50 protein-coding genes (2 of these 50 cut by a window edge) are annotated in these 57671 nt (G+C 32.7%); 33 read left to right on the top strand and 17 right to left on the bottom strand.

Annotation, left to right across the window (positions count from 1 at the left end; translation table 11 throughout):
• Positions 1 to 1353: the 5' portion of a cyanophycin synthetase gene (gene cphA / locus RH81_RS03045; RefSeq protein ID WP_033957549.1), read on the bottom strand. The gene continues 1287 nt to the left of window position 1, outside the view; the window shows 1353 of its 2640 coding nt (coding positions 1–1353); the start codon lies at positions 1351 to 1353; its stop codon lies beyond the left edge, outside the window.
• Positions 1354 to 1459: 106 nt separating this feature from the next.
• Between cphA and RH81_RS03040 the strand changes: the two genes are divergently transcribed.
• The 3 genes from RH81_RS03040 to RH81_RS03030 are packed head-to-tail and all read left to right on the top strand — an operon-like array spanning position 1460 to position 3803.
• Positions 1460 to 2323, top strand: coding sequence for a cyanophycinase (locus RH81_RS03040; protein ID WP_033957547.1), 864 nt, complete (start codon positions 1460 to 1462; stop codon positions 2321 to 2323).
• Positions 2324 to 2365: 42 nt separating this feature from the next.
• Positions 2366 to 2710 (top strand): hypothetical protein, encoded by a 345-nt coding sequence (locus RH81_RS03035; protein ID WP_033957544.1) that lies wholly within the window; start codon positions 2366 to 2368, stop codon positions 2708 to 2710.
• Complete coding sequence (locus RH81_RS03030; protein ID WP_161791969.1) at positions 2676 to 3803, top strand: HTTM domain-containing protein; 1128 nt, start codon at positions 2676 to 2678, stop codon at positions 3801 to 3803. Before RH81_RS03035 ends, RH81_RS03030 begins: the two co-directional genes overlap by 35 nt.
• A 20-nt stretch (positions 3804 to 3823) precedes the next feature.
• Here the strand turns inward: RH81_RS03030 and RH81_RS03025 are convergent, their stop codons facing one another.
• Positions 3824 to 4654 (bottom strand): GNAT family N-acetyltransferase, encoded by an 831-nt coding sequence (locus tag RH81_RS03025; protein ID WP_033957537.1) that lies wholly within the window; start codon positions 4652 to 4654, stop codon positions 3824 to 3826.
• On the bottom strand, positions 4654 to 5583 hold the full coding sequence (locus tag RH81_RS03020) for an isoaspartyl peptidase/L-asparaginase family protein (RefSeq protein ID WP_033957533.1): 930 nt from the start codon (positions 5581 to 5583) through the stop codon (positions 4654 to 4656). The genes RH81_RS03025 and RH81_RS03020 overlap by 1 nt, the downstream gene beginning before the upstream one ends.
• Positions 5584 to 5683: 100 nt before the next feature.
• Between RH81_RS03020 and polA the strand changes: the two genes are divergently transcribed.
• Genes polA through RH81_RS03000 form a run of 4 tightly spaced genes read left to right on the top strand, consistent with a single transcriptional unit; the run spans position 5684 to position 13647 of the window.
• Positions 5684 to 8545 (top strand): DNA polymerase I, encoded by a 2862-nt coding sequence (gene polA, locus RH81_RS03015; RefSeq protein ID WP_033957528.1) that lies wholly within the window; start codon positions 5684 to 5686, stop codon positions 8543 to 8545.
• Positions 8546 to 8602: 57 nt separating this feature from the next.
• Positions 8603 to 10465, top strand: a complete 1863-nt coding sequence (locus RH81_RS03010) for an MrcB family domain-containing protein (RefSeq protein WP_033957526.1) — start codon at positions 8603 to 8605, stop codon at positions 10463 to 10465.
• A complete protein-coding gene (locus tag RH81_RS03005) occupies positions 10452 to 12653 on the top strand; it encodes a DUF2357 domain-containing protein (RefSeq protein ID WP_033957523.1) in 2202 nt (733 codons plus the stop codon). The genes RH81_RS03010 and RH81_RS03005 overlap by 14 nt, the downstream gene beginning before the upstream one ends.
• Positions 12654 to 12663: 10 nt before the next feature.
• On the top strand, positions 12664 to 13647 hold the full coding sequence (locus RH81_RS03000) for a phosphotransferase (protein ID WP_241478949.1): 984 nt from the start codon (positions 12664 to 12666) through the stop codon (positions 13645 to 13647).
• Between the two features lie 78 nt (positions 13648 to 13725).
• On the opposite strand, the gene RH81_RS02995 is transcribed toward RH81_RS03000, so the two are convergent.
• Together RH81_RS02995 and RH81_RS02990 are read right to left on the bottom strand one after the other, a co-directional pair.
• Complete coding sequence (locus RH81_RS02995; protein WP_033957521.1) at positions 13726 to 15678, bottom strand: YgiQ family radical SAM protein; 1953 nt, start codon at positions 15676 to 15678, stop codon at positions 13726 to 13728.
• Positions 15679 to 15726: 48 nt separating this feature from the next.
• Positions 15727 to 17358 (bottom strand): ABC-F family ATP-binding cassette domain-containing protein, encoded by a 1632-nt coding sequence (locus tag RH81_RS02990; RefSeq protein ID WP_033957518.1) that lies wholly within the window; start codon positions 17356 to 17358, stop codon positions 15727 to 15729.
• A gap of 88 nt (positions 17359 to 17446) precedes the next feature.
• Between RH81_RS02990 and RH81_RS02985 the strand changes: the two genes are divergently transcribed.
• The 12 genes from RH81_RS02985 to RH81_RS02930 all read left to right on the top strand — a co-directional run bounded on the left by RH81_RS02985 (position 17447) and on the right by RH81_RS02930 (position 30521).
• Positions 17447 to 18409: an L-threonylcarbamoyladenylate synthase gene (locus tag RH81_RS02985; protein ID WP_033957515.1), complete on the top strand. Its 963-nt coding sequence runs from the start codon at positions 17447 to 17449 to the stop codon at positions 18407 to 18409.
• Positions 18410 to 18562: 153 nt separating this feature from the next.
• Entirely contained in the window at positions 18563 to 19018 is a 456-nt protein-coding gene (rplM, locus tag RH81_RS02980; RefSeq protein WP_033957511.1) for a 50S ribosomal protein L13, read from the top strand.
• Positions 19018 to 19404 (top strand): 30S ribosomal protein S9, encoded by a 387-nt coding sequence (rpsI, locus tag RH81_RS02975; RefSeq protein ID WP_033957508.1) that lies wholly within the window; start codon positions 19018 to 19020, stop codon positions 19402 to 19404. Before rplM ends, rpsI begins: the two co-directional genes overlap by 1 nt.
• A gap of 227 nt (positions 19405 to 19631) precedes the next feature.
• Positions 19632 to 20549, top strand: a complete 918-nt coding sequence (gene rpsB / locus RH81_RS02970; protein WP_033957505.1) for a 30S ribosomal protein S2 — start codon at positions 19632 to 19634, stop codon at positions 20547 to 20549.
• 86 nt (positions 20550 to 20635) lie between these two features.
• A complete protein-coding gene (tsf, locus tag RH81_RS02965) occupies positions 20636 to 21610 on the top strand; it encodes a translation elongation factor Ts (RefSeq protein WP_033957502.1) in 975 nt (324 codons plus the stop codon).
• A 117-nt stretch (positions 21611 to 21727) separates the two neighbouring features.
• Positions 21728 to 22435 carry a UMP kinase gene (gene pyrH / locus RH81_RS02960; protein ID WP_033957499.1) on the top strand — a complete coding sequence of 236 codons (708 nt, stop codon included), beginning with the start codon at positions 21728 to 21730 and terminating at the stop codon, positions 22433 to 22435.
• 49 nt (positions 22436 to 22484) lie between these two features.
• Positions 22485 to 23042, top strand: coding sequence for a ribosome recycling factor (frr, locus tag RH81_RS02955; protein WP_033957496.1), 558 nt, complete (start codon positions 22485 to 22487; stop codon positions 23040 to 23042).
• A 71-nt stretch (positions 23043 to 23113) separates the two neighbouring features.
• Positions 23114 to 24391, top strand: a complete 1278-nt coding sequence (locus RH81_RS02950) for a hypothetical protein (protein WP_033957493.1) — start codon at positions 23114 to 23116, stop codon at positions 24389 to 24391.
• Positions 24392 to 24468: 77 nt separating this feature from the next.
• Positions 24469 to 26892, top strand: coding sequence for an efflux RND transporter permease subunit (locus RH81_RS02945; RefSeq protein ID WP_033957467.1), 2424 nt, complete (start codon positions 24469 to 24471; stop codon positions 26890 to 26892).
• Positions 26893 to 26922: 30 nt separating this feature from the next.
• Entirely contained in the window at positions 26923 to 28353 is a 1431-nt protein-coding gene (gene asnS, locus RH81_RS02940; RefSeq protein WP_033957463.1) for an asparagine--tRNA ligase, read from the top strand.
• 96 nt (positions 28354 to 28449) lie between these two features.
• Positions 28450 to 29916, top strand: a complete 1467-nt coding sequence (gene rpoN / locus RH81_RS02935) for an RNA polymerase factor sigma-54 (RefSeq protein ID WP_033957459.1) — start codon at positions 28450 to 28452, stop codon at positions 29914 to 29916.
• Positions 29913 to 30521, top strand: a complete 609-nt coding sequence (locus RH81_RS02930) for a hypothetical protein (RefSeq protein ID WP_033957456.1) — start codon at positions 29913 to 29915, stop codon at positions 30519 to 30521. Before rpoN ends, RH81_RS02930 begins: the two co-directional genes overlap by 4 nt.
• A gap of 4 nt (positions 30522 to 30525) precedes the next feature.
• On the opposite strand, the gene RH81_RS02925 is transcribed toward RH81_RS02930, so the two are convergent.
• The 5 genes from RH81_RS02925 to RH81_RS02905 form a co-directional block, all read right to left on the bottom strand.
• On the bottom strand, positions 30526 to 31245 hold the full coding sequence (locus RH81_RS02925; RefSeq protein ID WP_033957452.1) for a porin family protein: 720 nt from the start codon (positions 31243 to 31245) through the stop codon (positions 30526 to 30528).
• Between the two features lie 100 nt (positions 31246 to 31345).
• Entirely contained in the window at positions 31346 to 31825 is a 480-nt protein-coding gene (locus tag RH81_RS02920; protein WP_033957448.1) for an ExbD/TolR family protein, read from the bottom strand.
• Between the two features lie 15 nt (positions 31826 to 31840).
• Entirely contained in the window at positions 31841 to 32446 is a 606-nt protein-coding gene (locus tag RH81_RS02915) for an ExbD/TolR family protein (protein WP_033957445.1), read from the bottom strand.
• A 16-nt stretch (positions 32447 to 32462) separates the two neighbouring features.
• A complete protein-coding gene (locus RH81_RS02910; RefSeq protein ID WP_033957442.1) occupies positions 32463 to 32906 on the bottom strand; it encodes a hypothetical protein in 444 nt (147 codons plus the stop codon).
• A gap of 27 nt (positions 32907 to 32933) precedes the next feature.
• The gene (locus RH81_RS02905) at positions 32934 to 33680 is read right to left on the bottom strand and encodes a MotA/TolQ/ExbB proton channel family protein (RefSeq protein ID WP_033957439.1); all 747 of its coding nucleotides are present in this window, start codon (positions 33678 to 33680) and stop codon (positions 32934 to 32936) included.
• A gap of 274 nt (positions 33681 to 33954) precedes the next feature.
• Here RH81_RS02905 and RH81_RS02900 point away from each other — a divergent pair, with 274 nt between their 5' ends.
• The 3 genes from RH81_RS02900 (at position 33955) to RH81_RS02890 (ending at position 36762) form a co-directional block, all read left to right on the top strand.
• Complete coding sequence (locus RH81_RS02900) at positions 33955 to 34545, top strand: HupE/UreJ family protein (protein ID WP_033957435.1); 591 nt, start codon at positions 33955 to 33957, stop codon at positions 34543 to 34545.
• 177 nt (positions 34546 to 34722) lie between these two features.
• The gene (locus tag RH81_RS02895; protein ID WP_033957434.1) at positions 34723 to 35154 is read left to right on the top strand and encodes a deoxycytidylate deaminase; all 432 of its coding nucleotides are present in this window, start codon (positions 34723 to 34725) and stop codon (positions 35152 to 35154) included.
• Positions 35155 to 36762 carry a S41 family peptidase gene (locus RH81_RS02890; protein ID WP_033957433.1) on the top strand — a complete coding sequence of 536 codons (1608 nt, stop codon included), beginning with the start codon at positions 35155 to 35157 and terminating at the stop codon, positions 36760 to 36762.
• A gap of 11 nt (positions 36763 to 36773) precedes the next feature.
• Here the strand turns inward: RH81_RS02890 and RH81_RS02885 are convergent, their stop codons facing one another.
• Genes RH81_RS02885 through RH81_RS02875 form a run of 3 tightly spaced genes read right to left on the bottom strand, consistent with a single transcriptional unit; the run spans position 36774 to position 38176 of the window.
• Positions 36774 to 37376 (bottom strand): FAD-dependent oxidoreductase, encoded by a 603-nt coding sequence (locus RH81_RS02885; protein ID WP_033957432.1) that lies wholly within the window; start codon positions 37374 to 37376, stop codon positions 36774 to 36776.
• Positions 37376 to 37579: a hypothetical protein gene (locus RH81_RS02880; RefSeq protein WP_033957431.1), complete on the bottom strand. Its 204-nt coding sequence runs from the start codon at positions 37577 to 37579 to the stop codon at positions 37376 to 37378. Before RH81_RS02880 ends, RH81_RS02885 begins: the two co-directional genes overlap by 1 nt.
• Positions 37580 to 37588: 9 nt before the next feature.
• Positions 37589 to 38176, bottom strand: a complete 588-nt coding sequence (locus RH81_RS02875; RefSeq protein ID WP_033957430.1) for a MarC family protein — start codon at positions 38174 to 38176, stop codon at positions 37589 to 37591.
• Between the two features lie 90 nt (positions 38177 to 38266).
• Between RH81_RS02875 and RH81_RS02870 the strand changes: the two genes are divergently transcribed.
• Both RH81_RS02870 and RH81_RS02865 read left to right on the top strand, forming a co-directional pair.
• Positions 38267 to 38836, top strand: a complete 570-nt coding sequence (locus RH81_RS02870; protein ID WP_033957429.1) for a DUF3109 family protein — start codon at positions 38267 to 38269, stop codon at positions 38834 to 38836.
• Positions 38837 to 38923: 87 nt separating this feature from the next.
• Complete coding sequence (locus RH81_RS02865) at positions 38924 to 42016, top strand: CHAT domain-containing protein (protein WP_033957427.1); 3093 nt, start codon at positions 38924 to 38926, stop codon at positions 42014 to 42016.
• Here the strand turns inward: RH81_RS02865 and RH81_RS02860 are convergent.
• Positions 41996 to 42706, bottom strand: a complete 711-nt coding sequence (locus RH81_RS02860) for a tetratricopeptide repeat protein (protein ID WP_033957423.1) — start codon at positions 42704 to 42706, stop codon at positions 41996 to 41998. The two genes, RH81_RS02865 and RH81_RS02860, sit on opposite strands and share 21 nt — an antisense overlap.
• A gap of 3 nt (positions 42707 to 42709) precedes the next feature.
• Positions 42710 to 43252, bottom strand: coding sequence for an RNA polymerase sigma factor (locus RH81_RS02855; protein WP_033957419.1), 543 nt, complete (start codon positions 43250 to 43252; stop codon positions 42710 to 42712).
• 121 nt (positions 43253 to 43373) lie between these two features.
• Between RH81_RS02855 and RH81_RS02850 the strand changes: the two genes are divergently transcribed.
• From RH81_RS02850 to RH81_RS02825, 6 genes are all read left to right on the top strand, one after another.
• The gene (locus RH81_RS02850; protein ID WP_152604771.1) at positions 43374 to 44324 is read left to right on the top strand and encodes a hypothetical protein; all 951 of its coding nucleotides are present in this window, start codon (positions 43374 to 43376) and stop codon (positions 44322 to 44324) included.
• A 9-nt stretch (positions 44325 to 44333) separates the two neighbouring features.
• Complete coding sequence (locus tag RH81_RS02845) at positions 44334 to 44816, top strand: DUF6252 domain-containing protein (RefSeq protein WP_033957412.1); 483 nt, start codon at positions 44334 to 44336, stop codon at positions 44814 to 44816.
• Positions 44817 to 44818: 2 nt separating this feature from the next.
• On the top strand, positions 44819 to 46072 hold the full coding sequence (locus RH81_RS02840; RefSeq protein ID WP_033957409.1) for a hypothetical protein: 1254 nt from the start codon (positions 44819 to 44821) through the stop codon (positions 46070 to 46072).
• The gene (locus RH81_RS02835) at positions 46069 to 46695 is read left to right on the top strand and encodes a hypothetical protein (RefSeq protein WP_033957407.1); all 627 of its coding nucleotides are present in this window, start codon (positions 46069 to 46071) and stop codon (positions 46693 to 46695) included. The genes RH81_RS02840 and RH81_RS02835 overlap by 4 nt, the downstream gene beginning before the upstream one ends.
• A 76-nt stretch (positions 46696 to 46771) precedes the next feature.
• Positions 46772 to 47809 (top strand): right-handed parallel beta-helix repeat-containing protein, encoded by a 1038-nt coding sequence (locus tag RH81_RS02830; RefSeq protein WP_152604770.1) that lies wholly within the window; start codon positions 46772 to 46774, stop codon positions 47807 to 47809.
• A gap of 10 nt (positions 47810 to 47819) precedes the next feature.
• The gene (locus tag RH81_RS02825; RefSeq protein WP_081988181.1) at positions 47820 to 48821 is read left to right on the top strand and encodes a T9SS type A sorting domain-containing protein; all 1002 of its coding nucleotides are present in this window, start codon (positions 47820 to 47822) and stop codon (positions 48819 to 48821) included.
• Positions 48822 to 48978: 157 nt separating this feature from the next.
• Here RH81_RS02825 and RH81_RS02820 read toward each other — a convergent pair whose 3' ends face one another.
• Entirely contained in the window at positions 48979 to 50958 is a 1980-nt protein-coding gene (locus tag RH81_RS02820) for a tetratricopeptide repeat-containing sensor histidine kinase (protein ID WP_033957401.1), read from the bottom strand.
• Position 50959: 1 nt separating this feature from the next.
• Positions 50960 to 51694 carry a LytR/AlgR family response regulator transcription factor gene (locus RH81_RS02815; protein WP_033957398.1) on the bottom strand — a complete coding sequence of 245 codons (735 nt, stop codon included), beginning with the start codon at positions 51692 to 51694 and terminating at the stop codon, positions 50960 to 50962.
• 708 nt (positions 51695 to 52402) lie between these two features.
• Here RH81_RS02815 and RH81_RS02810 point away from each other — a divergent pair.
• From RH81_RS02810 to RH81_RS02800, 3 genes are all read left to right on the top strand, one after another.
• Positions 52403 to 53392, top strand: a complete 990-nt coding sequence (locus RH81_RS02810; RefSeq protein WP_033957389.1) for a ribonucleotide-diphosphate reductase subunit beta — start codon at positions 52403 to 52405, stop codon at positions 53390 to 53392.
• A gap of 215 nt (positions 53393 to 53607) precedes the next feature.
• The gene (locus RH81_RS02805) at positions 53608 to 56106 is read left to right on the top strand and encodes a ribonucleoside-diphosphate reductase subunit alpha (RefSeq protein WP_033957386.1); all 2499 of its coding nucleotides are present in this window, start codon (positions 53608 to 53610) and stop codon (positions 56104 to 56106) included.
• A gap of 123 nt (positions 56107 to 56229) precedes the next feature.
• Positions 56230 to 57671, top strand: partial view of a Na/Pi cotransporter family protein gene (locus RH81_RS02800; RefSeq protein ID WP_033957382.1) — the 5' portion only. Its footprint extends 304 nt past the window's final position; 1442 of the gene's 1746 nt are visible here — the first part of the coding sequence; the start codon lies at positions 56230 to 56232; its stop codon lies off the right edge, out of view.

Below are 57671 nucleotides of genomic sequence, written 5' to 3'. Positions count from 1 at the left end.
TGGTCCAGCATTGACTTCCAGTACTGCTCCTCCAGTTTCCGATAGTGGCTTAGAAATATCAGTCGTCATAATATCAATTCCGCAAATGTCTAAGTCTATAATTTTAGAAATACGTTCTACCATACTTACATTAGAAGGATGGATGATATCTGTAATATCTTCTGCAGTTCCTCCTGTACTTAAGTTAGCTGTATCTTTTAAAATAAGTTGTTCACCTTCAGGAATAACCGAATCTAAGGTATAACCTTCATCTTTAATAATAGTTTGTGTTAACTCATTTGTAGTTATTTTAGTCAACACATTTTCATGTCCAAAACCACGACGCGGATCACTATTCACTTTATCTATGAGTTCTTGAATTGTAGATTTTCCATCACCAATAACGTGTGCAGGAGTACGTATGGCTCCAGCAACAAATACATTATTAATCACTAACAATCTATAATCCTCACCTGTTATGAACTTTTCTACGATAATAGCTCCACTACGTGAGCTTTCCTTTGCATGTCTAAAAGCGACAATTGCATCATCAAGATTTTGAATGTCTACAGTAATGCCACGACCGTGATTTCCATCAACTGGCTTTATTACTAGTGGATAACCAACATAGCGACATGCCTCTTCTAAGCTACGTTCACGGCGAATAATATCACCACGAGGCACTTCAACTTCTGCTTGTTCTAATAAATATTTTGTGTCTTCTTTATCACAAGCTAACTCTACACCAATACTACTTGTTTCACTAGTAACAGTTGCTTGAATTCGTTTTTGGTTGGCACCATATCCTAATTGGCATAATGAGTATTTATTTAATCTAATCCAAGGGATTCCACGAGCTTCGGCTTCTTCTATTATAGAACCAGTACTTGGACCTAATCGATCAGCTTCACGTAATTCACGCATTTCTTGTATATCCTCAGATAAATCATAGGCCTCACCTGCGATTAGAGCTTCACAAATTTTTACAGCAGATTTTGCTGCAAAACGCCCTACAGATTCTTCCATATATGAAAACACAACATTATAAACGCCTTCTTCACCATAACCTCTAGTTCTTCCAAAGCCAGTATCCATACCAGCAAGTGTTTGTATTTCTAAGGCAATATGTTCGATTATATGACCCATCCAAGTGCCTTCATCAACACGCATAAAAAATCCACCTTCACAACCTTCAGAACAACGATGGGAATACATACTTGGGAACATTTCTTTTAAGCGTTCTGGAAAGCCGTCAATTTTATCGGATGGCAATTCTTCCATTTCTTCAAGATCAAGAACCATTACTATTAATTTATGACGTCTAACAGACCAATAATTTGGTCCTCTCATGGCATTAATCTCGCGTATTTTCATGTTAGTTAGTTTTAATTTAAAATTTGTGAAAGATTATAAATATAGTATTTTTCAATAGAAAATTTAGTTTATTTTTGTCCAATATTTAAACTAGAGGAACATTTTTATGTTGACAAATAAAGGAACACTAATCCCTATTGGTGGAAATGAGGATAAGGGAATAGAAGAGAATGAACAATATACTTTAGAGTTTATTGATGATGGTATTTTATACCATGTGGTAAGAGAGGCTGGAGGAATTGATGCTAAAATTATTGTCATCCCAACAGCATCAAGTATTCCTGTAGAAGTTGGAGAAAACTATTTAGAAGCTTTTTCTACTTTAGGTTGCGAAAATGTAACGGTTCTTGATATTAGAAGTAAAGAAGACTCTGAAAAACAAATCTCTATTGATCTTATAAAATCTGCAGATTGCATTATGTTTTCTGGCGGAGACCAATCTAAAATTACAAATAAAATTGGTGGAACAACTATTCATGATATTTTATTAGAACGTTATAAGAACGAAGAAGGTTTTGTGATCGCAGGTACGAGTGCTGGTGCCATGGTAATGGCAAATGAAATGATTGCTGGTGGAAGCGCTACAGAATCTTTCGTTAAAGGCGCTGTTAACATGTACAAAGGTTTAGGATTGATTCCTGAATTAGTTATAGATACTCATTTTATTCGTCGTGGTCGCTTCGGAAGACAATCTGAAGCTGTAGCAAAACATCCAAATCTTTTAGGAATTGGACTTGCTGAAGATACAGGCATGATTATCAAAAACGGAAACGAATGTACCGTAATTGGGTCTGGAATGGTCATTGTTTTTGATGGAAGTAAGTTAACTCACAATAACGAAAAAGTTCTTGAGGAAGGTACACCTATGACGATTGCAAATCTTACAGTTCATGTGCTTTCTAATGGTGATAAATATGACATTAAAAATAGAAAAGTTACAGTTCTTCCAATTGAAGCTCCTTTTATCTAATAATTTTGTAATCTCATACAATTTCTTATAGATTTGAATCTTATGAAAACCAGGTTTTTTATAGGAATCCTTTTTATCTTACTTCAAGTGAGCTCCGTTGTTTATGCTCGTTTTATTCCAGAGCGTTTTTTTTGTTGGGCACCGTATGATACACATGTAAATTTTGAGGTTTTTGTAACTATTGATGGAAAAACACTTTCTACAGAAGAAACTGTTGCTCGATACCATTATAAAATGAATGGTTGGGAACAACGCTCTATTGATAATATCTTCTCATTGATTTCACAATATGAACTTACTTATGGTAAATCTGATAATGCCCAAGTACTTATGACATATTCTATTAATGGTCATGAAGAAAAAGAATGGAGATTTGAACATGAATAGTATTTCAGCATTCATATTAAGACCATTTCAGTTTGAAGGCACAAAATTGCATCCAAACGTATTATTGATGTGTAAACTATTAGTCATATTAATAACTGCGCATCACATGTTTTTTAAAATATCAGATCCTTTTATCCCTTTTATTCCCGCTTTAGATTGGTTTAACGAACATCCTAATATTTTTAAATATACGTTTAGAACTTTATACGCTATAAGTGCTTTTTCATTGCTATTCAATTTTAAAGTTCGGACTGCAGCTATCGTTACTGGCTTAGTCGTAATCCTAGGTATTCTAGCCTCAAAACCTTTGTTTTTTAATCATTTGTTTATTTGTGGCTGCGCTTTATTTTTAGCTGGATTGACTAATGATAAAGAACCTCCTTACCTGTTAATATTTCAATTAAGTTTAGTTTACTTTGGCGCATCAATTAATAAATTTATTGAACCAGACTGGTGGTCTGGAGCATTTATGGATACTTGGCTAGGAACTGCGCGACAGAATCCTGTGTATTTATACATTTCAGAATTATTACCAGAAATGCTTTTTGCAAAACTATTATCATATATCGCAATGTTTACTGAATTTGCCATTGCTATTTTAATCCTGTTCAAAAGAACTAGAAACTTAACCCTTTGGTTTATTATTATTTTTCACCTGTCTTTATATACGTTAACATCTTCTAGATTTGGTCATTTTATAGATTCATTAGCCTATATTCTATTGGCATTTTTAAGTATCCCAAAAGAACAAATGATTGTGAAGTACAAATCGCAATCTTCAGATAAACTAAAACAATTCTTTAAATTTCTAGATCGAGACAGAAAACAAGTCTGGTCTCCTTTATCTTCTGAAAGCTCACATTGGCTAAGCCTTCAAACCAAAGACAAAACGTTATATAATCATGATGCATTAAGAGACATTTTTTTATATACTCCCAACTTTTTTATGCTTATCACATGTATTGATATGGCATTGTATGTCGTGCTCTATAATCATAGAACAGCTCTATTTATAATAAATATGATTTTTATATGGAGTGTTATTTTTTACTTTTTACCTGTAAAATGGCAAAGAAAAAAAGACGCTAAGTAGCAATTTTTATTAGTAGAAAATCAAGATTCATTTTCTAAGCATAATTCCATTTCATATTGGTTAACCGTGTTTTTTAAACCTGCATTTTCTAAAGCAGAAATTTTTTTACCAAGCCTATCATCAACATTTATAATCCTAACTTCTTTTGAGATCGATTGAACAGCCTGAAGTAATCGTTTCCAATTTCCTTTTTTATTTTGCAGTACTTCGAGTTGGTTTATAGTTCCATTTTCTGTGTTAATCGAAAAAAATGATTCTACTTTATTTTCATTGTAAACATTATAATAATTAGAATTCCCATTCTCTAAACACTTATAATGGAAGTCCCACGAGTATTTGTTTTGATTAGGAATTTGTTCCCAAGGAACTTCATGAAATGCTATTTCCTCAACTTCTAACTGACTTTCACCTACTAATAACTCACCGCTAAAACATTTAAACGTCTTACAAATTGTAAAACCGACGCCTTCATACGCTTTTACAGCTTTTTCGTTTACCATAATCACTTCAAGCACACTTATTGTAATTCCGTTGTGTTTTAAATCTGGAATAGCATACTCATAAATAGCCTTCACTATTTTTTGTCCTCTGTATTTGGGAATCACTCCAGTTCCTGTATTGAATGCAATATGTTCGCCATGACGTTGATCAATCCCATGGATAATAAATCCAACTAGTTGGTCGTTATCAAACATACCATAAGACAAATTGAAGTCAACTTTAGCCGCTTTCCATCTTTGTTTATAGAAGTTGTAATCTGTAGGCATTTCCACAAAATAATTTTCAAACGCAGACAGAAAACATTCCATTATAGTATTGAAATCTGTATGTCCTAAATGCCTAACAATCATTATTTATATATAGAAATTTCTTCGTTCCCTTCTGAAGTTTTACTTGCGCGATACATACCTTCCGTATTAAAAGGCATTGCTATATTACCTTCAGAATCTACCGCAATCAATCCACCATCGCCACCAATTTCAAGAATACGTTTATGAATCACTTCTTCTGAAGCGGCTTTCAAACTCATGTCTTTATGTTCCATCAAACAGGCCACATCATAAGCGACAACACCACGAATAAAAAACTCACCACTTCCAGTACAAGAAATCGCACAGGTTTTATTATTAGCGTAATTTCCTGAACCAACCATCGGACTATCACCAACGCGTCCCCATTTTTTATTAGTCATTCCTCCTGTAGAGGTTGCTGCTGCAATATTGCCTTCTTGGTCACAAGCGACAGCGCCTACTGTTCCAAATTTTGAATCTTTTTTTGTAGAATGATCCAACTGAAAACTATCAGTATCTTTTATTTCTAACCATTGTTTATGGCGAAATTCATCATAGAAATAATCATCATTTTCTAGAGTATAGTCTAGTTTTTTTGCAAACTGCATCGCACCTTCTCCTGCCAAAAACACATGTTCACTTTTCTCCATCACATCACGAGCCAAACTTACTGGGTTTTTAACACCAGAAATTAAACTCACAGCTCCTGCATTTAATGTTTTACCATCCATAATGCTCGCATCCATTTCATGAGATTCAGTCGCAGTAAAAACAGATCCTTTTCCAGCATTAAATAACGGAGAATCCTCCAAAACTTGAACTGCAACCTCAACAGCTTCAATTGCCGTTCCACCTGCATTCAAAATGGCGTAACCTTTATCAAGTGCTGCTTTTAAATCGTTTCTATATTTGGCTTCTAATTCTGAGGTCATCATCCCTTTTACTAAAGTACCAGCTCCTCCATGAATTGCAATCGAAATTTTTTTCATTCCATCAATTTTTACTTCGGAAATTTACAAATTGTAGTTCAATTTGTTCCATATAAACGCATAAGTTTTTGTAGCTTTATAGACTTCAAAATTATATTTCATGTCAGATCAAAAACGTTTATTTCTTGTTGATGCTTACGCGCTTATTTTTCGTGGCTATTATGCTTTTATTAAAAATCCACGAATCAATTCTAAAGGCGAAGACACCTCAGCTATCATGGGTTTTATGAACTCTTTGTTAGACGTTATTAAGCGTGAACGACCAGATCATTTGGCGGTTTGTTTTGATAAAGGCGGAAGTGCAGATCGTGTAGAAATGTATCAAGAATACAAGGCCAATCGTGATGCAACTCCTGAAGGTATTAAAACTGCTGTTCCCTATATTCTCGAAATTTTAAAAGCCATGCATATTCCAATCATGGTGAAAGAAGGTTATGAAGCTGATGATGTTATTGGAACCTTAGCTAAAAAAGCAGAAAAAGAAGGTTATAAAACCTTTATGGTCACACCAGACAAGGATTTTGCTCAACTCGTTTCCGAAAATATTTTCATGTACAGACCAATGTTTGGAGGTGGTTATGAAACTTGGGGAATTCCTGAAGTACAAAAGAAATTTGAAGTCACAGATCCTTTACAAGTCATTGACTTTTTAGGAATGATGGGAGATGCATCAGATAATATTCCAGGACTTCCAGGTGTTGGTGAAAAAACAGCTAAGAAATTTTTAGCGGCTTATGGAAGCATGGAAAACTTGTTAGCCAACACACATGAGCTCAAAGGAAAAATGAAAGAAAAGATTGAAGCGAATGGTGAATTAGGTTTACTCTCAAAGAAACTAGCAACCATTATGTTAGATGTTCCTGTAGAATTTAATTTTGATGATTTTCAAATGGAACAACCTGATATTCCTAAAGTCACAGAAATTTTTCAAGAATTAGAATTTAGACGATTAATTGATAATTTTAATAAAACATTTTCTGCGGTAGCGACTGCGCCTAAAACTCAAACAACAGATTCACCTGAAACTAAAACCACAGAAGAAAAGCCAAAAGCAACTCCAAAAGAACAAAAATCTGCAGGAGCAGGACAGTTTTCATTATTTGGTGGTGGAGAGGAAACGACAACAGAAACCGTCTCAGAATTTACGCGCAAAACTGCTGAAAACACATCACATTTTTATCAGAGTATCGCTTCAGGAATGGCAACTAAACTATTCTTGAAAAACCTGATGAATCAAACGTCTGTATGTTTTGATACAGAAACTACTGGACTTAATCCGTTAACAGCAGAACTCGTTGGAATTTCTTTTTCTTGGGAAACTGGAAAAGGATTTTATGTTCCATTTCCAGAAGATAAAACCGAAGCACAAGAATTAATTGAAGTCTTTCGTCCGTTTTTTGAAAACGAACAGATTGAAAAAATTGGTCAGAATTTAAAATATGACATCAAAGTCTTAGCAAAATACAATATTGAAGTCAAAGGAAACCTCTTTGATACTATGTTAGCGCATTATTTAATTAATCCAGATATGCGACATAATATGGATGTGTTGGCAGAAACTTATCTCAATTATACACCAATTCCAATTGTAGATCTCATTGGTAAAAAAGGAAAGAATCAATTGTCGATGCGTGATGTTCCGTTAGAAAAGCAAACCGAATATGCCGTTGAAGATGCTGACATCACATTACAGTTAAAAGAACACTTCGAAAAAGAATTAGGTGAAGCCAATATCAAAACATTATTTAATGATATTGAGATTCCGTTGTTGCGTGTTTTAGCGACCATGGAATTAGAAGGTATTAATCTAGACATAGGCTTTTTAAATTCTTTATCTGAGCAACTCAATACTGACATTGCAACACTTGAAAAAAGCATTTATGAAGCTGCAGGTGAAGAATTCAATATTGCGTCTCCAAAGCAATTAGGAATCATCCTATTTGAAAAACTAAAATTGGTCGACAAGCCTAAAAAGACCAAAACTGGACAGTATAAAACAGGAGAAGACATCTTGTCTTACTTAGCAAAAGATCATGAGATTATTCGTAATATTTTGGATTATCGTGGACTTGCAAAACTAAAAAGCACCTATGTGGATGCTTTGCCTTTGCAAGTGGATGATTCAACTGGTCATGTGCATACCGATTATATGCAAACCGTTGCAGCAACAGGTCGATTGAGTAGTAATAATCCAAATTTACAGAACATTCCTATTCGTACCGAACGTGGTCGTCAGGTTAGAAAAGCATTCGTTCCAAGAAATGAAGAGTTTACTTTACTTGCTGCCGATTATTCGCAAATTGAACTACGTATAATTGCAGCTTTAAGTAAAGAAGAAACCATGATTGAAGCCTTTAAAAATGGTGAAGATATTCATGCGTCAACAGCTTCAAAAGTGTTTGGTGTGCCGATTTCTGATGTCACTCGTGATCAACGTAGCAATGCGAAAACAGTCAACTTCGGAATCATTTATGGCGTGTCTGCTTTTGGATTGAGTAACCAAACAGACTTATCACGAGGTGAAGCCAAAGAACTCATTGACACCTATTATGAAACCTATCCGAAATTGCGTGCTTACATGAGTGAGCAAGTTGATTTCGCAAGAGATAATGGTTACGTACAAACCGTTTTAGGTCGTCGTCGTTATTTAAAAGATATCAATTCTCAAAACGCCATTGTTCGTGGTGCTGCAGAGCGAAATGCTGTCAATGCTCCTATCCAAGGAAGTGCTGCAGATATCATTAAAATTGCGATGATTAATATTTATGACAAATTGCAATCTGGTGATTTTAAATCGAAGATGCTTCTACAAGTACATGATGAATTGGTGTTTGATGTGTACAAACCAGAACTCGATGCGATGAAAACACTCATCAAAACCGAAATGGAAAGTGCTTACAAATTGGAAGTGCCTTTAGATGTTGAAATGGATATTGGTGATAATTGGTTGGAGGCGCATTGATTGTAAATCTGACCTATGGTCTGTTATTTAGTCTAATTAATAAAAATTGAGAAGAATATGCTATTCGACAAAGTAAGTCTTGAGAATATAAAAACAGCTGTAAATGATCTTAAAATTAGCGGTATACCAGAAGGGTTTAGTTCCTCAAAATTTTATGATGTAAAAATTGATGGAGTTTTATATCCACCTAAACCAATAATGGCGGTTGCAAATTTCTATGCCACTGGGAAAACCGTTGGCAATTATTTTTCTGGAGGGAAAAACACTCCCTGTTTTAAAGCATTTAAGAGGTTAGGAATTGAAATAGTAACTAAACCAAATAATATAGATATGGTTAAAGCTTTTGACATCATTCATGAATTTTTAAAACAAGCAAAAACTGAAAACCTAAAAACAAAGCATTATATAAAATCCTATAAAAATACAAAAGTAAAAGTGAGCTTTGGACAAGGGGTTGCTGCTAAAATACCTTGGATATCTTTTTTAAAAGAGCCATTTACTACAAGTGACGGTATTTATCCCGTTTATCTATTTTACAAGAATGTAAATAAGTTAATTCTTGCCTACGGAAGGAGTGAAACTAATAAACCGAAAGTAGAGTGGAATATTAATAACCCTCAAAGTATATCAAAATACTTTGAAGAGAATAATTATGAAAAACCAGATAGATATGGAGATTCCCATGTTTTTAAAATATATGATGCAAATAATTTACCTAATGAAAAAAAACTAAACCAAGATTTGGATGAAATCATTGAAGAATATTCTCAAACTGGAAAAAATGAATCAAAAACAAAAACAAGTAATCTAATTGTGAAATTTGATTTATCCTTATTTGAGGATAATTGCAAAGAATCAGGCCTCAAATATTCCAATCAACTCATCTCAAGATATGTTTCCTCCTTAGTTACAAAACCATTTGTTTTATTAAGCGGTTTATCTGGTTCAGGTAAAACCAAATTGGCACAAACGTTTGCACAATGGCTTTGTGAAGATACTTCTCAATATTGTATTGTTCCTGTTGGTGCAGATTGGACTAATAGAGAACCATTATTAGGTTATGTAAATGCTATTGTTAATACAGAATATATTTTGCCAGAAAACAGAGCATTAGACTTAATAATAAATGCCAACGAAAACCAAGAAAAACCGTATTTTCTTATTTTAGATGAAATGAACTTGAGTCATGTAGAGCGTTACTTTGCAGATTTTTTAAGTGTTATGGAATCTAAAGATAAATTCAAATTACACACTGATTTAATAAATAAGAAATCTGGTGTACCTCATGAATTATCATGGCCACCCAATTTATTTGTAGTTGGTACTGTAAATATAGATGAGACCACTTATATGTTTAGTCCAAAAGTACTAGATAGAGCAAATGTCATAGAGTTTAGAGTTAACGAAAATGAAATTGAAGATTTCTTAAAAGCATCCAAGCCAATAACCTCTATTGAAAAGTTAGGCGCAAGTATGGGAACATCTTTTGTGGAAATTGCCAAGAATGATACAACGAATAAAAACTCTCAGAACCTTAATGATGTTCTTTTAGATTTCTTTAAAGATTTGCAAACGCTTGGTGCAGAATTTGGCTATAGAACAGTTACAGAAATTCAAACTTTGTTTTCAAAAATTGATTTAATCGATCCAACATATTCAACTAAAGAAAATGAAAAGATAGACATTGCTATTATGCAAAAGCTCCTACCAAAACTTCATGGCTCTAGGCGTAAGCTCCAAAAAACTTTAGTGCTTTTAGCACAAAAATGTTTAAAGGAAAAAGAAGAACGAGTTTTTAACGAAAAAGGAGAATCATTAGTTTTAGATGAAAATATTAAACACAAACTGTCTTTTGAAAAAATAGCCAGAATGTATAAAAACATAATAGATAACGGGTTTACAAGTTATGCAGAAGCTTAAAATTAATTTAAGCCATATTGCCCACGATTTGGATATTGACATTTATGCAGTAATCCCAAATACCTTATTTCAGATTGCTGATGCTTTAGAAAACAATGAGGCAGAGTTTCAAATAATTGAAGGTTGTTATTATCAATACAAACTAAAAAAAGGATTTTATCTGGAGGGAAGCGAAGTTATTGAAGTTTCAAACTTTAATAACTCTGAAGGAAGAATTAGTCCTAACACTTATGTTGGTACATTACCACTTTCTATTTATGAAAACGGAATTTTAAAAGGCACATTTCAATTAGAAGTACAATCAGTAAAAACATCTTATAGAAAAGATTATCGATTCATGCTAGAATCTATAACCAAGCATGCTACAGATCTAATATTACAAACTAATTCGCCAGTTAATCAAACTTTAGAAGTTGATTTTGACACAGATTCAAAATCCTTATATCAGCAATTTTGTTTTGTAAAATCTATTATTGATACTGAAGAATTTGATATAGCGATTCAACAAATAATTAAATCTCCAGTTACTAATTGGTCCAGTAAGATTGAATATAAAGATGTTAGAAGTTTAAAAAAGTTAAAAAGTAAAGATTTAAGACAGCTAATTCATTCTCAAAATAGAGTGCCTTTACCCTCAAGTCATCCACTTAGAAATTCAGGAATCAATTCTATTGCTGTAAAAATCCCAACCTCAATACATGATGAAAGTATTGACACACCTGAAAATAGGTTTATAAAATATGTTTTAGAAACCTTTTTGTTTTTTTGTGAGGAAATTATTCTAAAAAGTAAAAAAGATTCTAGACTAAATAATGAAGCACAGACTATATCTAATAAATTAGAATTCTATCTACAACACAACTTGTTTAAAGAAGTGTCAAGGCCAACTACTCTAAAATTAAATAGTCCAGTTTTACAAAAGAAAGCTGGATATAGAGACGTTTTAAAAACTTGGTTAATGTTTGATTTATCAGCCAAATTAATTTGGGAAGGTGGTGAAGATGTGTATTCAGCAGGAAACAAAGATGTCGCTAAACTTTATGAATACTGGTTGTTTTTTAAATTACTAGAAGCAGTAAAAGAAACTTTTACTATTGATTCAGAAGAATACAAAAAGCTAATTAAACCAACTGCAGATACTTTAGGCTTACAACTTAAAGAAGGAAAGCAAATTGCATTAAATGGGACTCATATATCTAAGGAAAGAGAATTATCAATCAAGTTCTCATATAACAAGACATTTGGGAGAAATCATGATTTGTCAAAAGAAGGTAGCTGGACTTTACAAATGAGGCCAGATTACACACTATCTATTTGGCCTAAAGAACTCCACGAGAAAGAAGCTGAGAAAACAGAACAAATTGTTCATATTCATTTTGATGCAAAATATAAAGTTAAGAACAAGCAGGACAACTCAAAATTTAAAGAGGTAGATATTCATAAAATGCATGCCTATAAAGATGCTATAAGAAGAACTGGTGGAGCTTATATTTTGTATCCTGGAATCGATAACAAACCAACGACATTTAAAGGGTTTCATGAAATCCTACCTGGATTAGGTGCTTTTGCAATTCGTCCTTCAGAGGAAAACAGTGGAATAAATCACTTAATAGATTTTATTAATGAAATAAAAAAACATTTCATTAACAGAGCAACTCAAAGAGAAAATGTATCAACTAAAACCTATCAAATAATAAAAGACAAACCATTGGAAGGTTTGAATGAGCCAATTCCTGAGTATCTTAATGGCGAAAAATTAATTCCTGACGAAACTTATGTTTTAGTTGGGTTTTATAATAACCAAACACAATATGAATGGATTTCTAAAAAAGGAATGTATAATTTCAGAATGGGTTCAGGTAATGGATCTCTAGTTTTAGACAATGAAACTGTTTCGGCTAAATACCTACTATTACATACTCATAATGACAAATCTTCTGGCGACTTATGGAAAATTGTTAGTAAAGGACCCAAAGTGTATACAAAAGAAAATTTAATAAAGAAAGGTTATATAAATCCTTCACAAGAATACTATCTAGTTATCGAATTGGAAAAAGTTAATTTATCTGACTTTGGTGAAAATAAATGGGATTTTAGAAAACTTAAAAACTATAATTCAGGAAACGCATCTGCTAAACCTTTTACTACTACTTTAACTGAATTGATACATCAAAAAATAGAGAACTAAAACTCACAAAATGATTACCCCAATTAAAGACTGGTTCAATTTCGAAATCCTAGAACTTAAAAAACTCAATGGTTATGAGAATATCAATTATCTACTAAAAACCGATAACGGTAAATTCATTTTTAAGACATACAAGTATTCAGAAGACATGATGGCTTTAATTGAAGCTGAGAATAGTGTATTAAATGCGTTAGAAAACGAGAACACGTTTCCGCAACCTATCGTTTTTAAAGATGGTAGCTTTCTTAAAATAGCAGACTTAAACAACACCAAAACTATCTGTAGAGTACTTACTTTTTTAGATGGTGATTTTTTAGGTGATGTTAAACACACACCTAGTTTAATAGAATCTATAGGTGCTTTTGCAGCACAGCTAAATCTTCAGCTTTTAAAATTGAATAACTATGTTTTAAAAGCAAGACAATGGGAATGGGATTTACAATACCTACAACTTAATAAAAAATATATTCAAGACATTGAAGAGGCGAGCGATAGACACTTGGTATCTTATTTTTTTCAGCAATACGAATTACACGTTGCACCTAAACTTCCTGAATTACGTAAATCTATCATTCATAACGATGTTAACGAATGGAATACCTTAATTAAAAACAATACGGTGTCTGGACTCATCGATTTTGGCGATTTAGCACATTCGCCTTTAATAAACGAATTGGCCATTGCGATAACATACGCTTGTTATGATAAAGACGAGCCTTTAGAATGGGCAATTCATTTGGTAAAAGGCTATCACAAAGTGCTTCCGTTAGAAGAAAAAGAATTAGACATTCTGTATTATTTGATTGCAGGACGTTTGTGTACGAGTTTATGTAATGCGGCTCACTCCAAAAAAATAAATCCTGAAAATGTGTATGCTTCCAGTAGCGAAAAAAACGCATTGAAAATGCTTCACCATTGGATAACAATCAATCCCATAAAAGCAAAAAACGAATTTTATAAAGCTGCCAATTTCAGCATTGAAACACCAATTTAATAGCAAAGAGAATGCAAAGCTAGTGGTTGATACTATTAAATCTGTTTTGGAATTGTATTATAAAACTGAGGTTTAAACCTATCGCCTCTTCTTCTTATACTTAAACTTAGCTTTTTCTTTCCTCTGATTAAAAGGAATAGCATCATCAAACGTATGTTTAGCATCACCATTAGGTTTGTTTTTACGCCACTTTTCGTCTTTTTCTGGAAGTAACACTTTTAATAAATCTTCACGTCCTAATCTATTCAAGGTCTTTTTAATCCACGCTTTGTTTTCATCTTTATACCAGAAGAAAAAACGATGTTGCTCATCTTTTTCTTGTCGTGTGATTGGCGTGTTTACTTTTTTAAGCGTGTATGGATGATAACCACTATAATAAATCACAGTAGCAACTGTCATAGGTGTTGGTGTAAAACCTTGCACTTGCTCTAACTGGAAACCCATATCTTTAGTTTCGGCAGCTAAATTTGCCATGTCTTCCACTTCACAAGCTGGATGATTCGAAATAAAGTAAGGGATTAATTGAAGCTTCAAACCTTTCTTAATATTGATCTTATCAAAACGTTCTTTAAACTTATGAAAGTATTTAAACGACGGCTTACGCATCAGCTTCAACACAGGATCACTTGTATGTTCTGGTGCAACTTTAAGTCGTCCAGAAACGTGCTTAGTCATGACCTCTTCAGTGTAATCGTCAAGCTCTTTTGGGTCTGCATTTTTATTAAATTCTGGCACTAACATATCGTGACGAATACCTGAACCAATAAACGATTTCTTTACTTTTGGGTGACTATCAACTGCTTGATATAATTCGGTTAATGGCTTGTGAGACGTATCTAAATTACTACATATCACTGGCGAAATACAACTAGGCGAAATACACTTATCGCATATAGATTGTACTTTCCCTTTCATTTTATACATGTTGGCACTTGGACCACCAATATCACTCAAATAACCTTTAAAATCAGGCATATTGGCGACAGTATCTACTTCACGTAATACAGATTCCTGACTTCGAGACGCTATAAATTTTCCTTGGTGTGCTGAAATCGTACAGAAACTACAACCACCAAAACAACCTCTGTGAATGTTGATGGAAAACTTAATCATTTCATACGCGGAAATTGGTCCACGCTTATTATATTTTGGATGTGGTAATCGTGTGTAAGGCAACTCAAAAGACGCATCAATTTCGTCTTCTGTCATTGTTGGATAAGGCGGATTAATCATCAAGGTCTTATCTCCTACTTTTTGAAAAATTCGTCGTGCTGCTAATTTGTTAGATTCCTGCTCTATGACTTTAAAGTTAGAAGCAAATTTCTTTTTATCACTTAAACAGACTTCATGTGAAACGATTTCTACATCTTCCCAATTACTGTTTTTAGGAATTTTTGCATCGTTATTTAACAACACTGCAGTTTGCTTAATTGTTGTAATACTACTAAACGGAACACCTTTTTGTAACAAACGAACAATTTCACGAAGTGGTTGCTCTCCCATTCCATAGACCAACAAATCTGCTTTAGAAGTTTCTAAAATAGATGGCAATAGTTTATCACTCCAATAATCATAATGTGTTACACGACGCAGTGATGCTTCAATTCCTCCAATTAAAACAGGAACATCTGGCCATTTGTCTTTTAAAATTTTAGAATATACAGAGGTTGCATAATCAGGACGAAACCCAATTTCTCCATTTGGTGTATATGCATCTTTATCACGTCGTTTCTTATTCGCATTATAGTTGCTAATCATTGGATCCATACAACCTCCAGTGACCCCAAAAAATAATTTTGGTGCACCAAGCTTTACAAAATCCTGAAGATTATCATTAACATTAGGTTGGGGAACAACAGCAACACGCAGTCCATAACTTTCTAAAATACGACCAATGACTGCAGGTCCAAACGAAGGATGATCTACATAAGCGTCTCCGCTAAATAGTATCACATCTAGTTCGTCCCAGCCGCGTATCTTAACCTCTTTGTTTGTGGTAGGCAACCAATCTGAAAGTTGTAACTCTTGCATAAGATTGCAAAAATACTTAAAAATTAACCGGTTATACGTGAAAGCGCTCTACAAATCAATCGCTTTTAAACTCTCAACACGATTTCTTACTAAGAAATCATCTATCGTTTCAAAGTGTTCAATAACACGTTTTTCTTTAAATTCGAATACCTTTTTGGAAAGTCCTTGCAGAAAATCACGATCATGAGATACCAAGATTAGGGTTCCGTCAAAATTCTGAAGCGCTTCTTTGAGTACGTCTTTAGATTTTAAATCTAAGTGATTTGTTGGCTCATCGAGAATAAGCAAGTTGACAGGTTCTAATAATAATTTCACCATGGCCAATCTGGTTTTTTCTCCACCAGAAAGGACACTTACTTTCTTATCAATTTCATCTCCTCTAAACATAAAGCGACCGAGAATGTTTTTCACTTGTGTGCGCACATCTCCTTTAGCAACCTCATCAACCGTTTGAAAAATAGTCAGGCTTTCATCAAGTAAAGCAGCTTGATTTTGAGCAAAATATCCAACCTTAACATTATGCCCTAAGCTACAGGTTCCTTCAACATCAATTTCTCCTAAGATAGCTTTAATCATAGTCGATTTTCCTTCACCATTTCGTCCAACAAAACAAACTTTCTCTCCTCTAGCAATAGACATATTTGCATCTTTAAACACGGCATGATCACCATATGATTTAGATACATCCTTAACAGTCACAGGATAATCGCCTGAGCGTTGGGTTGGTGGAAAACGTAATTTCAAAGCAGACGTATCAACATCATCTATTTGAATGATTTCCAATTTCTCTAACATACGTTCTCTTGAAGTTACTTGATTCGTTTTAGAATAGGTGCCTTTAAAACGGTCAATAAACGTTTGGTTATCAGCAATGAATTTTTGTTGCTCTTGATACGCTTTTATTTGATGAGCGCGTCGATCTTCACGCAATTGCAAGTAATGTGTATACTTGGCTTTGTAATCATAAATACGTCCCATTGTTACTTCAATAGTACGATTAGTAATATTATCAATAAAGGCTCTATCATGAGAAATCACAACAACTGCCTTAGCTTTATTCAATAAAAAATCTTCTAACCACACCACAGATTCAATATCAATATGGTTAGTTGGTTCATCTAACAAAATCAAATCTGGTTTTTGAAGTAAAATTTTAACCAGTTCAATTCGCATACGCCAACCTCCAGAAAACTCACTGGTTGGTCTTTTAAAGTCTGCTTGTTTAAACCCTAAACCTTTGAGTGCCTTTTCCACTTCAGCATCGTAATTCACATCTTCTAGCGCGTAATAGCTCTCTCCTAAATCGGATACACGTTCTATGATTTTCATGTATTCATCAGACTCGTAATCAGTTCGAGTTTCGAGCTGCTTGTTTAGTCCTTCCATTTCATCGCGCATATTAAACACATGACTAAATGCTTTAGAAGCTTCCTCAAAAACAGTTACATCATCTTCTGTCAATAAGTGCTGTGGTAAGTAAGCAATCACTGCGTCCTTTGGTGTTCTCACGTTTCCTCGAGTCGCATTTTGAACGCCTGCAATAATCTTCATCATCGTCGATTTTCCTGCACCATTTTTACCCATCAATGCAATTTTGTCATCTGCATTTATGGTAAATGATACGTCACTAAACAAGGTGTGACCACTAAACTCTACTGCTAAATTATCTACTGAAATCATCTAAATTCATTTAAAACTGCAAAACTACTAAAAGCACGAGAATAAATCTTTCGTTTTTTTGAAGTAATATTGCAGTCTGAAACCTAGTATGAGTATCATATCATCAGACATATCAAAAGCGGTTGCATTATTGAGCACAGAAGAGTTGGTGGCTATTCCCACTGAAACGGTCTATGGACTAGCCGGAAACATCTTTAGTGAGAAGGCCATTAAATCTATTTTTCAGACGAAAAAACGTCCGTTTTTCAATCCGTTGATTGTTCACATTCCATCAGTTGATCTATTACAAAACATAGTAAGTTATATTCCTGAAAAAGCTCAACGCTTAGCAGATGCCTTTTGGCCTGGACCATTAACTTTAGTTTTACCAAAGCAATCTACCATCCCAGATATTATTACTGCAGGAAAAGATACGGTTGCGGTTCGAATACCTAATCATCCAACGACTTTAGAGTTATTGAACCAATTAGACTTTCCGTTAGCTGCTCCTAGTGCAAATCCGTTTGGAAGTATTAGTCCGACAACAGCAGAACACGTCAACGACTATTTTAAAGATGATATTAAAATGATCCTCGATGGTGGACCATGTCAACGTGGAATTGAATCCACTATTATAGGTTTTGAAGGTGATGAGCCTATTATTTACCGTTTGGGATCAACGTCAATTGAAGCTATCGAAACTATTGTTGGACAAATAGATATCAAAAACAAAAAAGAAATTGCTCCAGATGCTCCAGGCATGTTAGATCGCCATTATGCACCTTCAACACTGACGGTTTTAACGGATGATATTTCAGAAACCATTCAGAAGTATTCAGAAAAACGTATTGGTGTTTTAGCATTTAGTAAATCTTCAGACCATGATGCCGTTGCATTTCAAATTGTCCTTTCAGAATCTACAGATTTACAAGAAGCTGCATCAAAACTATATGACGCCTTACATCAATTAGATAAGCAAGATTTGGACATCATTATCGCTGAGCGGTTTCCAGATATTGAATTAGGTAAATCTATCAACGACAGACTACAAAGAGCAACTGTTCGGGCTTGAAATAATAGTAATTCAATCAAAGCATTAATTTGCTAGCAAAAAACACGCAGGTCTGTTTGGTTATCAAATATTTAATCGTAAATTTGCAAACTCTTTTTGAGAGAGAAAAGTTTAACCTACTTGTCGTGAGACAAGTAATTAATATGAATAAGTGTGGACACATTAAGCTACAAAACGATTTCAGCCAACAAAGCTACTGTTAATAAAGAGTGGGTTTTAGTTGACGCTGCAGATCAAACGCTAGGTCGTTTATGTTCTAAAGTAGCAATACTTTTAAGAGGTAAACACAAACCTAACTTCACACCACATGTTGATTGCGGTGATAATGTAATTATTATCAATGCTGAAAAAATCAACTTATCAGGAAACAAGTGGAATGACAAAACGTACATTCGTCACACAGGTTACCCAGGTGGTCAAAGAAGTTTAACTGCGACTGAATTGTTTGGAAAAGATCCAGCAAGAATCGTGGAAAAATCAGTAAAAGGAATGCTCCCTAAAAACAAATTAGGCGCTGAGTTATTCCGTAATTTAAATGTTGTTGTTGGTTCGGCTCATAAACATGAAGCTCAAAAACCAAAAGCAATTGACTTAAACCAAGTTAACTAATGGAAGTAATGCACAAAATCGGTCGTAGAAAGACGGCTGTTGCTCGTGTGTACCTTGCTAAAGGAAAAGGCAAGATCACGGTGAACAAAAAAGACATGGCGGTTTATTTTCCTACTGCAACATTGCAGTACAAAGTAAACCAACCTTTAACCATGACTAACAACGATGGCAACTTTGATATTACAGTAAACGTTTTTGGTGGTGGCATTACAGGCCAAGCCGAAGCGATCCGTTTAGCATTATCTCGCGCAATGTGTGAGCTTGATGCAGAAAACAGACTAATATTAAAGCCAGAAGGGTTATTAACAAGAGATCCAAGAATGGTTGAACGTAAGAAATTCGGTCAGAAGAAAGCAAGGAAGAAGTTCCAGTTCTCTAAACGTTAATCCTATTCTTTTTTATTATTCTGAATTTTCTTCGGAATATAAAAAATTTCAAAAGCTGTTCTGGTCATTCATCAGAACAGCTTTAGATTAAAACCGCTGAAAAAATTTCAGCAAAGATTAAAAAATCCTGAAATAAGTTCAGGTACAGTTTAGCATCTAAATGATAAAGGCGAGCGCAAGCAACCACTTTGTCATTGCTAATTTAACAGAACGTAAACGAATACAAAATGGAAACAGTAGAAGTAAAAGACTTACTTGAAGCAGGTGTACACTTTGGTCACCTAACAAGAAAATGGGATCCAAACATGGCTCCTTACATTTATATGGAACGTAATGGTATCCATATCATCAACCTTTACAAAACACAAGCAAAAATTGAAGAAACTGCTGAAGCATTGCACAAGATTGCAGCTTCTGGGAAGAAAATCTTATTTGTTGCTACAAAAAAACAAGCTAAAGACATCGTTGCTGAAAAAGCTGGAAATGTAAACATGCCTTACATTACTGAAAGATGGCCTGGTGGAATGTTAACAAACTTCGTTACAATTAGAAAAGCCGTTAAGAAAATGGCTATGATTGATCGTATGAAGAAAGACGGAACATTCAACTCTCTATCTAAGAAAGAGCGTTTACAAGTTGATCGTCAAAGAGCAAAATTAGAAAAGAATTTAGGTTCTATTTCTGATATGACACGTTTACCTGGAGCATTATTTGTTGTAGATATCAAACGTGAGCACATCGCAATTAAAGAAGCGCAAAAATTAAAAATTCCAATCTTCGCAATGGTAGATACAAACTCTGACCCTCGTGAAGTGGATTACTTAATTCCTGCAAATGATGATGCTTCTAAATCTATTAACTGCATTATGACTGCAGTTGCATCAGCAGTTGCTGAAGGTTTAGCTGAAAGAAAATCAGACAAAGCTGAAAAAGACGCTAAAAGTGAAAAATCACCAGCAGCAGAAAAAGAAGTGAAAACTGAAACAAAAGCTGAAACTAAAGTTGAAGCAAAGGCTGAAACTAAAGTTGAAGCAAAGGCTGAAGCGAAAGTTGAAACAAAAGCGAAAGCTAAAGTTGAAACAAAAGCGAAAGCAGAAAAGAAAACTGAAGTAGTTGCACCTGTTGCATCTAACGAAGAAGAATAAATTAACAATTACACAATATTATTAAGTCGTTTAATTGTTTTCTTATGAAATGATAATTAAACGACTTTTTTTAATTTTATAACATTATGGAAAATACGGTAAAAATTTCAGCCGCTGAAGTAAATAAATTAAGACAAGCTACTGGAGCTGGTATGATGGATTGTAAAAAAGCTTTAGTTGAAGCTGGAGGCGATTTTGACAAAGCCATTGCAGTACTTCGTAAAAAAGGACAAAAAGTTGCAGAAAAAAGAGCTGACAGAGATTCATCTGAAGGTGCTGCTGTCGCTAAAATTAATGCAGACAATACATCTGGTGTTGCTATTGTATTAGGATGTGAAACTGATTTCGTTGGTAAAAACGAAAACTTTGTAGCATTAGCTAGCCAATTAGGTGATATCGCTTTAAACTACAACACTAAAGAAGAATTTTTAGCTGCTGATTTTGGAGGAATGACTGTTACTGAAAAGTTAATAGAACAAACTGGAGTTATTGGTGAAAAATTAGAAATCACTGGTTTTGAAAAGATAGATGCTCCTTACGTAGGGCAATATGTGCATATCAATAAAATTGCTGCTTTAGTTGGTTTATCTGCAAAAGTTGATAACGTTGAAGTATTAGTAAAAGATGTAGCAATGCAAGTAGCTTCAATGGGAGCGACTACATTATCTTATAAAGATTTTGATTCTGCATTCGTTGCTTCTGAAACTGAAGCAAGAATAGCAGTTATCGAAAAAGACAATATAGAATTAGGACGTTTAGGTAAGACCTTAAAGAATGTACCAAGTTACATCTCTATGGCACAATTAACTCCTGAGGTATTAACTGAAGCTGAAGACGCTGCAAAAGCAGAATTAAAAGCTGAAGGGAAGCCAGAACAAATATGGGACAGAATTTTACCTGGTAAAATGGAGCGTTTTGTTTCTGATAACACGACTTTAGATCAAGAACAATGTTTATTAGATCAAAAGTTTATCAAAGATGAAAAGAAAACTGTTGCTCAGTATGTAGAATCTTATAGTGACGTTACTGTTACTGGATTTAAACGTGCCACAGTAGGATAATCTGTTTTATTCTTTTATAAAAAAAACCTCTCATTAACTGAGAGGTTTTTTTTATATCCAAATTCTACTTTTCTAAATTACAATAATGGTTATATTTGTTAAACTTTCAACACAACTATGAAGTATAAAAGAATCCTACTTAAATTATCTGGCGAAGCTCTAATGGGTTCGCGACAATATGGAATTGATCCTGAGCGATTATCAGAATACGCCAAAGACATCAAAGAAATTACAGAATTAGGTGTCGAAGTCGCTATCGTAATTGGTGGTGGTAATATTTTTAGAGGCGTTGCTGGAGCAATGAATGGTATGGATCGCGTTCAAGGCGATCATATGGGAATGTTAGCCACTGTGATTAATGGTTTAGCTTTACAAAATGCATTAGAAGATGCAGGTGTAAAAACACGTCTGCAAACTGCCATTCAGATTAATGAAGTTGCCGAGCCTTTTATTAGAAGAAAAGCAATGAGTCACCTAAGAAAAGGTCGTGTTGTTATTTTTGGAGGCGGAACAGGAAATCCGTATTTCACAACAGATTCAGCAGCCGTTTTAAGAGCTATTGAAATTGAAGCAGATGTGATTTTAAAAGGAACACGTGTAGATGGTATTTATACAGCTGATCCTGAAAAAGATGTAACAGCAGTTAAGTTTGATCATATCACTTTTGATGATGTGTTAAGAAAAGGACTTAAAGTAATGGATACTACTGCATTTACACTTAGTCAGGAAAACAAACTGCCAATCATTGTGTTTGATATGAATAAAAAAGGAAACTTAATGAAGGTTGTTTCCGGAGAAAATATAGGTACTAAAGTTAATTTATAATGTTTGGCTTATTTTTTGGTAAGTATTATATTAAATAAAGTTATTTTAAATGAACGAAGACATAAAATTTATATTAGATACAGCTCAAGAAGCTATGGATGGTGCCATTAAGCACCTAGAAAAACAATTTTCAAACATTAGAGCTGGAAAAGCAAGTCCTGCAATGCTTGGAAGTGTAATGGTAGACTACTATGGCTCTCAAACACCCTTATCTCAAGTAGCAAATGTGAATACGCCTGATGGTAGAACAATTACAGTTCAACCTTGGGAAAAAAGCATGCTACAAGAAATTGAACGTGGCATTATGATTGCAAACATAGGTTTCAATCCTATGAGTAATGGAGAAACAATTATTATTAATGTTCCGCCATTAACAGAAGAGCGTAGACGCGATTTATCAAAACAAGCTAAAGCAGAAGCAGAAGATGCAAAAGTTGGAATAAGAAGCGCACGTAAAGAAGCTAATTCTGATATCAAGAACCTTGATGATGCTTCTGAAGATCAACAAAAAAATGCTGAAATTGACGTACAACAAATGACAAACAAGTACGTTAAAAGGATAGACGACGTTTTTGATGTCAAAGAAAAAGAAATAATGACCGTATAGATCTCACAAAAGTGACTTATTAAAATGTCGCTTTTTATTCTTTTAATTTTAAATCCATTATTAGTTCCTCAATGCATAAGTGTTTATTCTTATTACTTATAACACTATGTTCTTATGCATTGCACTCACAAGAACCTACAACTCAACAAGATTCTTCAGTAGTTGAAAAAGATACCATTAAAAAAGTTGACTATATAAAACAACTAGGTAATGGCTATTTTCCAACCCGGTTTTTAAATGTAGATCTTCGATATCTAGTAAAATTTAATCAATATGAAGGCTTAAGAACAGGATTAGGAGGTGTAACTAACGATGAGTTTTCAGAAAAATATCGCATAGATAGTTATGTCGTTTATGGATTTAAAGATCATCGCTTCAAGTATAGAATTGGTGGTGGTTTTAGAGTCGATGAAGCTACTAGCACCTGGATTAACCTTTCTTATACTGATGACTTGCAGGAAACAGGTAGTTCTAGTTTTTTAACTGACAAACGCTTTTTTCAGTTTTTCGAGCCTCGTTTATTGAATATCGATTTATTCCATAAACACATTACAAAAGCTATTAATATTGAACACCAAGTATCAAATCATTTAATTACCGAAACTGAATTTGCAATAAGTAAAATTGATCCAACTTATAATTACAACTTCGTAATTGACGATCAAAGCTATAAAAAATTCGATGTCACAACTGCTAAAGTTAGTATGCAATGGAGTCCGTTTAGTGACTTTGATAATCTAACAGATAAGGTTTTAGAAACTAAGGACGGCTTCCCAAAGTTCACGCTTCAATTGACCCAAAGCTTTAAAAATGTAATAAAAGGTGATTTTAATTTCTTTAAAGTCGACTTTAGAACTCGTCATAAAATAACATATAATGAAGATGTCTTTTCAGAAATAGTATTAAGTAGCGGTCTCGCAACTGGAAGCACTCCTCTAACCCATTTATATCATGCGTATCCTAATAATATTAGGAAAGAAACAATTATGAATCGTTTTTCTGTAGCTGGTGTTAATAGTTTTGAAACCATGTATTTTAATGAGTTTTTCTCAGACAGATTTGCTACACTTCAATTAAAACATTTTGTAAAACCATTCAGAATAACTGAACGCTATAGACCTCAATTGGTATTAATTTCGAGATTTGCTATTGGAGATATGAATGACGTTGAACGACATGAAAATCTAGAATTTGGAACACTTAAAAAAGGATACTCTGAAGTGGGTTTCGAGATCAATAAAATACTATTTGGTTTTGGTCTCAGCTTCGCGTATCGTTATGGCGGACATCATCTTCCAAATTTGGCCGATAATATAGCGGCAAAATTCACTTTTAACGTTAGCTTATAAATACAATTAATTTGCACTAATTTATAGAGCATATCCCTTGGTTTTTTCTACCTTTGTCGCTCCTTTTTAATAGGTAGATGTTTAAATTATTTTCAACAGGTTTTTGGGAAGTTATTGCGCGATTAATATTGCGTAATAAAATCGGTATTCTCATTGGTATTATATTGGCAACTATTTTCTTTAGTTACCAATGGAAACATATGCGCTTTACTTACACTGAAGCTAATTTACTACCTGATGATCATGAGGTTAATGTTACCTATAACGAGTTTTTAGACATATTTGGTGAAGAAGGCAACCTTATTATTCTTGGTGTAAAAGATTCTACACTATTTACAGTTGATAAATTTAATGCTTGGAATCAGCTTTCAGAAGATTTTAAATCTTATAAAGAAGTAGAAACAGTTGTTTCCATTAAGGACCTTCAGAAATTAGTAAAAAACACTAAAGCCGAAAAATTTGATCTTGAACCTTTTATAAAAGATTCAATTACATCTCTTGAACAAATAGACATTCTACAAGATGAACTCTTTAAGAAGTATCCTTTTTACGATAATTTTTTATTCAATAAAGACACAAAAACGATTCGAACTGCAATATATCTCAAGAAAGATATTGTAAATACTCCAGCAAGGAAAGACTTTATCATGCTTTCGCTTCAGGATAAAATAGATAATTTTGAAGCTAGAAACAATCTTGATGTAAGAGTTTCTGGTATGCCATATATTAGAACCTTAAACTCGCAAAATATTGTTGATGAAATAGGTCTTTTTATCGGTTTAGCACTTGGTGTTACTTCGCTCATATTCTTCTTATTCTTCAGATCCTTTAGAGCGACTATTATATCACTAATCGTTGTTTGTATTGGAGTAATGTGGACCTTTGGGATATTAGGACTACTGAAATATGAGATTACCGTTTTAACAGCTTTAATCCCTCCATTGATTATTGTAATTGGTATACCGAATTGCATTTTCTTGATCAACAAATACCAACACGAAGTAAAACTTCATGGTAATAAAGTAAAGTCATTACAACGTGTAATTACAAAAATCGGGAATGCAACATTAATGACGAATGTGACGACTGCCTCTGGTTTTGCTACATTTATTTTAACAGAAAGCACCTTACTAAAAGAATTTGGTATTGTGGCTTCACTGAGTATACTAGCCATTTTTGTATTGTGCTTATTAGTAATTCCAATCATTTACACCTTTTTACCTTATCCACAAGAAAGACATTTAGAGCATTTAAATAAACGTTGGATTGGAGGTTTTGTAAACTGGATTGAGCGCATGGTTAAGTATAAAAAAATCACAATTTATCTTACATCATTAATTCTACTTGTCGCCAGTATTATTGGAATTTATCAAATAAAAATCTCTGGAAGTCTTATCGAAGACATGCCACAAGACACTGAGTTTTTTAGAGACATCAAGTTTTTTGAAAGTGAGTTTAATGGTATCATGCCATTAGAAATTATGATTGACACTAAACGTAAAAAAGGTGTTATGAAGCTCAGTACGCTTAAGCGTATGAACGAATTAGAAGAGCTTATCATAGAAATACCAGAACTATCTAGACCAATTTCTGCAGTAAGTTTGGTAAAATATAGTAAACAGGCTTATTACAACGGTAATCCAAAATACTATCAACTGCCAACAAGCCAAGAAAATAGTTTCATTTTGTCTTATGCTAAAAACTCATCTTCTAACGTAGATATGTTAAAGAATTTTGTTGACAGCACTGGTCAGTATGCTCGTATCACAACTTTCATGAAAGACATTGGTACCGATAAAATGGAACGCATTGAGGAGAATCTTCAAAATAAAATTAACAAGGTATTTCCAAAAGAGCGCTATGAAGTCACAATGACTGGTAAAGCCTTAGTCTTTCAAAAAGGAACGAAATATCTAGTTCGGAATTTAGTAATTTCTCTAAGTCTTGCTATTTTTCTTATTTCATTGTTCATGGCTTACATGTTCAGATCATTTAGAATGATTCTTGTTTCTCTAGTACCAAACTTATTGCCATTACTAATTACGGCTGGATTAATGGGGTTTTTAAATGTCCCAATAAAGCCATCAACGATATTGGTATTTAGTATAGCTTTTGGAATTTCAGTAGATGACACCATTCACTTTTTAGCTAAATACAGACAAGAATTACAGGCGAATCACTGGAAAATACGAAAGTCGGTGTATGCTGCTTTACGAGAAACAGGTGTAAGTATGTTTTACACATCTATAGTATTATTCTTTGGTTTTATTGTATTTACAACTTCAAGTTTTGGAGGAACAGTAGCTTTAGGAGCTTTAGTTTCAGCTACATTATTGTTTGCTATGCTATCCAATTTACTATTGTTACCATCGTTATTATTATCTCTAGAGAGAAGCATTGCTAATAAGGAAGTATTAAAAGAACCTTCAATAAATATTATTCCTGAAGATTCGAGAGATTCCGAAGACGATGAAAACCCAAAAGAAGATTCCATTTCATAAACATTTATATTTGCATAAAAATTAATAAAAATGACATATTCAGTTTCACAATTATTAACACAAGATATTACATTACAACCTCTTGAAATTAAAGGTTGGGTAAGAACATTTAGAGCTAATCGCTTTATTGCTTTAAATGATGGTTCTACAATTAATAATATCCAATGCGTTGTTGATTTTGAGAATACTGATGAAGCGCTTTTAAAACGAATTACTACTGGTGCTTCCGTTCATATTAAAGGTAACTTGGTTGAAAGCCAAGGAAAAGGGCAAACGGTAGAAATACAAGTAACTTCTATTGAAATTCTTGGTGACTCTGATCCTGATGAATATCCAATTCAGCCTAAAAAACATACATTTGAATTTTTACGTGAAAATGCTCATTTACGTACCAGAACAAATACATTTAGTGCTGTAATGCGTTTACGTTCGTCTTTATCGTTTGCTGTACACAAGTATTTTAACGAGAACGGATTTTACTACATGCATACACCAATTGTCACAGGAAGTGATGCCGAAGGTGCTGGAGAAATGTTTAAAGTAAGTGCATTAGATGCTAAAAACCCTCCATTAACTGAAGCTGGTGATATTGATTATAGTCAAGATTTCTTCGGAAAAGAAACTAATCTTACGGTTTCTGGTCAGTTAGAAGCTGAAACCTATGCAATGTCATTGGGTAAAGTATATACTTTCGGACCAACATTTAGAGCAGAAAACTCTAATACATCTCGTCATTTAGCTGAATTTTGGATGATTGAGCCAGAAGTAGCGTTTATGGATTTGGCAGGAAATATGGACTTGGCTGAAGACTTTATGAAATCGGTATTAAGTTATGTTTTAGAGCATAATCGTGAAGATTTAGAATTTTTAGAAAAGCGATTACTTGATGAAGAAAAAACAAAGCCACAAGCTGAGCGTTCTGAAATGAGCTTGATTGACAAAATAAAATTTGTAGTAGACAACAATTTCAAACGTGTAAGTTATACTGAAGCAATAGATATTTTAAGAAACTGCAAACCTAACAAGAAAAAGAAATTCAATTATATCATTGAAGAATGGGGAGCTGATTTACAAAGTGAACACGAACGTTTCTTAGTTGAAAAACATTTCAAGTGCCCAGTAATATTATTTGATTATCCTGCAGATATAAAAGCTTTTTACATGCGTTTAAATGAAGACGGTAAAACAGTTCGCGCTATGGATATTCTATTTCCTGGTATTGGTGAAATGGTTGGAGGATCTCAACGTGAAGAGCGATTAGATGTTCTTAAAGAGAAAATGAAAGCCTTAGATATCGACGAGAAAGAATTATGGTGGTATTTAGATTTACGTAAATACGGAACTGCTGTTCATTCTGGTTTTGGACTAGGTTTTGAGCGTTTAGTAATGTTCGCAACTGGGATGGGTAATATTAAAGATGTAATACCTTATCCTAGAACACCCCAAAATGCAGAATTTTAAATTTAATTTGGCATAAAAATTGACTAAAACAATCTATGTTTACCTAATAATATAGATTGTTTTTTTTTAACTTTACTACAATACCAAATTCAATATATGCTTAAACAATATCTACAGTTTAAATTATCCCAGAAGTTGTCGCCGCAACAAATTCAACTAATGAAGTTGATCCAGTTGCCTACGCAAGCTTTTGAGCAACGTTTAAAGCAAGAATTAGAGGAAAATCCAGCATTAGAAAATGGAAAAGAAACTAAAGACGAGTTTGAAGACAATATGGATGAGTTTGACAATTCTAATGACGAATTGAATGATAGTGAAACAATTGAAGCAGAAGACATTAATGTAGATGATTATTTAAGCGATGATGAGATACCTGATTATCGCACACAAGCTAACAATTATAGTGTTGATGACGAGGAGAAAAATGTTCCTTATGCTGCTGGAACCTCATTTACTCAACATTTAACCACACAGCTAAATACCTTTAGACTTAATGATGATGAATATAATATTGCTGAGTTTCTAGTTGGAAGTGTTGACGAAAGTGGATATATACGTCGTTCATTAAGTGATATCGTTGATGATTTAGCATTTACACAAGGTGTTTACACAGATGAAGAATCAGTAGAAAAAATCTTGCAAATAGTGCATCAGTTAGATCCTGCAGGTGTAGGAGCTCGAAACCTTCAAGAATGTTTAAGCATTCAATTACATAGAAAAGAAAAGTATCCAGATGTTGAACTTGCTTGTGATATTATAGACAAAGCATTCGATCAGTTTACGAAAAAACATTACAAAAAACTACTTCAGAAGTTTGACATTACTGAAGCGCAGCTTAAAGATGCTATCGAAGAAATTGAACGTCTTAATCCAAAACCAGGAGGTTCTTATGCTGGAAATAATAAAAGGCCAGAACATGTTGTTCCAGATTTTGCTATTAAAATTATTGAAGGAGAATTAGATCTTACTCTTAATGGACGGAATGCTCCAGAGCTTCATGTTTCTAGAGAGTATAGCAATATGATGAAAGGTTATAAGGAAGCAAAAGACAAAAGCAAATCTCAGAAAGATGCGGTTCTTTTTATCAAACAAAAACTTGATGCAGCCAAATGGTTTATTGAAGCTATTAAACAGCGTCAGCAAACATTATTTGTAACAATGAGTTCTATCATGCATTATCAAAAAGAATACTTTCTTTCTGGTGATGAGCGCAACCTCAAACCAATGATTCTTAAAGATATTGCTGATGAAATTAACATGGACGTCTCAACAGTATCTCGTGTTGCCAATAGTAAATATGTCGATACACCTTATGGGACAAAATTGATTAAGGAGTTTTTCTCAGAATCAATGACTAACGATCAAGGCGAAGAAGTGTCGACTCGTGAAATTAAGAAGATATTAGAAACGGTAATTGAAGAAGAAAACAAACGTAAACCACTTACTGACGAAAAACTAGCAAAAATCCTAAAGGAGAAAGGCTATCCAATTGCACGTCGTACAGTTGCAAAATACCGCGAACAATTAGATATTCCTGTGGCTAGATTGAGGAAGAAAATATGATAAACACTCTTCTTAAAAGCATATCGTATATTTTTCATCCACTATTAATGCCATTACTAGGTGTTATCTTTTATTTCTCAAAAACACCTCGTTTTATTCCAGATCCAGTCCTCAAAGCAAAGCTGTTTTCTGTAACTATATTAACAGTAATTCTTCCTATGTTACTGTTTTACCTTTTAAAAACATTAAAGCGAGTAGACTCGGTGCATCTTGAAACAACAAATGAGCGTAAGCTTCCATTATTACTAAATTGTCTTATCATTACTTTAGTCTTAATAAGAGTGCTTCCTCAAAATGAAATTCCAGAATTGTATTTCTTTTTTATTGGTATTTTGATTTCTACAATAACTTGTTTTGCATTAGCTATTATAAAGTTCAAAGCAAGTATACACATGATTGCTGCAGCTGGATTTTTTATGTTTGCCGTTGCTTTAGCCATTCATTTTAAAATCAATATAAACGGAACAATTGGTTTAATGTGTATTATACTAGGTGCTATTGCAACATCGAGATTACATTTAAAAGCACATACTCCAACTGAATTAATTATTGGATTTTTTGTAGGCTTTATGCCTCAATTAGTGCTACTAAATTATTGGATTTAAAATCTTAAAGGATATAAAACATCAATCCAATTCGCACTGAATTCATGTCTATAGATTGACCATTGAGTAATGCATCTCCATTAAAAATTTCATTGAGGCCGTAATACAAATGGAAACTAATATCTGAATACCCAGCGCTAAAAGTCAAGCCGTATTGGAAGGTATTGAAATCATCGATACTTGACAATCTAATATCACCTTCATTACTATTAAATTTGGAAGAGTTGTAAATTACGTAGCCAAATTTTACACCTGCATATATCCGCCAAAAATCGTAGTCAGTGGCCGTAGAAGTTCGCCATCTAAATTCTATAGGAAATTCGATTAGGTATGTTGTAAACTTATTTTTACTGTATTCGGTTTCATTATCGTTTAAAACTGAATATTCAAAACCATTATTACCTTCCGATATTAGTAGTGTTTGATTATAGGAGTTTGAAGAAAATCCAAGTCCAACACCAATAGCTAGATTTCTTCTTTTATTGATTGGCATATCTCTAATGAAACCAAAATGATATCCACTAGAAAAACCACTTTGAGAAACACCATCTGGTTTTTTCTCCAATAAATTATAAGTAACTGATATATAAAATTGATCTTCTCTGTATTTATTATCAACTACAGCGCTTGTATCTGTTACTACTAATGTTTCTGTTGGACTTTGCGCATTAGATAAATAACATCCCAAAACTATAAAAAGTAAATAAGAGAAAGTCGTTTTCATAGTACAAATATAACGCAATAGACACTAAAATATTAGGCCCTTTGCACAAAAAAAGCATCCTAGAAACTAGGATGCTTTTTATTTATTTAGTGTAAATATTTTATTCTAAATTCTTTTTAGCATCACCTGAAGCTGTCGTATAATTAATTCTAAATGCACTAGCTTTTCTTAGCTCTTGCTTAATATCACCAACAATACCCATATTTGCCTCTTTATCAACTTTTAATGATACTGTAAGCTTGGGAATTAACTCTTCACGTAATGCAGCTCTCTCAGCATTAATAAACGCTTGAATCTCACTAATCTCAGCCAATTTATCATTCAGTTGTAATCGAGCTTCAGTTCCATACTTTTCGTAAGCTTTTGCAGGCTTACCAGCATAGATATAACTAATTGGATATTTCTTATCAAGCTTTTCTATTTGATCTGCTTGAGGCAATCTATTTAATATCTTAAGTTCATCTTCTCTCATTACGGTTACTACCATAAAGAAAAACAATAACATAAATACAATATCTGGTAAAGATGCCGTATTTACAGCAGGCAAACTATTATCTTTTTTACTTTTAAATTTAGACATGTGCTATGTTTTAATTTATTCTACTTCAGAAAGCTTTTGAGGAATCTCTATTTTGATTTGCTCAATTACTTCTTTAAGTTTTACTTTATTACCTACAAAATTAGGGTCGTCATATGATTTCTCCATCTTTATATAGTCCATGTCAGCAAATCCTTTTTTAGGACCTAACTCTAAAGCTCTTCTATTACGCAATTGATTATATGCTGCTACCAATTCATTTTGAACGGTAATGTAAGCTGCATAAGAAGTCTGTCTATCATTCTTCAATGATATAATTGCTTTATCAGGATTATCAGATGATCTAGGATCTTTTGCACCTTTACAGTAAGTACATGATCCGTCTCCGCCATTATCAAGAAACGTCACTGCCGCATCTCTTAAATCCTCAATCTTCATTAATTCATCTTCAACTAAAAGCTGATCTTTACCGTTTAATAACACGGTGAAAATATTCTTCTCCTTGATAATTACATCCTCATCATTTTCTTCTATTGGTGGTAACTTACGGGTAATACCTGAATCTTTAGGTATCGTCGTTGTTACTAAGAAGAATATGAGCAATAAGAATGCAATATCAGCCATAGATCCTGCATTTACTTCTGGTGCTGATCGTTTTGCCATAATTAGTTTTCTATTATTATTTACTTAACATCTTTTTAACTCCGAAAAACAACATTAAACCTGCTGCTAACAAAATTAAAATGTAAAATGATTTAATAGCTCCTTCAATCATTTGAGATTGTGCCGCTGTAAGTGTGGTACCATCAGTTAAAACTCTTTCTTCTCCAGAAGACATTACATATCCTAGTATTAGAATTACAGCAAATACACCTACAGAAATAAGAGACTTTTTCAACTTATCTGGATTACTCACTAAATTCACTAAACTAAAGGCTACTGCTGAAATCGTTGCTATTGCTAGTACGACAAGCGCTAGAGTAATGAATCCAGATAATATACCTTGATTGGCTACATCTGATTCAATTGCTTCATCACCTAGCATAATAATTCTTACTAAGAAGATTACTGCAATCAGACCAATTACTAAAGCACCAATTTTGATTATTTTTTGAATATTCATATTATCTATGATTTAATAATTTGGTTATTACTTTTTGTGTCTTACCAATAAATCCATAAGAGTTATTGAAGCATCTTCCATATCATTAACGATACTATCAATTTTTGCAATGATATAATTATAAAATATTTGAAGAATAATTGCTACGATAAGACCGAATACAGTTGTTAATAAGGCGATTTTAATACCACCTGCAACCAATGAAGGGTTCATATCACCAGCAGCTTGAATTTTATCAAATGCATCAATCATACCAAGTACAGTTCCCATGAAACCAAGCATTGGAGCTAATGCAATAAATAATGAAATCCATGATACATTTTTCTCTAATTGTCCCATTTGAACACCACCATAAGCTACAACAGCTTTTTCAGCAGCATCAATATCTTCATCTGCTCTATCTAAACCTTGGTAAAAAATAGATGCAACAGGTCCTTTTGTGTTTCTGCAAACTTCTTTAGCTGCTTCAACTCCACCCGATTGAAGAGCATCTTCAACATTTTGAGTTAATTTCTTTGTGTTTGTAGTCGCAAGATTTAAATAAATAATTCTTTCAATAGCAATTGCTAATCCTAAGATTAAACATAGTAATACAATACCCATAAAGAATGGACCACCTTCAATAAAACGTTCTTTTACTTGTTGTGTAAAAGATAAATCATCTGTTGGTAATTCTGCATCTTGTAAAGTAGTTGCAATTTTTGTTGCAGCATTTACTGTAGTAGTGAAAGCCATTAATCCTGCTATGGCTAAGATAGAAAATAGTCTTTTCATCGTTCTAGTTCTTAATTTTATTAGTTTAAGCGTTAAAGATATAAAAAAATTGTAATTAAAAAACAAAATTTACATCAGAGTACAAAGCTAACATTCTATCCTCCTCAGTTAATTCTACTTATCTACTAAATTAAATAAAAATGTTTTGCCTTTGTTGTATTAAAGATAATTTATTAGTGTTCGTTTAATTTTGCTTATTACTATTTCTTATAGGTTTTCATTTTAAGTATAAATTATAAAATGTAACTTTGGGATAACCCAAATACTTAAAATCATGATAGATAATTTCATATCAAATCTACAAGATGGCATCTACCATGTGCTTCACATTAGTGCCTATGATCATATTCTCTTTTTAATTGTCTTAACTCTTCCTTACCTTTTTAAAGATTGGAAACGTATCTTATTATTAATAACGGTTTTTACAATTGGACATTGTTTGTCTTTAAGTTTAGTGAGCTATAATATAGTAAGTGTCAACATTAAAGTCATATCACTCCTTATTCCGCTCACAATTTTAATTGTTTCTTTATTCAATATTTTCACAGCTGGAAAGAAAGCACACCATACTAAAATTGGATTGCTCTTTTTTATTGCACTCTTTTTTGGATTGATTCATGGACTCGGTTTTGCAAATGACCTCAACACCTTAATTACTGCATCTGAAAATAAATTACTAGCCATTTTAGAAATTGCTCTAGGCATGGAAATAGGTCAGCTTGTGATTGCTTTTATTGTTATCTTTTTAAGCTTCCTTTGTCAAACTATATTTAGGTTTTCTAAACGAGATTGGATTTTGGTTGTCTCTGCTATTGTATTGGGATGCGTATTACCAATGCTTATTAATAGTGAGCTCTTCTCTTAAAAATTTAAGAAAGCAGTCTGTATTTTGGTAAAACTTTAACGTAAACTTCAAAATTTAATGTCCTTACCTTTTTTTATAATCACTACTTTTGAAAAGTGTTTATTTGCTAATCTACAATGTAGTTGTAATTAAAACACGAACCGATTATATTCGCAGTACAGATTTTAAAAAATTAAAATGCCTAAAGAAAAACAACTTCGATACGATAAAGCTTATTTAAGAATTGCTAAAGAATGGGGAAAACTCTCGCATTGTGAACGTAAGCAAGTAGGTGCAATAATCGTAAAAGACAGAATGATTATTTCTGATGGCTTCAACGGTACTCCAACGGGTTTTGAAAACTATTGTGAAGACGATGATGGCTATACGAAGTGGTATGTGCTTCATGCTGAAGCAAATGCTATACTTAAAGTTGCTGCCTCGACGCAATCTTGCAAAGGAGCAACATTATACATTACACTTTCTCCATGTAAAGAATGTAGCAAACTTATACATCAGGCTGGCATAATTCGTGTTGTATATCAAGAAGGATATAAAGATGATTCCGGACTTCAGTTTCTTAAAAAAGCTGGAATAGAGCTTGAACTTATCGCAGATTTAAAAGCATAAATGAACTTTCAAAAAAAATACATACCATTATTATTAGGGTTTGCAATTGCAGCTGGTGTATTTATTGGCGGAAAGCTAAATTTCTCAGATACTTCTGATCGATTGTTTACTACAAATAGCAAAAAAGATAAACTCAACAGACTTATTGACTACATCGATTATGAGTATGTTGATCAAATTAATACAGACAGCATTGTCGATGTGACGGTTAATGAGATTTTAGATAATCTAGACCCTCATTCCATTTACATACCAAAAAGTGAAATGCAACGGGTTACCGATAATATGAAAGGAGACTTTGTAGGTATTGGAGTTAGCTTTTACACCTATAAAGATACTGTAACTGTTATTAGACCTATTGAAGGTGGACCTAGCGAAAAAGCAGGCATCAAAGGTGGTGACCGAATTATCATGGCTAATGGTGATTCTATTTTTGGTAGAGAATGGACCAATGAAGCCATTGTAAAAAAATTAAAAGGCGAAAAAAACAGTAAAATCACTCTTAAAGTGTATCGTCCAGGAGAAGAAGACTTGTTGACTTTTAAAGTGAAATATTCAGATATTCCTATTAAAAGTGTCGATGCATCCTACATGCTGACAGATAACCTAGGTTATATTAAAATTAATCGGTTTGCAGAATCTACTTATAAAGAGTTTAAAAAAGCACTAGACAAACTTCAAGATCAAGGCGCAACAAAATTAGCATTAGACCTTCGTGATAATCCTGGTGGATTTCTTGGTATTGCCGAGCAGATTGTTGACGAGTTTCTAGAAGATGATAAACTCATTTTGTTTACTAAAAACAAAGCTGGTAAAATTGAAAATAGTTATGCTACACGACGTGGTGATTTTGAAGAAGGAGATATTTATATTCTTATAAATGAGAACTCAGCTTCAGCTAGTGAAATTGTTGCTGGTGCGCTACAAGACAATGATAAAGGAACTATAATTGGAAGACGAAGCTATGGCAAAGGCTTGGTGCAACGCGAAATGTCTTTAGGTGATGGTAGTGCAGTAAGACTTACCGTTTCTAGATATTATACACCTACTGGTCGCTCAATACAACGACCTTACGATAATGGAAATAATAACGATTACCATAATGATTATCACAAACGCTTAAGTAATGGAGAGCTCGAAAACTCTGACAACATTCAAATTTCAGATTCTCTAAAATACACGACTCCAAATGGCAAAGTTGTATATGGAGGTGGTGGCATTATTCCAGATGTTTTTGTTCCTCTAAACACGAGTGAACAAAACGAAACATTAAACTATATAAAACGCAGAGGCTATGTTAGTAATTTTGTGTTTGAAGAACTAGATAAGGATAGAGCTGTTTACGATAATGTAAGTACTTCAGACTTTATAGAATCCTTTAGTGTTGGTGATGATATCGTAGAAAAATTTCAAGACTTTCTTAATCTAAAAGAAAGAACAAATATTTCATTTGTTAATTATAAAGATCAAATGAAAATGCTCATAAAAGCAGAATTAGCTAGTCAATTATACAGTACTAATGCTTCTGAGCAGATCATTAATGCCACTGATGTTATGATTGAAGAAGTGATTTTATTGAGTAAAGCTAATGAGACTCTAAACGAATAACTATTCGGAAGTTATACCTTGTCGTGAATTTTTGTGTGTTTACCACCATTCCAAAGGGTCAAAATGTCTGTAGCTACTTGTGCTCCACTTCCTGATGCAATAGCAAATTGACTTCGCCATCCAGCCATAGTGCCAGCGACATAAAGGTTTTCATCAACTAAATGATTATCATTCTTTAACCAGATTCGATCTTTCTCTTTTACAGCTCTTGGATGCGGCTCTAAATAGTTGTCTAGACCTTCAATATTGACCAAACTTGTATAACCTATAGCAACGACTACTATCTTTGATTCGTAAGTGTTTTTATTAGTAACAACGATAAATCCTCCCGAAGACTTCGCAATTGATTTTACCTTTTCATTTTCAATCTGTTCTATATGAGGATAGATGTCTGATAACTGCGCTTTCCCATCTTCCAATATAGTAGCTCCTGTGGTTCCTGGAGCTAAGCCCAAGACGTTATTAAATAATGCGTTTTGTAAGTGAGATGTTCTTTGGTGCATAACAATCCCAATTCGTTTTTCTTCCGCAAAAGGTTTTGACTTTGCAGATCCTAAAACCATAGCGCAGGACATACCTGCAGCTCCACCTCCAACAATTAAGACATCAAACATTAATTGTTGTTTTTTAATTTTTGATCAACTTTTTTAGATAACCTTAAAATCTGCAATAAGGCAATAGCGCATAGTGACGCAAAAATTGTAATAAGCGCAACAACACTTTGTCCTTTAAAAGGAAAATCAAAATTAATTTGAGTGATATTATATCCAATTAATGCAATTGCAATAACAGTAACGATGATGGTAAATATTTTCATAACCTTAATTTATGCAAGCTCAAAAAGTGCTTTAATATTGTGAGCAAAAAGTTTTACTGCAATGGCCAAAAGTATTACACCAAATACTTTTCTTATAATACTTATACCATTTTTACCTAAAATTTGTTCAAGTTTTGCAGACGTTTTAAGCACAATAAAGATAACAATAACGTTACATATAACTGCAACAATTATGTTTTCTATAGCAAATTCTGCTCTTAATGATAATAGAGTTGTTAAACTTCCTGGTCCAGCAATAAGAGGAAATGCTAATGGAAATACCGTTGCAGTCATCGCTCCAGAACCATCATCCTTATACAAGGTAATTCCTAAAATCATTTCTAAAGCAATAAAAAAGAGTATAAAAGCTCCTGCTACGGCAAAACTATTCACGTCAATACCAATTAATGACAATAAGCTTTTACCTAAAAACAAAAAAACAATCATAATTACACCAGCAATTATAGAAGCTTTTTCACTCTGAATATGGCCTACTTTTTTGCGTAAATCTATAATAATTGGAATGTTACCAATAATATCTATTACTGCAAACAGCACCATGAATGCTGTAAATATTTGTTTAAAATCGAATTGCATAATTCCTAATTTTAGAATTCGCGGCAAAGGTGCGAATTTATTGTAGATTTTCAATATTAAATAACCGTAAAGTTTACTTATTTTTGACCCATGTTTCAATTAGGAAAAACCATAGTTTCAGAAAATATTATCGAAAAAGATTTTGTGTGCAATCTTTCAGCATGCAAAGGCGCTTGTTGTATTGATGGTGATGCAGGTGCACCACTAGATTCTGAAGAAATAAAAATTCTAAAAGACATCTATCCAAAAGTAAAACCGTTCTTACGTAAAGAGGGAATTGCAGTAATTGAAGCTCAAGGCACACACATTACAACTGCTATTGGAGATTTTGAAACACCTTTAATTAATGGTGCTGATTGTGCTTATGTGATTTTTGATGATAAAAAAACAGCACTCTGCGGAATAGAAGAAGCCTACAATCAAGGTGAGATCTCTTGGAAAAAACCAGTCTCCTGTCATTTGTATCCTATTCGTGTTAAGGATTATTCTGAATTTTCAGCCGTTAATTATGATAAATGGGAAATTTGCGACGATGCATGTGTTTTAGGAAAAGAATTACAAGTTCCTGTTTACAAATTTGTAAAAGAAGCATTAATAAGAAAGTTTGGTGAAGATTGGTATATGGAGTTAGAGAAAGTTGCTGAAAAATTAAAAAAGTAGAAAACGGACACTTTTTAGTCAGTCTCTTTTTATTTCTACAACTTTTTGTTAAGTCGTAATCTCATAAAAAAACTTAACTTTACTCTGATGAATTTAAAAACTATTATTCTAATATTAGGCTATCTGTGTTATAATTATAGTGTCGCTCAAACACCAATTTATGTTAAAACCAAATTAGAAAAAATAGCAGATTCGATATATTTCAACAAAACAGAATCTTACAGTGCTAATGATTACAAGGTTTTGCAAGACTTAAGGCATCAAATTATTTCCAAAAACAAAGATACTTCAAGCATTAATTACAAAACAGCTCTATTTAAAAGACAGGCTTCTGATGCTATTGTTTATCAATTTAACTCAAAGAATGATGAGGCGATAGTTGCATCAAAAAAAGCATTAAAATCTTATAATAAACATCACATAAACGATAAGTACTTCAAAGGACATCTAGTCAAGTATTTATCTCATCAATATTCTAATAACTCAAATTGGGAAAAATCTTTGGAAATGGCACAAGCAACCAGAGCAATTTTAAAGGACACTTTAGTGTATAATCATCCTCTAATCGCGCAAGCCGAATTTAATATTGGTAATATTCTTAGTGTTTATGGAGATCAATCGAAAGTTATAGAACATTATAAAAAAGCAATTACTCTTAATGTTTCTAATAGAGGTGAATATAATAGTGAGGTTGCATATCACAAACATCACCTGGCACTTACTTACGGTTTTGTTGGGTATTACAAAAAAGAGCTAGAAACCTATTTAGATGTTGTACGTATTTGGGAAGCCATTCCATATAAAGATAAAAGTTATTTAAATATCGCTTACGTCTCGTTAAATACTTGGTATATACAACATGGAGATTATGCTAAGGCAGAAGAATACATTATTAAATCTGAGAATCTTATAAAAAGCCACAAAACTAATCTTAGTAATTGGTTCAATGAAACGTATAGAGGACGAACTCAAATTAATTTATGGAGTAACTATGCAAGTCTGTATTTGTTAAAAAAAGATACAGTAAAAGCGATAACATATAACAACAAGATTTCAGATTTTTTTTCTAACTACGATGAAGATGATAAGCGGAACAACCCAAATAATCTTTCCTATTTTAAAGACTTCATTAACATTGGCAAATTAAACGCGTTGAGGTTTAAAGCTAATATTTTAAAACTCAAAAACCCAAAAGAAGCCAAAGCAATTTATGAGCAAATTATAAATCTTCAAAAAAATAATGCGGTCGCCCTATTTGCACTAAGTGACAAGTTAAACCTTATACGTTTGCACCTAAATGATAAAGCCTACAAAACTGCCGAATTAAAGGTGAATAGTTGGATAAATAAAATCTCAGAGGAAAAAGAACCTTATTTTTCAATGGTATTAAGAGGCGAACAAGCACATATTGCTATTGCACAGGATAGTGTTAACTTGATGCACAAATATTATTCGTTGGCGTTTAAAGACCTGCATAAAGATGTTACAAAACCGGTTTCAATCAAGAACATAAATTATAATGATTGCAAACCATATAGCAATAATGATTTTATAGACTTGCTGCTAAAAGCAAGCAAAGATTATCAACATGCTTTTAGCGCAACAAATAGGAAATTCTATTTAGAAATAGCACATAATTTAAGTAAAGTCGCTTCAGATGCTTTTTCAGATAATTATTTGTTTTCTGAGTTTAATGACACGACATACGATATTGTGGTACAGATAAATGAGCAGCTCTTAAGCACTTCTATTCTGTTAAATGATAAATCCATTCAGAAAACTATACTAGAAAAAATTGAGGAATCTAACTCAAAAATTAGCTGGCGAAAATTTTTAAATAACACACAAAGAAAAGCAATAAACATTCCTGATTCTATTTTAAACACCGAAAGCAACTTAAAAAATGAGCTTCATTTTTACAAAAAACAACTGTTCATAAATAACGAATCTGATAATAATAATAAAATAATTAAAGAGAAAATATTTGATTTAAATAAGAGCATTGACAATTTAAATATTTGGTTTAAAGAAAATTACAGGTCATATTTTAATCAAACACGACAAAAATTTAATTTAAATGCGTTAAAAGAAAAACTAAATCCAAACCAACGCATTATAAAATATTGTTTCACACAAAAATCTGTTTATGCTTTTGCCATTTCTAAATCGAGTACAAAGCTTATTAAAATTAGCACTAAAGCAAAACTTAGCCAGTTACTTAAAAAGACAATTGATTTACTTAAAGATACTAACAATACAAACTACGAGCAATATCTTCATCAACTATATGTACAATTGCTGCCAAGCTCAATTTTAAAAGATGAAAATCATCAAGATTTAATTTTCGTCTTAGATGATTTACTATACTATTTTCCTTTAGAAATTTTAATGAATGCTAACGGAAAACACCTCATAGAAAATCATAGTATTAGCTATGCTGCGTCTCTTCTCTTGTGGAATGAACAAACTGAAGTTGAAAAGTCAAAGAATAATAAATTAGGAATCTATTCTCCAACTTATAATGATGAAAACAGTCAGTTAAATGGTGCTAATTATGAAGCGTCTCAAATTAGCAAATTATTTAAATCTGATGTTTTTTTAGGCAAAAAAGCGAGTAAAGAAACATTTTTAGCCACAGCAAAAAATTATAGCCTTCTTCATTTGGCTATGCACTCTTCAGTTAACAATACTCATTCAGAATTTTCTAACTTGAATTTTGGATCTACAGATGACGAAAAGTTATTTATTTCAGAACTCTATAACATGTCACTAAATGCTGACCTTGCCGTTTTAAGTGCATGTGATACTGGAGTAGGTAACTTAAAGAGAGGTGAAGGACTAATTAATGTGTCGAAGGCGTTTACTTATGCTGGTGTACCAAGTACTGTAACAAGTTTATGGAAAGTGCCAGATAAAGAAACATCGCAAATAATGGAATCCTTTTACAGCTATTTAAAATCTGGAGAGCCTAAAAACAAAGCTTTACAACTAGCAAAACTAGATTATTTAAATACAATAGAAGACTCTTTTCTAAAACACCCTTTTTATTGGGCAGGCTTCGTGCTTTCTGGAGATATTTCCGCTATTAAATCAGAAGCTAATTATTGGTGGTTAACTTTTATTTTAATTCCTCTTTTTTTATTTTTAATAAGAAAACCATTAGTCAAGATCTTTAATTAAAGTGGTGGCTTCTTTAGTTTTAAATTTAGATTTAGAAAGCAGCTGTTTTAGTGTTTTTTTAGTAGCATCAGTATTATTATTCTTTAAATAAGCAAGTGCTAAATACCATAAATTTCGATCTTGTAAAGTATCAGGGTTTTTAACATTTGCCTCCAATAGTTTTATAGCCTCATTTGTCTTATTTAATTGCAACAAAGTGTTCGCTTTATAAAATGAAATTGCCGCGTTTGGTTCTTCCTTTAAAATATCATTAAAATATAGAATAGCAGTTTCGTAATTTTTTGCTTCATATGCTTCAAAAGCTTTAGATTGCAAATCTTCTTTATGCTCACCTCTAACGATAGGCTGTACTATATTTCTATATGGCTCAAAATATGAAGCATAAAGTTCTTCAGGACTATCAGATGGTGAATTGAAAAATAATTGCCATGAAGTTCCAAGTAAAATTAATAAGCTAGCTGCAATGAACCAAGCTTTAAAACGACTCTTCTTTATGGTTGTATCCCAATTTTGAATTTCTTCTTTTAATTGCTCTCGATCATTTAAAACTAATGTCTCTTGTAATTCTTTTTGAAACTCAAACTCTTCTTTAAAGTCATTATCACTCAATAATAATGTGTTAAATTCTTTTAACTCTACTTCAGAAAGCGTGTCTTCGAAATATTTAATTATATAACCTGACTTATTCATTTCTTAATCGTTAATTATTTTTTTTAAAGATTTCAAACATCTTGATTTCTGGCTTTTTGCCACATCTTTGTTATTATAGTTCAATTCTTCTACAATTTCATCTAAGTTAAAACCTCTCATATAAAAAAGGTTTAGTAAGGTTCTACATTGTGCGCCTAAACTCTTAAATGCTATTTGCAATTGCCTTTGTCTCGTGCTAAAATTATAATCAATATCTGCTACTTTTGGCTCATCAAAATCATTTGTTTCTTCAATAGAATGAACTAAATGCAACTTTTTCTTTTCTTTTAAATGCTTATAAAACATATACTTACCAATACTAAAGAGATACGTTTTTAATTCACTTTTCAAATTATCCAAATGACCATTTAATGCATTTTCTCGTAGTGCAATAATGGCATCCTGATATAGGTCTAGAGCATCTTCACTATCTATATTATACGTTTTGGCAAAACCTATAAAAGCAGGCTTATGTTCTAAATAAACCGATTTTAAAACCGATTTATCATCGTTTTTAAGTGCTACTAATATTTCGCTTTCTACCATTTAGTATTCAATTGCTTTTAATGTAAACATCTAAGTAAAGAATTTTTTTTTACTAATTGGTGTTTACTTTTTGAAAATTCCTACACAAAAGAGTGATATTAATAATTTAAAACTATTAACGATGAACTTTTCTTTTCAAAATTTTAAACACAAAAAGAACACATTTTACATTGGGCTACTACTAATTGGACTAGCACTATTTTCTTGTAGCAGTGATGACGATACTGAAACTCCTCCTCCTATTCTAGAAGTTAATGATTGCGAGTTATATGAGCCGACTCCAGCATCTGGTTCAATTAATGCAACTTGGGAAATGGCAAACGAAAGAGATGTTTACGCCAATTTCATAACCATTCCTAGTGATCCTGGTGGTGGATACGTTACTGTTACATTATCACAAAGCGCTACAGGTTTAATACCTGCGTTATTTGTAGATAATGATTTTGATGCAGGTGGAACTATTATCGGTGGTTCAGCGGCACAGACAAATAATGTATCTAACAGAGTCGCTTCTTTTTCAGTACACCCTGGAGCTTCTTATTCAGTGGAAGTATATCCCTTTTTTAATGCTGCAGATTACCCTGTAGATTACACTCTTGAATGGGAATTTTTTGGTCGTATAGACTGTTTTGAACAAAATGATACCCAAGGGCAGGCTAAAAAAATCCTATTTGATGAAACAATAGAGGCCTACGCCATTGCTGGTTTTACAGACTACTTTATTGCTTCTGGTGATGATAAAACTTATGATTGGTATAAAGTGGAATTAGATGAGCCTAGTGCTATTGAAGTCGAAGTATTAGACATGCCAAATGATATGAGAATAAGTATGCGCCTCATTAATACAGCTGGTACACTGGCAGGATATGATTTTGATTGGTTGGGTGCAGAAACAAGTCTAAATAGAGGAAGACTGTCAAAAATTACATCGACATCTATTTTAAATCCTGGCACCTATTATATTGAGCTCCATGCTGATTTTGTAGAATCCAGAAAATCTAATAGTGACCTTGACCCTATACCAGAACACTTTAATACAACCTATAAAATTAAAGCCAAAAAACAACAATAAACAACAATTATGAAAACACTAAAAACCATGTTTGCTAAAATAGCATTCATCTTATTAACATTAGTTCTAAGCAGTTGCTCTAGCAATGATGATTCTACAAACTCAGAACAGAGCAATTACTATTTAACAGCAAAAGTTGATGGTGTAAATTTTTCAATAGACATTGTTACTGTTAGTACTCTAGCTGATGAGACAGACTTTTATGTAATCTCAGGAGTAGGCGAAAACACTTCAATTGGTTTAACATTAGAAAGTCCTATTTCTGTAGGAACATTTACGACAGGAGTAGCAGAAATAGTCGCACTAACGTATCAAACAAATTCTCCTTTTGTCGTATTTGGAGCAAGTCAAGATGTAGGTTCGGGTACAATAACAATAACCGAAAACAATGCTAATTATATAAAAGGGACGTTTTCGTTTACAGGGATTAACCAACTAGATAATTCAACAAAAGAGATTTCAGAAGGAGCGTTTAAAGCTGTAAAATTATAAATATGAAAACTAAACTAATACTAGTAGTCGCAATTATTCTATTTCAATGGTGTAAAGCACAACAATCGCAAACTGCAACTTTATCTAAAGTTGAAAACCATCTTAACGGAGAACTGGATTACACACATGAAGTATTACAACTCGTTCAAAAACAGCAAAATGGCGAAGAAATTATTTTAGGAACTATTAACAAAGACGGTGAAATAAAATTCAATTTACCTGAATTTGACATCAAAGCACTATATGATAGTATTCCATTACAACACTATAACTTCTTCAGCTTGTTTTTAATGAATAGTGATTGTAAGGACAGGGATCTTTTTGCAAAAACACCCTTTAATGATGTGTACTCAGAGAAATTTGATCCAATGTATATAAAGAAATATGGAGAAAACGTAGCTATTCTATTTCCCGCAACTGATGAAGAAATGTTTAATAACAATGATTATTATCGTAATAATAATTATGATGGTAAAAACCTCGTTTTAGGCACTAAATTTTATTGGTTTTATATAGATAGAGCCATTGCCTTTAAAGATAAATGTATTAAAACACCTATTAGAGATAATGATACGATTGAGCTTGCAATTAGCGCAGATATTCAATTAAAAAAAGGGTGGAACTTCATTGAAGAACAACTTGTAGCAGTTCAAGAGTACAATACAGATGATTATAGCTCAACCCGACCAAAAAAAATACAATTTAACCAAAGCTCTCCAAATTCTAAAAAGGTGAAATGGTTTGTAAGACAAATAATGAAAGATGAAGACATATTAGCCGCCAAAAAACTTCACGAATTAGTACCCATCTCAAAAGCACAATTTAAAAAATGGCTTCCCAAAAAAGTAGGTGATTTAAAAAGAACGAGTTACGAATTAGATAAAGCATTAGATGACAGTGATAGTAAAAGTAATAATGCGTTTGTAGTTTTTGAAAGTGGTAATCAAAAAATGGAAATAGCAATCCTAGACGGAGCAAAAAATCCAGATGATTTAGAGATGGCGAATTTCTCTTTTGCAATGGATAAACAATATGAAAGAGATGACAAACCAACTAGTGATACAACAGAAACTGATGCCACTGATAAAGGAGAAGCAAATCATATAAGCAAAGAAGACAAAGAGAATAAAACATCTCAAATAATGGCACTATTTAAAGACAGAATTGTTCTATATGCAAGCGGAGAGAATGTGACTTCGGAGGAGTTATGGGATTATATTAAAAAATTAAAGGTGGAAAAATTACTTAAAAAATGAAAAAACTACTCACAATAACCATGTTATTCCTATTACTAGTAGCCTGCAAAGAAGAAAATAGTGCGTTGTCTAAAATTAAAGAAGCGACAAACCAAGTAAAAGAAGCAAAACAAGGTTTAAACAATCTTGATAACATTATAGATGGCGCAGAAGATCTTCAAAAAAATATTGAGAAATTATCTGAAATAACTCCAGTAAGTAAAGAACAAATAAAAGCATGGATGCCTGAAAAATTAGGTGATTTAAAGCGAACAGAATATAATATTGGAAGTCAAATAGGCATTAGTGTTTTTAAATTATCATTTAAAGGAGATAATGATAAAAAGATAAATGTCACCATTTCTGATGGTGCCGGAAAAGGGTCAGCTCTAGTAGCAATGTTTTCTATGTTTCAAAATATGGAAATAGATACAGAGAATGAATCTGGTTACGAACGTACGCAAACTTTTGATGGTCAACGAACGCTGATAAAGTATCAAGCTTCAAGTAATTATCAAAAAACCACGCTTCAATATTTAGTAAATCAAAGATTTGGTATCGAGGCAAATGCTTGGAAAATGGAACCAGACGAATTGTGGGAACACTTAGCAGCTTTAAACATTGAATCACTAATTGAAGAATAAAAAACTTGAAAATCATATTTACCTTTTTAAAGGTAGAACACCAAATAGTATTAATAAACAATTAAAAACAACCAATATGAGAATTTTTAAAATTACTTTAACATTATGCCTTATTACTTTTATTGCTAGCGCACAAACAGTATACACTGTTGACAATCGCTCACAATCTGGAGCCATGTTCACAGTTATACAAGACGCTGTTGATGCTGCAACAGCAGGAGATATTATACAAATACATCCATCTGCAACATCGTATGGTAGTATATCAATAGGCAAAAGGTTAAATATAGTTGCTTTAGGGCACGATCCAATAACTAATGATCAGGGATTAACTACTGTTGTTGGTAATATTGCTTTCTTTGGAACAGCAGCCAATAGCGAAATTAGAGGCTTAACCATAAATGCAATTATTCTAAGTGGAACCGTAAATAATTTAGACGGAATTAAAATCATTAATAACAGGATTAATAGTGCTATATCTGTAAGTCCTCCCAACGGTTTAGCAGATTCCTGGCTAGTAGAAGGTAATTATTTTACAACCACAGGTACAGCTATACTTACAAGTGCAGATGTTTGGTTAATTAAAAATAATTTTATGTTTGGTGGTGTAAGTGGTTTAAACGTAACTAATTTGGTAAGGAATAACATATTTTTTAGCACTAGTAATTCAACCGATTTTTTCTTTTCAAACTGTACAAGCACAATAATTTCTAACAATATTTTTGTTACTAATGGTAATATGACCGAGTTTGGCATTAATAATTCCACCAATTTAGATTTTAGAAACAACCTCACATATAGTTATGTAGGTAATACTATTGTTGACCTTCCAGGAACTAATAATTTAGATAATACAAACCCAATGTTTGTAATTGCTCCAACAATGACAGAAGATGACTTTTATGATAATGACTATCATTTATTGGCTGGTTCTCCAGGAACTAATTACGGTACAGATGGCACAAGTATTGGCATCTTCGGAAATAATTTTTTATTCGACCCTCAAGGCAGACCAGATTTAATGCCATTTCCTACCAGTATTACTATCAATAATAATGTAGTAGCTCCTGGGCAAAATTTAGACGTGAATTTCACTGCAGAACAAAAACAATAAAACTTTTAAGATGAAAAATCTACTAACAGTCATAGTCTTCATGTGCTTTTCCATATCAGGATTTAGCCAAATTACAGATGCCGAATATTTTTTTGACACAGATCCAGGAGTTGATAATGGGACTTCGATTCCTGTAACAACAGGAAATACTATTGACGAAAACTTTAGCAGCATTCCAACAACAGGTTTGGCTGAAGGTTTGCACACCTTACACATTAGAGTAAAAGGAACGAGTGATGTTTGGAGTTTATATAAACGTGCTTATTTCTACATACAAACACCAACCACAAACAGTACACCTCAAAATATTATTGCTGCGGAATATTTTATAGATACAGATCCAGGAGTTGGAAGTGCTAATCCAGATGTTGTAACGCAAGGCATGACAATAAGCGAAACATTCACAATCGCTACAACAGGTCTAGCCGATGGTTTACATGTTTTACATATACGTGTGAAAGATGCAGATGATACATGGAGCTTATACAAGCGCGCTTATTTTTACACACACTCACAAAACTCCAATCCAACTGCAACACATATAATTGCAGCCGAGTATTTTTTTGATACAGATCCAGGAGTTGGCAGTGCGACATCAATTGGTATCACACAAGGATTTAGTATTGATGACGACTTGCTCATACAAGTTCCTAACGATATGACAAATGGAGATCATTATTTGTATTTGCGAGCACAAGATCAAGATAATACTTGGTCTTTATACAAACGTGCTTTATTTAATGTGGATGCGCTATCTGTGGAAGATTTCAATTCTGAAAGTTTTGATATATTTCCAAATCCGACAAAAAATAATATCAATATAAATTTCAAACAGTTTGGTGACTATTCTATTACAGTGTATAATATTTCTGGTAAAGAGATCTTTCAGCTAGAAAAATTAGAGGTCAACAACAGGTTGGATCTAACGACATACGCTTCTGGTGTTTATATTCTGAATATAAAAGACCATGCAAATAATACATTTCAGAATGTTAGAATAGTCAAGTTGTAGTCGTTGCATTGAAATTAATCAATTATAAACATTTAACTCATAAATATTAAAAAAGATAGACTCCAAAACCTTCTAAATTATGAGTACGAAGGTTTTGTGAGTGAAAGCGATGAACATAAAATCACGTTTTTTATTACAGATGATGTATCAGTGAGTTTTAAGACAGTTGTATAATAGGTATATCAACAACAACTTTTGTACCTGTAGCTTTTCGGTTATTATCATACAGATCTTCGATTTGTATATTATAATCGCTTGTATAGCCCTTTGAAAAATTTGCCAGCCTTGCCTTAGTTAAAGAGATACCAATAGATTTTCGTTTTAATAATTTACCATCGTTAATTTTTGTTGATTGTATTCTTCCTATGCCATTGTCTTCTATAGAAATGGTAACAAAATCTTCATTTGTTTGATAGACATTCAACGTGATTTTTTTATCGTCTTCCTTTTTAGATGATAATCCATGCCAAAGTGCGTTTTCTATAAACGGTTGTAAAATCATTGATGGCACTTTGATTCGCGCCGTATTAATGCTGTTTTTTATATTAACTTCAAAATTAATTTCGTTAGAAAACCTAATGTTTTCAATATTCATATAAAGCTTCATGGTATCGAGTTCGTCATCTAAAGAAATCTCTTTTTCGGTTGAAGCCACTAAAATTTTCCTAATGAATTTTGAAAACTTATTTAAATAGTAAACAGCATTTTCTTTTTCATTATTAATAATATACAGCTTAATAGAGTTTAGCGAGTTAAAAATGAAATGCGGATTCATTTGACTCCTTAACATATCTTGCTCTAATGTTAGTATTTGTTTTTCTTGTTGTAATTGTCTTGTTCTGTAAAGAGCAACCATGATCGCGCCAATTATAGCTAAGGCTAACATAGAATACCAAAATAATTTTTTATTGCGCTCTAAGCTAGACTTTACCAATTCGTTCTCATCTGCAAGGTCTTTAATTTGCTTATTCTTTGCTTCATTTTCGTATTGAATAATGACATCATTAACATATCTCAAATTTCGATCGTTAGCAATTGTTTTTTCTAACTCAACAGCATCTCTGTACGCATTTAGGGCTAAGTTGGGTTTATTTGTAATTTCGTATAATTCTGACAAATATTTCTGAGCTTCAACAATCGAAGATTTCAGACCAAATTTCTTAGCGAGATCCAATCCGGTTATTAGATTTGTTTCAGATAAATCATTCAATCCTAAGTGCTTTTGAGCCCATCCTAAATTAATATAAGAGGAAGTAATATAAAACTGATCACCAAAGTATAAGGCCTTTTCAAGCGCTTTTTCAATAATAACCATAGCGTCATTAAATTGCTCTTGTTTTATATAGACTTTTCCAATACTATTGTAACAAATAACACGTCCAAGCTCTGAGTTAATTTGGTTATTGTAGTCTAAAGAGCGCTTATAATTCCGCAATGCATTCTCCAATTCTCCTTGAGCTTCGTAAGCAAAACCAATATTTTGATAGTTAATAGCTAAGCCTAACCTATTGCCAGCTTCTTTTTCTATAATAAGTGATTTTTGAAACTGACGCATAGCCAGTTCATACTGTTCAAGTACTAAATAAATATTACCAATACTGTTTTGAGAAACGGCAATGTTATATTTAATATCTTTTGAAGGTTTATCTATAGACCTTGCGATATCTAAAGCTTTAGTATGAAAATCTAGTGCAGGTTTTACAAGATCCATTCTTCGGTAAACCACACCTATATTATTAAGATTCATTACTCTTAACTCTAAATTATCAGCCTCCATTGCAAGTGCATTTGCTTTTTTATGCATAGCAATAGCTTCTTCATAAAGAGAATTATTTCTAAAAAACACACCTATAGTATTCAGTGCAAAACTTTCGCCTTCTGGATAGTTGAATTCTCTAGATTTTCGTAATAAAGCGTTTATTTTTAAAGTATCACTTTTAAATTCTGAAAACACCGAATCCAACACACTAAAATCTCTTGGTCTAGACGTAGTAATAGATTCTAATTGCAAAGCAAAGTCAGACTCCATATCATCCTGTGCCTTAAGACCTAAGCATACAGCAAAGCAAAATATCAAAACAAATACTAGTTTAATTTTGACAACATCAGCTTTGATTATGTTTTGAAGATGATTCATCTTATAATTTCTCTAAAAAATCAGATTTTCGTTGTCTGGCAACAGGTATTTTTTGATTGGATTGCATCACAACATAACCTTCACTTTTAATAAATTCTTTTATTTTATTAAGGTTGATTATGTATGAATTATGTATCCTAAAAAAACAATGTTCAGGTAAAATAGCATTAACTTCTTTTAATTTTTTTGTAATCACTATTTTTTGAGATCCTTCTAAAAAAATAGTACTGTAGTTTCCATCTGATTCTACATAAAGAATATCATCAATGTTCAGGAAAATAAGTTTGCCATCTGTATTTATTGTAATCCGTTTTTTATCAAACTTACCATTAAAGTTAGTAAGTACTTCTTCTATTTTTGAAACATTTAAAGCTCGAAAATTGTGCTTTTTAATTTTTTGAATCGTTGCTTCTAGATCGTCAGAATCAATAGGCTTCAACAAATAATCAATAGCCTCATGCTTTAAAGCCTTTATAGCATACTCATCATAAGCAGTAGTAATAACCACAGCAAAATCTTTATTGGATAATTTTTTAAGAAATTGAAAACCATCCATTGTTGGCATTTGTATATCTAAAAACAAGCAATCTGGAGAATTAGAATTTAAATAAGATATAGCCTCCTCAGGATTTGAGAAAGTTTGAATAACATCAATTTCATTACTGAAATTAGACAGCTCCCAAGACAAACTTTGGATAGCTTTTGGTTCATCATCTACTATTACTGCTTTTATCATAATACCAAATATATAATATTATGAATCAAAAAATCTTCAATATGTATGGTTAGCATTCTTTTGTGTGTATTGTGTAAAAAATGACCTTTTAAAGGTTTACTAAAAACTGACGATACCAACTATACACTATTTATTACCAACCACACAAATTCAATTTAGGGATCAATTAAAAATTTTCATCTTTGATTAAACAATTTAATGACCAACCAATTTTAATAAGTATAAAGAAAAAGTGATCGTGGGGATTCACTATTTGATTAAATGCTATTAATCATTAAAAAGTCAGGGTTAAACCTGACTTTTTAACTTTAAGGTCTTCATATATTACTATTATTAAGTTAATAGTTTTAGTTAGTTTATTTAATTATTAGGGATTAAAGAGAGCCGTTGAAGCTCTCTTTTTTTGTTTAATTTTCAGTATGATTTCACAAACTATTCAACGTAGCAAACATCGGTTACAACTGCCTATTTAATAAGAATTAGCCTACAAAACACAAATCAATATTTTATTTGTAAATTATTGATAATCAATATTTTAAAATTATTTTTAACAAATCTTTAATTTTTTTGAGAATTCCACATTGTTAAAAACTTGTTGAAAAGCTTTCGAAAAAAACAGTGAAATATCTCATACATTTTTGAATCTTTGTTAGTCCCAAATCACACGAGATTTTTCAGTAAATTTTTAATAAAAAAAAACCAATTAATATGTCTCAAATTGTAGAACCAATTTTACAAGAAAATAAAGATCGATTCGTGATTTTTCCTATTCAACATCATGATTTATGGGAATGGTATAAAAAATCTGAAGCGAGCATGTGGACTGCAGAAGAAATTGATTTACACCAAGACATAACAGATTGGTCACAAAAATTAACGGATGATGAACGTTACTTTATCAAACATGTATTAGCATTTTTTGCTGCAAGTGATGGTATCGTAAACGAAAATCTAGCTGAAAATTTCGTAAATGAAGTACAATATAGTGAGGCGAAATTTTTCTATGGTTTCCAAATTATGATGGAAAACATTCATAGTGAAACTTACTCATTGTTAATTGACACGTATGTAAAAGACGAAAAAGAAAAAGCAATGCTTTTTAATGCTATTGAAACTTTTCCTGCAATTAAGAAAAAAGCAGATTGGGCATTGAAATGGATAGAATCTCCAAGTTTTGCAGAACGTTTAATAGCTTTTGCAGCTGTTGAAGGAATCTTCTTTTCTGGTTCATTTTGTTCAATATTTTGGTTGAAAAAACGTGGTTTGATGCCAGGTTTAACGTTTTCTAATGAGTTGATTTCTCGTGATGAAGGTGTGCACTGTGATTTTGCTATTCACTTACACCAACATCATTTAATAAATAAAGTGCCTAAAGAACGTATTAAAGAAATTTTGGTTGATGCTCTAAACATTGAGAGAGAATTTATTACAGAATCTCTACCTGCAAGTTTAATTGGTATGAATTCAAAATTAATGTCACAATATTTAGAATTTGTAACTGATGGCTTACTACAAGATCTTGATTGTGAGAAAGTTTACAATACAGCAAATCCTTTTGATTTCATGGACATGATTTCATTACAAGGAAAAACAAATTTCTTCGAAAAACGTGTGTCTGAATACCAAAAAGCTGGTGTTCTTAACAAAGAAGAAGAAGAAAATAAATACGATTTCGGTTCAGATAGTTTCGATTTTTAGAACCTAAACAAAATCAAAGACAGAATTATTTTAATTGGCTTCGTGTTCCTTTAGTCCTATTGACTTTAACCTAAAGATTTACAGCCAATTTTAATTTCAGTATAAAAACCTAATAATTAATTCAACTACTAATCAGTCTCCTTCTGATTAATAGTAACTAACTAATCCCTTTTTCTGAATGGTCGCTTCAGAAAAACCTAAAAAATGTGTAAAGTATGTTTGTATTAAAAAGAGACGGAAGAAAAGAACCAATAATGTTCGACAAGATTACGGCTAGAGTACGTAAGTTGTGTTATGGACTTAATGAACTTGTTGATCCCATTAAAGTTGCAATGCGAGTTATTGATGGCTTATATGATGGTGTAACAACAAGTGAATTAGATAATTTGGCAGCAGAGCAGGCAGCTACAATGACTACTGCTCATCCAGATTATGCACGTTTGGCAGCTCGTATTTCGGTTTCTAACTTACATAAAAACACAAAAAAGACCTTTAGCGAGGTGATGTCAGATTTATATACATATGTAAATCCGAGAACAGGTAAAAAAGCACCATTATTAAGCGATGAGGTTTATAAAGTAATTACAGATAATAAGGACATGTTAGATTCTGCAATTATCTATAACCGTGATTTCAGTTATGATTATTTCGGATTTAAAACTCTTGAACGTTCTTACCTTTTAAAATTGAATGGGCAAATCGCAGAAAGACCACAACACATGTTAATGAGAGTATCTATTGGTATTCATCTTAACGATTTAGATGCTGCAATTGAGACCTATGAGTTGATGTCTAAAAAATACTTTACACACGCGACACCAACTTTATTTAACTCAGGAACTCCAAAACCACAAATGTCTTCTTGTTTCCTATTAACAATGAAAGATGATAGTATTGATGGTATTTACGATACTTTAAAGCAAACGGCTAAAATTTCACAATCTGCAGGTGGAATAGGCTTATCTATTCACAATGTACGTGCGACAGGTAGTTATATTGCAGGAACAAACGGAACAAGTAATGGTATAGTACCAATGCTTAAAGTATATAATGACACTGCGCGTTATGTAGATCAAGGTGGAGGAAAACGTAAAGGAAGCTTTGCTATGTACATCGAACCTTGGCATGCAGACATTATGAGTTTCTTAGATTTAAAAAAGAATCATGGAGCTGAAGAATTACGAGCACGTGATTTATTTTATGCTATGTGGATGCCAGATTTATTCATGAAGCGTGTACAGGAAGATGCAGAGTGGACCTTAATGTGTCCAAACGAATGTCCTGGATTATGTGATGTACACAGTGAAGAATTTGAAGCACTGTACACAAAATATGAATCAGCAGGGAAAGGTCGTAAAGCTATAAAAGCAAGAGAGCTTTGGGAGAAAATATTAGAATCTCAAATTGAAACTGGAACACCTTACATGTTGTATAAAGATGCAGCAAATCGTAAGTCTAACCAGAAAAATTTAGGAACAATACGTTCGTCTAACTTATGTACAGAAATCATGGAGTATACGTCTCCAGATGAAGTTGCTGTTTGTAATTTAGCATCTATTGCTTTACCAATGTTTATAAAGAATGGTGAGTTTGATCATAAAGAATTATTCAGAATAACAAAACGCGTTACTAAGAACTTAAACAGAGTAATTGATAGAAATTATTATCCTGTAATTGAAGCTGAATATTCTAATCTAAAACATAGACCAATTGGTTTAGGAGTTCAAGGTTTAGCAGATACGTTTATCAAATTACGTATGCCTTTTACTAGTGATGAAGCTAAGACTTTAAATCAAGAAATTTTTGAAACCTTATACTTTGCTGCTGTAACCGCAAGTATGGAAGAAGCAAAAGCTGATGGACCTTATGAGTCTTATGAGGGATCTCCAATAAGCAAAGGTCAATTTCAACATAACTTATGGAACGTACAAGAAGACACTCTTAGTGGACGTTGGGATTGGGATAAATTAAGAAAAGATGTTGCAAAGAATGGTGTTCGTAACTCATTATTAGTTGCGCCAATGCCAACAGCATCTACATCACAGATTTTAGGAAACAATGAATGTTTTGAACCATATACTTCTAACATTTATACACGTCGTGTGTTATCTGGTGAATTTATTGTTGTAAACAAACATTTATTAGAAGACTTAGTCGATTTAGGTCTTTGGAATGAAGATTTGAAGAACGAAATCATGAGAGCTAATGGATCTGTACAAGATGTAGATTGCATTCCTCAAGATATTAAAGATTTATACAAAACAGTTTGGGAACTATCAATGAAAGATATTATTGATATGTCTCGTCAACGTGGTTACTTTATTGACCAATCACAATCTCTTAACTTGTTCCTAGAAGGAGCAACTATGGCCAAGTTAACATCTATGCACTTTTACGCATGGAAAAGTGGCTTAAAAACAGGAATGTACTATTTACGTACAAAGAGTGCTGTTGATGCTAAGAAAGTGACTATTACAAGAGAAGTAAAAGCTGAACCTGTAGCAGAAGTACAAGAAGTCGCAGTAGATAACGTAGTACAAAAGCAACAGATAGCGGCTGAAACTGCAGCAAAATTCGCTAAGCAAACAGCAGAAAAAATTGAAGCAGAACCTATTAAGGTTGAAGTAGAACCAATGAGTGCAGATGAAATGAAAGCATTAGTTGCTCAAGCTAAAGAAGCTGAAGGAGATGATTGCCTGATGTGTGGTTCTTAAATTTTAACTTAAATAACAATAAAAAGCACCTCGTTTGAGGTGCTTTTTTTGGTTTAATAGATTGTGAAAACAATTTGAATATGCATTAAAATTACACTATCTTAATCTCCTTTTAAGCATTACATGAATTACGGATTTTACGATATTTTGCAACTTATTGGAGCTCTAGGCTTATTCCTTTTTGGAATGAAAGTCATGAGTGATGCTTTATTAAAACTTGCAGGAAATAAGCTTCGGTCGTTTCTCGCCACAATGACTTCTAATAGAGTATTTGGCATAATTACGGGCTTCTTTATAACATCAGTCATTCAATCTTCCTCTGCTACAACGTTAATGGTGGTTAGCTTTTCAAATGCTGGATTACTAACACTTACAGAATCTATAAGTGTTATTATGGGAGCAAATATTGGAACCACAATAACAGCTTGGTTAATTACAATTTTAGGCTTTAAAGTGAGTATGAGTACCATCGCGTTACCATTGGTTGGATTCGGGTTTTTATTCACGTTTTCAAAGCGTAAAAACCTTGATAATTGGGGGAGTTTTATTATTGGTTTTGCCTTGTTATTTATTGGGCTTCAGTTTCTAAAAGAAGCTATGCCTGACATTAAAAACAATCCCGAAATTCTAGCTTTTTTAAGTCAGTATACTGATCTTGGTTTTATTTCGGTATTACTTTTTTTACTCATAGGCACATTTTTAACTGTAGTTATTCAATCATCAAGTGCAACTATGGCTTTAACCTTAATCATGACCGCTGAAGGTTGGATCCCTTTTGAATTGGCAGCTGCGATGGTATTAGGAGAAAATATTGGAACAACTATAACAGCCAATCTAGCAGCTCTTGTTGCTAGTTATAAAGCCAAGCGAACAGCCAGAGCACATTTAGTATTTAACATAATAGGTGTTCTTTGGGTACTCATTTTGTTTTACCCTTTTTTAAGATTTGTTAGTTGGATGGCTGAAACTTTAGGTTCAGGATCTCCCTATATTACAGCAGCCGCGATACCAGTCGCTATTTCTTTATTTCATACAGCGTTTAACATTATAAACACTTTTTTATTAATCTGGTTTGTGAATCCAATAGCAAGGCTAGTAGAAAAAATAATACCTGAAAAACTAGATTCAGAAACAAAAATTGATGATCCAAAATTCTTGAAAAAAGCAATTTTAAAATATCCGGAAACGGCCATTTCAGCGTTACAAAAAGAATCGAAATTTTTATTTAAAACAACAGTTTTCGAAATCGTTTCGCATGCACTTAATACCCATAGGTCTGATATCAAATCAGATTTAAAACTCAAAAAAGTAATAAAGAAATCTAATATTCTATTCGAATTAGACATACGAAAACAATATATCACAAGAGTAAAATATATTTACGGACAAATTATAAACTATGCTACTAAAGCGCAAAGCGAACTAGATTTAACCGAGAATCAAAACCATCAGATTAGTGAGATTAAAATTGCCAATCGAAACATGGTTGAGATTATTAAAGACGTGAATGAATTAAGTAGAAATATTACACTTTATTTAAATTCTGAAAATAAATACATTCAAAA

This window comes from Psychroserpens jangbogonensis (genome assembly GCF_000797465.1).
In the GTDB taxonomy this organism is placed as follows: domain Bacteria; phylum Bacteroidota; class Bacteroidia; order Flavobacteriales; family Flavobacteriaceae; genus Psychroserpens; species Psychroserpens jangbogonensis.
Note: the sequence above shows the minus strand (reverse complement) of the source record. Positions and strands in the feature narration are given on the sequence as shown.

Excerpts from the sequence above, each read along its gene's own strand:
- RH81_RS03040 (WP_033957547.1), top strand. The coding sequence starts at position 1,460 with ATGTTGACAAATAAAGGAACACTAATCCCTATTGGTGGAAATGAGGAT.
- RH81_RS03035 (WP_033957544.1), top strand. The coding sequence starts at position 2,366 with ATGAAAACCAGGTTTTTTATAGGAATCCTTTTTATCTTACTTCAAGTG.
- RH81_RS03030 (WP_161791969.1), top strand. The coding sequence starts at position 2,676 with ATGAAGAAAAAGAATGGAGATTTGAACATGAATAGTATTTCAGCATTC.
- RH81_RS03025 (WP_033957537.1), bottom strand. The coding sequence starts at position 4,654 with ATGATTGTTAGGCATTTAGGACATACAGATTTCAATACTATAATGGAA.
- RH81_RS03020 (WP_033957533.1), bottom strand. The coding sequence starts at position 5,583 with ATGAAAAAAATTTCGATTGCAATTCATGGAGGAGCTGGTACTTTAGTA.
- polA (WP_033957528.1), top strand. The coding sequence starts at position 5,684 with ATGTCAGATCAAAAACGTTTATTTCTTGTTGATGCTTACGCGCTTATT.
- RH81_RS03010 (WP_033957526.1), top strand. The coding sequence starts at position 8,603 with ATGCTATTCGACAAAGTAAGTCTTGAGAATATAAAAACAGCTGTAAAT.
- RH81_RS03005 (WP_033957523.1), top strand. The coding sequence starts at position 10,452 with ATGCAGAAGCTTAAAATTAATTTAAGCCATATTGCCCACGATTTGGAT.
- RH81_RS03000 (WP_241478949.1), top strand. The coding sequence starts at position 12,664 with ATGATTACCCCAATTAAAGACTGGTTCAATTTCGAAATCCTAGAACTT.
- RH81_RS02995 (WP_033957521.1), bottom strand. The coding sequence starts at position 15,678 with ATGCAAGAGTTACAACTTTCAGATTGGTTGCCTACCACAAACAAAGAG.
- RH81_RS02990 (WP_033957518.1), bottom strand. The coding sequence starts at position 17,358 with ATGATTTCAGTAGATAATTTAGCAGTAGAGTTTAGTGGTCACACCTTG.
- RH81_RS02985 (WP_033957515.1), top strand. The coding sequence starts at position 17,447 with ATGAGTATCATATCATCAGACATATCAAAAGCGGTTGCATTATTGAGC.
- rpsI (WP_033957508.1), top strand. The coding sequence starts at position 19,018 with ATGGAAGTAATGCACAAAATCGGTCGTAGAAAGACGGCTGTTGCTCGT.
- rpsB (WP_033957505.1), top strand. The coding sequence starts at position 19,632 with ATGGAAACAGTAGAAGTAAAAGACTTACTTGAAGCAGGTGTACACTTT.
- tsf (WP_033957502.1), top strand. The coding sequence starts at position 20,636 with ATGGAAAATACGGTAAAAATTTCAGCCGCTGAAGTAAATAAATTAAGA.
- pyrH (WP_033957499.1), top strand. The coding sequence starts at position 21,728 with ATGAAGTATAAAAGAATCCTACTTAAATTATCTGGCGAAGCTCTAATG.
- frr (WP_033957496.1), top strand. The coding sequence starts at position 22,485 with ATGAACGAAGACATAAAATTTATATTAGATACAGCTCAAGAAGCTATG.
- RH81_RS02950 (WP_033957493.1), top strand. The coding sequence starts at position 23,114 with ATGCATAAGTGTTTATTCTTATTACTTATAACACTATGTTCTTATGCA.
- RH81_RS02945 (WP_033957467.1), top strand. The coding sequence starts at position 24,469 with ATGTTTAAATTATTTTCAACAGGTTTTTGGGAAGTTATTGCGCGATTA.
- asnS (WP_033957463.1), top strand. The coding sequence starts at position 26,923 with ATGACATATTCAGTTTCACAATTATTAACACAAGATATTACATTACAA.
- rpoN (WP_033957459.1), top strand. The coding sequence starts at position 28,450 with ATGCTTAAACAATATCTACAGTTTAAATTATCCCAGAAGTTGTCGCCG.
- RH81_RS02930 (WP_033957456.1), top strand. The coding sequence starts at position 29,913 with ATGATAAACACTCTTCTTAAAAGCATATCGTATATTTTTCATCCACTA.
- RH81_RS02925 (WP_033957452.1), bottom strand. The coding sequence starts at position 31,245 with ATGAAAACGACTTTCTCTTATTTACTTTTTATAGTTTTGGGATGTTAT.
- RH81_RS02920 (WP_033957448.1), bottom strand. The coding sequence starts at position 31,825 with ATGTCTAAATTTAAAAGTAAAAAAGATAATAGTTTGCCTGCTGTAAAT.
- RH81_RS02915 (WP_033957445.1), bottom strand. The coding sequence starts at position 32,446 with ATGGCAAAACGATCAGCACCAGAAGTAAATGCAGGATCTATGGCTGAT.
- RH81_RS02910 (WP_033957442.1), bottom strand. The coding sequence starts at position 32,906 with ATGAATATTCAAAAAATAATCAAAATTGGTGCTTTAGTAATTGGTCTG.
- RH81_RS02905 (WP_033957439.1), bottom strand. The coding sequence starts at position 33,680 with ATGAAAAGACTATTTTCTATCTTAGCCATAGCAGGATTAATGGCTTTC.
- RH81_RS02900 (WP_033957435.1), top strand. The coding sequence starts at position 33,955 with ATGATAGATAATTTCATATCAAATCTACAAGATGGCATCTACCATGTG.
- RH81_RS02895 (WP_033957434.1), top strand. The coding sequence starts at position 34,723 with ATGCCTAAAGAAAAACAACTTCGATACGATAAAGCTTATTTAAGAATT.
- RH81_RS02890 (WP_033957433.1), top strand. The coding sequence starts at position 35,155 with ATGAACTTTCAAAAAAAATACATACCATTATTATTAGGGTTTGCAATT.
- RH81_RS02885 (WP_033957432.1), bottom strand. The coding sequence starts at position 37,376 with ATGTTTGATGTCTTAATTGTTGGAGGTGGAGCTGCAGGTATGTCCTGC.
- RH81_RS02880 (WP_033957431.1), bottom strand. The coding sequence starts at position 37,579 with ATGAAAATATTTACCATCATCGTTACTGTTATTGCAATTGCATTAATT.
- RH81_RS02875 (WP_033957430.1), bottom strand. The coding sequence starts at position 38,176 with ATGCAATTCGATTTTAAACAAATATTTACAGCATTCATGGTGCTGTTT.
- RH81_RS02870 (WP_033957429.1), top strand. The coding sequence starts at position 38,267 with ATGTTTCAATTAGGAAAAACCATAGTTTCAGAAAATATTATCGAAAAA.
- RH81_RS02865 (WP_033957427.1), top strand. The coding sequence starts at position 38,924 with ATGAATTTAAAAACTATTATTCTAATATTAGGCTATCTGTGTTATAAT.
- RH81_RS02860 (WP_033957423.1), bottom strand. The coding sequence starts at position 42,706 with ATGAATAAGTCAGGTTATATAATTAAATATTTCGAAGACACGCTTTCT.
- RH81_RS02855 (WP_033957419.1), bottom strand. The coding sequence starts at position 43,252 with ATGGTAGAAAGCGAAATATTAGTAGCACTTAAAAACGATGATAAATCG.
- RH81_RS02850 (WP_152604771.1), top strand. The coding sequence starts at position 43,374 with ATGAACTTTTCTTTTCAAAATTTTAAACACAAAAAGAACACATTTTAC.
- RH81_RS02845 (WP_033957412.1), top strand. The coding sequence starts at position 44,334 with ATGAAAACACTAAAAACCATGTTTGCTAAAATAGCATTCATCTTATTA.
- RH81_RS02840 (WP_033957409.1), top strand. The coding sequence starts at position 44,819 with ATGAAAACTAAACTAATACTAGTAGTCGCAATTATTCTATTTCAATGG.
- RH81_RS02835 (WP_033957407.1), top strand. The coding sequence starts at position 46,069 with ATGAAAAAACTACTCACAATAACCATGTTATTCCTATTACTAGTAGCC.
- RH81_RS02830 (WP_152604770.1), top strand. The coding sequence starts at position 46,772 with ATGAGAATTTTTAAAATTACTTTAACATTATGCCTTATTACTTTTATT.
- RH81_RS02825 (WP_081988181.1), top strand. The coding sequence starts at position 47,820 with ATGAAAAATCTACTAACAGTCATAGTCTTCATGTGCTTTTCCATATCA.
- RH81_RS02820 (WP_033957401.1), bottom strand. The coding sequence starts at position 50,958 with ATGAATCATCTTCAAAACATAATCAAAGCTGATGTTGTCAAAATTAAA.
- RH81_RS02815 (WP_033957398.1), bottom strand. The coding sequence starts at position 51,694 with ATGATAAAAGCAGTAATAGTAGATGATGAACCAAAAGCTATCCAAAGT.
- RH81_RS02810 (WP_033957389.1), top strand. The coding sequence starts at position 52,403 with ATGTCTCAAATTGTAGAACCAATTTTACAAGAAAATAAAGATCGATTC.
- RH81_RS02805 (WP_033957386.1), top strand. The coding sequence starts at position 53,608 with ATGTTTGTATTAAAAAGAGACGGAAGAAAAGAACCAATAATGTTCGAC.